The sequence below is a fragment of the Mesorhizobium sp. M0833 genome (assembly GCF_040319905.1).
Lineage (GTDB): Bacteria > Pseudomonadota > Alphaproteobacteria > Rhizobiales > Rhizobiaceae > Mesorhizobium.
In genome coordinates this window covers 1-55,669 of sequence record NZ_JAMYOQ010000031.1, presented here as the reverse complement: position 1 = coordinate 55,669, position 55,669 = coordinate 1, and the positions used below count along the sequence as shown (strand labels likewise).

The 55,669-nt window shown below is 62.8% G+C and carries 57 protein-coding genes, 2 tRNA genes and 1 pseudogene (1 of these 60 cut by a window edge); 26 read left to right on the top strand and 34 right to left on the bottom strand.

The features are described 5' to 3' along the window. Nucleotides 1-80, bottom strand: partial view of a nuclear transport factor 2 family protein gene (locus NKH98_RS26620; RefSeq protein WP_352903033.1) — the 5' end (the start) only. The gene continues 328 nt to the left of window position 1, outside the view; the window shows 80 of its 408 coding nt (coding positions 1-80); its start codon is at nt 78-80; its stop codon lies beyond the left edge, outside the window. A 169-nt stretch (nt 81-249) separates the two neighbouring features. On the opposite strand from NKH98_RS26620, the gene NKH98_RS26615 reads away from it, so the two are divergent. Then, a complete protein-coding gene (locus NKH98_RS26615; protein WP_352903031.1) occupies nt 250-1,170 on the top strand; it encodes an AraC family transcriptional regulator in 921 nt (306 codons plus the stop codon). 38 nt (nt 1,171-1,208) lie between these two features. Here the strand turns inward: NKH98_RS26615 and NKH98_RS26610 are convergent, their stop codons facing one another. The 7 genes from NKH98_RS26610 to NKH98_RS26580 all read right to left on the bottom strand — a co-directional run bounded on the left by NKH98_RS26610 (nt 1,209) and on the right by NKH98_RS26580 (nt 4,886). Then, nucleotides 1,209-1,547 carry a YkgJ family cysteine cluster protein gene (locus NKH98_RS26610; RefSeq protein WP_352508882.1) on the bottom strand — a complete coding sequence of 113 codons (339 nt, stop codon included), beginning with the start codon at nt 1,545-1,547 and terminating at the stop codon, nt 1,209-1,211. A gap of 50 nt (nt 1,548-1,597) precedes the next feature. Beyond that, nucleotides 1,598-1,762: a hypothetical protein gene (locus NKH98_RS26605; RefSeq protein WP_352508854.1), complete on the bottom strand. Its 165-nt coding sequence runs from the start codon at nt 1,760-1,762 to the stop codon at nt 1,598-1,600. 1 nt (nt 1,763) lies between these two features. Continuing rightward, nucleotides 1,764-2,171: a hypothetical protein gene (locus NKH98_RS26600; protein ID WP_254820653.1), complete on the bottom strand. Its 408-nt coding sequence runs from the start codon at nt 2,169-2,171 to the stop codon at nt 1,764-1,766. Continuing rightward, nucleotides 2,171-2,398, bottom strand: coding sequence for a hypothetical protein (locus tag NKH98_RS26595; protein ID WP_352508855.1), 228 nt, complete (start codon nt 2,396-2,398; stop codon nt 2,171-2,173). Before NKH98_RS26595 ends, NKH98_RS26600 begins: the two co-directional genes overlap by 1 nt. Before the next feature lie 465 nt (nt 2,399-2,863). Continuing rightward, on the bottom strand, nt 2,864-3,073 hold the full coding sequence (locus tag NKH98_RS26590) for a cold-shock protein (RefSeq protein WP_010915421.1): 210 nt from the start codon (nt 3,071-3,073) through the stop codon (nt 2,864-2,866). A 492-nt stretch (nt 3,074-3,565) separates the two neighbouring features. Continuing rightward, nucleotides 3,566-4,357 carry an SDR family oxidoreductase gene (locus NKH98_RS26585; protein ID WP_352903029.1) on the bottom strand — a complete coding sequence of 264 codons (792 nt, stop codon included), beginning with the start codon at nt 4,355-4,357 and terminating at the stop codon, nt 3,566-3,568. A gap of 67 nt (nt 4,358-4,424) precedes the next feature. After that, entirely contained in the window at nt 4,425-4,886 is a 462-nt protein-coding gene (locus NKH98_RS26580; protein ID WP_352903028.1) for a RidA family protein, read from the bottom strand. A gap of 97 nt (nt 4,887-4,983) precedes the next feature. Between NKH98_RS26580 and NKH98_RS26575 the strand changes: the two genes are divergently transcribed. After that, the gene (locus tag NKH98_RS26575) at nt 4,984-5,835 is read left to right on the top strand and encodes a LysR family transcriptional regulator (protein ID WP_352903027.1); all 852 of its coding nucleotides are present in this window, start codon (nt 4,984-4,986) and stop codon (nt 5,833-5,835) included. Between the two features lie 19 nt (nt 5,836-5,854). On the opposite strand, the gene NKH98_RS26570 is transcribed toward NKH98_RS26575, so the two are convergent. Both NKH98_RS26570 and NKH98_RS26565 read right to left on the bottom strand, forming a co-directional pair. Next, complete coding sequence (locus NKH98_RS26570; RefSeq protein WP_352903025.1) at nt 5,855-6,610, bottom strand: SDR family NAD(P)-dependent oxidoreductase; 756 nt, start codon at nt 6,608-6,610, stop codon at nt 5,855-5,857. Nucleotides 6,611-6,693: 83 nt separating this feature from the next. Beyond that, entirely contained in the window at nt 6,694-7,362 is a 669-nt protein-coding gene (locus NKH98_RS26565; protein WP_352479308.1) for a glutathione S-transferase family protein, read from the bottom strand. A 146-nt stretch (nt 7,363-7,508) separates the two neighbouring features. Here NKH98_RS26565 and NKH98_RS26560 point away from each other — a divergent pair, with 146 nt between their 5' ends. Beyond that, on the top strand, nt 7,509-7,688 hold the full coding sequence (locus NKH98_RS26560; protein ID WP_352479307.1) for a CsbD family protein: 180 nt from the start codon (nt 7,509-7,511) through the stop codon (nt 7,686-7,688). Nucleotides 7,689-7,752: 64 nt separating this feature from the next. On the opposite strand, the gene NKH98_RS26555 is transcribed toward NKH98_RS26560, so the two are convergent. Further along, nucleotides 7,753-8,883, bottom strand: a complete 1,131-nt coding sequence (locus NKH98_RS26555; RefSeq protein ID WP_352903022.1) for a metallophosphoesterase — start codon at nt 8,881-8,883, stop codon at nt 7,753-7,755. A 119-nt stretch (nt 8,884-9,002) separates the two neighbouring features. Here NKH98_RS26555 and NKH98_RS26550 point away from each other — a divergent pair, with 119 nt between their 5' ends. Beyond that, on the top strand, nt 9,003-9,596 hold the full coding sequence (locus NKH98_RS26550) for a hypothetical protein (protein ID WP_352649715.1): 594 nt from the start codon (nt 9,003-9,005) through the stop codon (nt 9,594-9,596). 49 nt (nt 9,597-9,645) lie between these two features. On the opposite strand, the gene NKH98_RS26545 is transcribed toward NKH98_RS26550, so the two are convergent. Further along, nucleotides 9,646-10,257, bottom strand: a complete 612-nt coding sequence (locus NKH98_RS26545; protein ID WP_352903019.1) for a TetR/AcrR family transcriptional regulator — start codon at nt 10,255-10,257, stop codon at nt 9,646-9,648. Nucleotides 10,258-10,407: 150 nt separating this feature from the next. On the opposite strand from NKH98_RS26545, the gene NKH98_RS26540 reads away from it, so the two are divergent. Then, on the top strand, nt 10,408-11,205 hold the full coding sequence (locus tag NKH98_RS26540) for an NIPSNAP family protein (RefSeq protein ID WP_352903018.1): 798 nt from the start codon (nt 10,408-10,410) through the stop codon (nt 11,203-11,205). Nucleotides 11,206-11,248: 43 nt separating this feature from the next. Here the strand turns inward: NKH98_RS26540 and NKH98_RS26535 are convergent, their stop codons facing one another. From NKH98_RS26535 to choX, 3 genes are read right to left on the bottom strand one after another with little or no spacing between them, the layout of a single operon-like run. Further along, complete coding sequence (locus NKH98_RS26535) at nt 11,249-12,697, bottom strand: amidase (RefSeq protein ID WP_352903015.1); 1,449 nt, start codon at nt 12,695-12,697, stop codon at nt 11,249-11,251. Nucleotides 12,698-12,705: 8 nt separating this feature from the next. Then, the gene (locus NKH98_RS26530; RefSeq protein ID WP_352903012.1) at nt 12,706-13,545 is read right to left on the bottom strand and encodes an alpha/beta fold hydrolase; all 840 of its coding nucleotides are present in this window, start codon (nt 13,543-13,545) and stop codon (nt 12,706-12,708) included. Beyond that, nucleotides 13,542-14,477: a choline ABC transporter substrate-binding protein gene (gene choX / locus NKH98_RS26525; protein WP_352903010.1), complete on the bottom strand. Its 936-nt coding sequence runs from the start codon at nt 14,475-14,477 to the stop codon at nt 13,542-13,544. Before choX ends, NKH98_RS26530 begins: the two co-directional genes overlap by 4 nt. A 123-nt stretch (nt 14,478-14,600) precedes the next feature. Here choX and betI point away from each other — a divergent pair, with 123 nt between their 5' ends. The 5 genes from betI to NKH98_RS26500 all read left to right on the top strand — a co-directional run bounded on the left by betI (nt 14,601) and on the right by NKH98_RS26500 (nt 18,741). After that, nucleotides 14,601-15,203, top strand: a complete 603-nt coding sequence (gene betI, locus NKH98_RS26520) for a choline-binding transcriptional repressor BetI (RefSeq protein WP_352479299.1) — start codon at nt 14,601-14,603, stop codon at nt 15,201-15,203. 111 nt (nt 15,204-15,314) lie between these two features. Then, on the top strand, nt 15,315-16,073 hold the full coding sequence (locus NKH98_RS26515; protein ID WP_352903008.1) for an SDR family NAD(P)-dependent oxidoreductase: 759 nt from the start codon (nt 15,315-15,317) through the stop codon (nt 16,071-16,073). A 143-nt stretch (nt 16,074-16,216) separates the two neighbouring features. Next, nucleotides 16,217-17,614: a class II fumarate hydratase gene (gene fumC / locus NKH98_RS26510; protein ID WP_352903005.1), complete on the top strand. Its 1,398-nt coding sequence runs from the start codon at nt 16,217-16,219 to the stop codon at nt 17,612-17,614. Nucleotides 17,615-17,773: 159 nt separating this feature from the next. After that, nucleotides 17,774-18,208 carry a DoxX family protein gene (locus tag NKH98_RS26505; RefSeq protein ID WP_352903002.1) on the top strand — a complete coding sequence of 145 codons (435 nt, stop codon included), beginning with the start codon at nt 17,774-17,776 and terminating at the stop codon, nt 18,206-18,208. A gap of 119 nt (nt 18,209-18,327) precedes the next feature. Beyond that, nucleotides 18,328-18,741: a DoxX family protein gene (locus tag NKH98_RS26500; protein WP_352508872.1), complete on the top strand. Its 414-nt coding sequence runs from the start codon at nt 18,328-18,330 to the stop codon at nt 18,739-18,741. Nucleotides 18,742-18,908: 167 nt separating this feature from the next. Here the strand turns inward: NKH98_RS26500 and ppx are convergent, their stop codons facing one another. Next, entirely contained in the window at nt 18,909-20,441 is a 1,533-nt protein-coding gene (ppx, locus tag NKH98_RS26495) for an exopolyphosphatase (RefSeq protein WP_352903000.1), read from the bottom strand. Further along, nucleotides 20,441-22,642: an RNA degradosome polyphosphate kinase gene (locus tag NKH98_RS26490; protein ID WP_352896800.1), complete on the bottom strand. Its 2,202-nt coding sequence runs from the start codon at nt 22,640-22,642 to the stop codon at nt 20,441-20,443. The genes ppx and NKH98_RS26490 overlap by 1 nt, the downstream gene beginning before the upstream one ends. 149 nt (nt 22,643-22,791) lie before the next feature. On the opposite strand from NKH98_RS26490, the gene NKH98_RS26485 reads away from it, so the two are divergent. Beyond that, nucleotides 22,792-23,037 (top strand): zinc-finger domain-containing protein, encoded by a 246-nt coding sequence (locus tag NKH98_RS26485; RefSeq protein ID WP_254820632.1) that lies wholly within the window; start codon nt 22,792-22,794, stop codon nt 23,035-23,037. Between the two features lie 19 nt (nt 23,038-23,056). Then, a complete protein-coding gene (locus NKH98_RS26480; protein WP_352902997.1) occupies nt 23,057-24,286 on the top strand; it encodes an FAD-dependent monooxygenase in 1,230 nt (409 codons plus the stop codon). Nucleotides 24,287-24,301: 15 nt separating this feature from the next. On the opposite strand, the gene NKH98_RS26475 is transcribed toward NKH98_RS26480, so the two are convergent. Continuing rightward, nucleotides 24,302-24,973, bottom strand: coding sequence for a TIGR02117 family protein (locus NKH98_RS26475; RefSeq protein WP_352902994.1), 672 nt, complete (start codon nt 24,971-24,973; stop codon nt 24,302-24,304). Nucleotides 24,974-25,077: 104 nt separating this feature from the next. Here NKH98_RS26475 and NKH98_RS26470 point away from each other — a divergent pair, with 104 nt between their 5' ends. Next, on the top strand, nt 25,078-25,341 hold the full coding sequence (locus NKH98_RS26470; RefSeq protein WP_023719742.1) for a metal-sensing transcriptional repressor: 264 nt from the start codon (nt 25,078-25,080) through the stop codon (nt 25,339-25,341). Between the two features lie 5 nt (nt 25,342-25,346). Next, nucleotides 25,347-26,300, top strand: a pseudogene (locus NKH98_RS26465) (cation diffusion facilitator family transporter); the annotation flags it as partial. Nucleotides 26,301-26,394: 94 nt separating this feature from the next. On the opposite strand, the gene NKH98_RS26460 reads toward NKH98_RS26465, so the two are convergent. The 5 genes from NKH98_RS26460 to NKH98_RS26440 form a co-directional block, all read right to left on the bottom strand. Continuing rightward, a complete protein-coding gene (locus NKH98_RS26460; RefSeq protein WP_352902993.1) occupies nt 26,395-28,311 on the bottom strand; it encodes a multicopper oxidase domain-containing protein in 1,917 nt (638 codons plus the stop codon). A 257-nt stretch (nt 28,312-28,568) separates the two neighbouring features. Then, nucleotides 28,569-29,318, bottom strand: coding sequence for an amino acid ABC transporter ATP-binding protein (locus NKH98_RS26455; RefSeq protein WP_031212005.1), 750 nt, complete (start codon nt 29,316-29,318; stop codon nt 28,569-28,571). Nucleotides 29,319-29,387: 69 nt separating this feature from the next. Then, a complete protein-coding gene (locus NKH98_RS26450) occupies nt 29,388-30,545 on the bottom strand; it encodes an amino acid ABC transporter permease (protein WP_352902990.1) in 1,158 nt (385 codons plus the stop codon). A gap of 4 nt (nt 30,546-30,549) precedes the next feature. Continuing rightward, the gene (locus tag NKH98_RS26445) at nt 30,550-31,737 is read right to left on the bottom strand and encodes an amino acid ABC transporter permease (protein ID WP_254820739.1); all 1,188 of its coding nucleotides are present in this window, start codon (nt 31,735-31,737) and stop codon (nt 30,550-30,552) included. 63 nt (nt 31,738-31,800) lie between these two features. After that, complete coding sequence (locus NKH98_RS26440; RefSeq protein ID WP_352902987.1) at nt 31,801-32,829, bottom strand: amino acid ABC transporter substrate-binding protein; 1,029 nt, start codon at nt 32,827-32,829, stop codon at nt 31,801-31,803. Between the two features lie 427 nt (nt 32,830-33,256). On the opposite strand from NKH98_RS26440, the gene NKH98_RS26435 reads away from it, so the two are divergent. The 4 genes from NKH98_RS26435 to NKH98_RS26420 all read left to right on the top strand — a co-directional run bounded on the left by NKH98_RS26435 (nt 33,257) and on the right by NKH98_RS26420 (nt 36,282). Beyond that, entirely contained in the window at nt 33,257-34,426 is a 1,170-nt protein-coding gene (locus NKH98_RS26435) for a cystathionine beta-lyase (RefSeq protein WP_352902984.1), read from the top strand. A gap of 229 nt (nt 34,427-34,655) precedes the next feature. Then, entirely contained in the window at nt 34,656-35,327 is a 672-nt protein-coding gene (locus NKH98_RS26430; protein WP_352508880.1) for an RNA polymerase sigma factor, read from the top strand. A gap of 104 nt (nt 35,328-35,431) precedes the next feature. After that, complete coding sequence (locus NKH98_RS26425) at nt 35,432-35,956, top strand: DUF4142 domain-containing protein (protein WP_254820743.1); 525 nt, start codon at nt 35,432-35,434, stop codon at nt 35,954-35,956. A gap of 14 nt (nt 35,957-35,970) precedes the next feature. Next, on the top strand, nt 35,971-36,282 hold the full coding sequence (locus NKH98_RS26420; RefSeq protein ID WP_352903051.1) for a cupredoxin domain-containing protein: 312 nt from the start codon (nt 35,971-35,973) through the stop codon (nt 36,280-36,282). Between the two features lie 105 nt (nt 36,283-36,387). Here the strand turns inward: NKH98_RS26420 and NKH98_RS26415 are convergent, their stop codons facing one another. The 3 genes from NKH98_RS26415 to NKH98_RS26405 form a co-directional block, all read right to left on the bottom strand. Then, nucleotides 36,388-37,608, bottom strand: a complete 1,221-nt coding sequence (locus NKH98_RS26415) for an anion transporter (protein ID WP_352902980.1) — start codon at nt 37,606-37,608, stop codon at nt 36,388-36,390. 61 nt (nt 37,609-37,669) lie between these two features. Next, nucleotides 37,670-37,746, bottom strand: a tRNA-Arg gene (locus NKH98_RS26410). Between the two features lie 50 nt (nt 37,747-37,796). Next, a complete protein-coding gene (locus tag NKH98_RS26405) occupies nt 37,797-38,102 on the bottom strand; it encodes an ETC complex I subunit (RefSeq protein WP_352479279.1) in 306 nt (101 codons plus the stop codon). A 199-nt stretch (nt 38,103-38,301) separates the two neighbouring features. Here NKH98_RS26405 and NKH98_RS26400 point away from each other — a divergent pair, with 199 nt between their 5' ends. From NKH98_RS26400 to NKH98_RS26390, 3 genes are all read left to right on the top strand, one after another. Further along, nucleotides 38,302-39,423: a multicopper oxidase domain-containing protein gene (locus NKH98_RS26400; protein WP_502894329.1), complete on the top strand. Its 1,122-nt coding sequence runs from the start codon at nt 38,302-38,304 to the stop codon at nt 39,421-39,423. Continuing rightward, nucleotides 39,420-40,607: a ZIP family metal transporter gene (locus NKH98_RS26395; RefSeq protein ID WP_352902977.1), complete on the top strand. Its 1,188-nt coding sequence runs from the start codon at nt 39,420-39,422 to the stop codon at nt 40,605-40,607. Before NKH98_RS26400 ends, NKH98_RS26395 begins: the two co-directional genes overlap by 4 nt. Nucleotides 40,608-40,796: 189 nt before the next feature. Then, nucleotides 40,797-40,873 (top strand) — tRNA-Pro (locus tag NKH98_RS26390). Nucleotides 40,874-40,995: 122 nt separating this feature from the next. Here NKH98_RS26390 and NKH98_RS26385 read toward each other — a convergent pair. Further along, on the bottom strand, nt 40,996-41,823 hold the full coding sequence (locus NKH98_RS26385; protein ID WP_352902975.1) for an alpha/beta fold hydrolase: 828 nt from the start codon (nt 41,821-41,823) through the stop codon (nt 40,996-40,998). Between the two features lie 129 nt (nt 41,824-41,952). Here NKH98_RS26385 and NKH98_RS26380 point away from each other — a divergent pair, with 129 nt between their 5' ends. Continuing rightward, a complete protein-coding gene (locus tag NKH98_RS26380; protein WP_352902972.1) occupies nt 41,953-42,954 on the top strand; it encodes a GlxA family transcriptional regulator in 1,002 nt (333 codons plus the stop codon). Between the two features lie 198 nt (nt 42,955-43,152). Here the strand turns inward: NKH98_RS26380 and hdaA are convergent, their stop codons facing one another. From hdaA to NKH98_RS26365, 3 genes are read right to left on the bottom strand one after another with little or no spacing between them, the layout of a single operon-like run. Beyond that, on the bottom strand, nt 43,153-43,854 hold the full coding sequence (hdaA, locus tag NKH98_RS26375) for a DnaA regulatory inactivator HdaA (RefSeq protein ID WP_352902969.1): 702 nt from the start codon (nt 43,852-43,854) through the stop codon (nt 43,153-43,155). A 5-nt stretch (nt 43,855-43,859) separates the two neighbouring features. Further along, nucleotides 43,860-45,086 (bottom strand): AI-2E family transporter, encoded by a 1,227-nt coding sequence (locus NKH98_RS26370; RefSeq protein WP_352902966.1) that lies wholly within the window; start codon nt 45,084-45,086, stop codon nt 43,860-43,862. Then, nucleotides 45,058-45,615, bottom strand: a complete 558-nt coding sequence (locus tag NKH98_RS26365; protein ID WP_023677645.1) for a CDP-alcohol phosphatidyltransferase family protein — start codon at nt 45,613-45,615, stop codon at nt 45,058-45,060. The genes NKH98_RS26370 and NKH98_RS26365 overlap by 29 nt, the downstream gene beginning before the upstream one ends. A 237-nt stretch (nt 45,616-45,852) precedes the next feature. On the opposite strand from NKH98_RS26365, the gene NKH98_RS26360 reads away from it, so the two are divergent. From NKH98_RS26360 to NKH98_RS26345, 4 genes are all read left to right on the top strand, one after another. Further along, entirely contained in the window at nt 45,853-46,509 is a 657-nt protein-coding gene (locus NKH98_RS26360) for a glutathione S-transferase family protein (protein WP_254820264.1), read from the top strand. Nucleotides 46,510-46,730: 221 nt separating this feature from the next. After that, the gene (gene purM / locus NKH98_RS26355) at nt 46,731-47,795 is read left to right on the top strand and encodes a phosphoribosylformylglycinamidine cyclo-ligase (protein ID WP_352902963.1); all 1,065 of its coding nucleotides are present in this window, start codon (nt 46,731-46,733) and stop codon (nt 47,793-47,795) included. After that, a complete protein-coding gene (gene purN / locus NKH98_RS26350; RefSeq protein WP_352902959.1) occupies nt 47,792-48,499 on the top strand; it encodes a phosphoribosylglycinamide formyltransferase in 708 nt (235 codons plus the stop codon). Before purM ends, purN begins: the two co-directional genes overlap by 4 nt. A gap of 388 nt (nt 48,500-48,887) precedes the next feature. Then, the gene (locus NKH98_RS26345; protein WP_352649743.1) at nt 48,888-49,403 is read left to right on the top strand and encodes a SixA phosphatase family protein; all 516 of its coding nucleotides are present in this window, start codon (nt 48,888-48,890) and stop codon (nt 49,401-49,403) included. Nucleotides 49,404-49,512: 109 nt separating this feature from the next. Here NKH98_RS26345 and NKH98_RS26340 read toward each other — a convergent pair whose 3' ends face one another. The 4 genes from NKH98_RS26340 to NKH98_RS26325 all read right to left on the bottom strand — a co-directional run bounded on the left by NKH98_RS26340 (nt 49,513) and on the right by NKH98_RS26325 (nt 55,382). Then, on the bottom strand, nt 49,513-49,746 hold the full coding sequence (locus NKH98_RS26340) for a DUF680 domain-containing protein (RefSeq protein WP_352902957.1): 234 nt from the start codon (nt 49,744-49,746) through the stop codon (nt 49,513-49,515). Between the two features lie 378 nt (nt 49,747-50,124). Beyond that, entirely contained in the window at nt 50,125-52,347 is a 2,223-nt protein-coding gene (locus tag NKH98_RS26335; RefSeq protein WP_502894331.1) for a cation:proton antiporter domain-containing protein, read from the bottom strand. Nucleotides 52,348-52,518: 171 nt separating this feature from the next. Beyond that, the gene (locus tag NKH98_RS26330) at nt 52,519-53,217 is read right to left on the bottom strand and encodes a DUF2270 domain-containing protein (RefSeq protein WP_352902951.1); all 699 of its coding nucleotides are present in this window, start codon (nt 53,215-53,217) and stop codon (nt 52,519-52,521) included. A gap of 56 nt (nt 53,218-53,273) precedes the next feature. After that, on the bottom strand, nt 53,274-55,382 hold the full coding sequence (locus NKH98_RS26325) for a molybdopterin-containing oxidoreductase family protein (RefSeq protein ID WP_352902949.1): 2,109 nt from the start codon (nt 55,380-55,382) through the stop codon (nt 53,274-53,276). Nucleotides 55,383-55,669: the final 287 nt, after the last annotated feature.

Below are 55,669 nucleotides of genomic sequence, written 5' to 3'. Positions count from 1 at the left end.
AAGTCCAGGACGATCGTCTTGTTGGTCTCGAGCGAATTAAAGCTCTTGGCTGGAACTGGATTTGATGGTTCGTCACGCATGTTTTTGCTCCGTGGGGCGCCTGCTTTTGCCTGGCATGGACAGGAGTCCGCAGGCCGATATTGCCAACATGATCAGCCACGCTTGTGAGATGGTCGATACGCTATTCGCCTGGATTCTTATCCAATCGTCTAATATCGTCATCTGGTTCATCGTCGGAGGATGGTTCTCATGGACGCCTTGTCCGAAGTTCTTGCTTCGCTGCGATTTGGCAGCGCCATGATCGGCAGCGCGACCCTGCATCGGCCATGGGGTATTTCAGTCGATCCGACAAGCAATGCCGCCATCCACGTCATACAGAACGGCGAATGCTGGTTGCGGCTAGCCGGTGAAAAAGAGCCGATCCGCTTAGGCGAGGGAGACGTCATCCTTGTCGCGAGCGGTATCGGGCATGCCCTTTGCAATCCGGCGGGTGCACCGACGGCATCGATATCCGCCGTCCTTTCCGCGAATCGGAGCGGACTGGAACCGAAAAGCGAAAGCGGCGCGACAACTCTTCTTTGTGCGAGATATTCACTCGACGGCGTCGGGCCATATCCGATGGTTTCGCTGTTTCCTCCGCTGATTCATTTGACCCGGAATCAGATCCACACCAGCGAGCCGCTGCGGCTTGCCCTGGAACTTCTACAGGTCGAAGCGAAAGGCAATCTCGGCGGCCACGACATTGTCGCCCCACGCCTTCTCGACAGCACATTGATCTTCTTGTTGCGTGCCTGGATCGAACATCAGCCACTCGGAACAGGGGGATGGTTTGGCGCCTTGCGCGACAAAGGCATTGCGCAGGCCTTGCGCCTGATCCACGAGCGGCCGGGCAATCCCTGGACCATCGCTTCCCTTGCAAGCGGCGCGGCACAGTCCCGAGCCACCTTCGCGCGTCGCTTCGCTCAACTGGTGGGACAGCCGCCGCTGTCCTATGTGACTCGATGGCGGATGAATCTTGCCGCCAAGGCTCTGCGGGAAACGAACCAGAATATTGGCGAGATCGGGCGCGCCGTCGGATATGAATCGGTGCCGTCGTTCTCGCAGGCATTCAAACGGTTGACCGGACGATCGCCCGGCCTCTACCGCAGCGACTTTCGATCATCCGACTGAGGAAATTTAAACTGGGGACGCCAGCGCGTGTGCTGTCATTACAGCGTCGGCAGTCCGTGAGCCCGGCGCGCCATCAGGCAGTCGTCATCGCCCGGCATGCACGCGCGGCAGACGTCGGGACGGATCTCATAGATTCCGCAGGCGGTCGACTTGCCGACCTCGCCGCGCAGTGCCGAACAGCGCGCGCCGTCGCAGCGCATGCCGGCTTCGTCGGCAGCCACGTATTTTTGCGGGATAAGGTCGAGCTGAGCGTCATCCTCGGTTGAAAAGCGCGGCCATCTTGACGAGTAGGCGCAGCAGGCGCCACAGGTCTGGCAATCGAAGGCAACCGGGTCGGCGCCCTCTTGTGGCGACGAAAAATCCTCTGCGACCGCCAAGGCAAGCAGCCTTGGCGCCGATTTCCGGCCGGCATCCTGCTGCAAGGGCGCTATTTCTTCTTCGGCTTGCGCGGCGGCGCTTCGGCCGGCGACCTGAACAGATCGGTGCCCGCTTGGGCGGCTTCGCCGGTTTTTGGCGCGGCGGCCGGCTTGGCCGGCTTCACGGCGGCAGCAGGTGCTGCCGGTTGCCCCTTGGCGGAAAACTTGATTGCCATATCAATCCTCATCAGAGAAACGCGATGATGGCGCGTTCGGATTGCGAAGGCGGCCGATGAGCGCCGAAACGGCCGTGATGTTCATTTCTTCGGGCGACCAGTTCCTGGCCTCCTCGATGTGCCGGGGGGCCAGTTCGCGATGCGTGCTGCCGCTGTAGGCGGCGTCCTGAAAGGTCACGCGCTCGTGCGTCTTGGCGTTTTCCCGGACGTATTCGATCAGATAATTGGGGCATTCGGCGCGGCCGCGCACGCCGAGCCGCACCTGGGCATCGCCGTGGACACGCCGGCAGCGCTCGAGCTTTTCGAGCACGCGCCGGACATATTCGACCGGCTTGTCGAGTTCGCCCACGACATCGGCGATGGTCGAATCGGCGGCGATCGCCTTTTGAGGCACACGTTTGGTGGCCATCAGCGTTTGCCCGCGCGTTTCGGCGAGGCCGCGAGCGCAACCGCCGCCGCCATGTCGTCGGCTTCCTTTTCCAGGCGCAGTTCGCGCAGCCGTGCGGTCTTGGCTTCGCGGGCCTGGCTGACGGCATCCCGTTCGGAATTGATGCGGTCGAGCGACATCGACTGGGTCCGCGTCTTGCTGAAGATGGATTCGGCCTGGTCGCGAGGTTTTTTTGAAGGTTCGGTCAAGGTCTTTCTCCCGGTTCGGAGCGCGCCGCCCAAACGGTGACGAGACTGGTCTTCGGCCAGGATCCCGCACAAAGCAATACGGCAGCCGGTTTCAAATTGCTGGGAAATTCTACTCTGACGGCCATCTGATGGCGTTTTCCGCGCTTCCGGTGCTCACGGGCCAAATGTCCGCTGCCCTCCGGTTCTCGAACCCACCATATGACTCGCCAGAGCGAATTTCGAAACAGCCTCTTAGCACGTCCGGGCCGTCGAGCAGCGCTCTTTCGGCGGTCGAAGCGCAAAAATGAAAAAGGCCAGGCACCGCCTGACCTTCCATGAGAGCGCCTGCGCATCCCGAGAGACGCGCAAAGAGACGCTCTTCTCATGCGCATGAACTGGGACTTAGCCTCCCCGCGATCATGCGCTGGAATTAGCCATTCACCGGTGCCAGTACATCCGTGGTCACCGGTGAGGCTGAATTCCGTTTTAGGCCGCCTTCAACTGGTCGGCGGACATCTTGCCCGACTTGTTGTCGCGGACCATCTCGTAGCCAAGCTTCTGGCCCTCGACGATGTCGCGCATTCCGGCGCGCTCGACGGCTGAGATGTGGACAAAAACGTCGGCAGAACCGTCGTCAGGCTGAATAAAACCAAAACCCTTGGTGGCGTTGAACCATTTAACTGTGCCTGTGCTCATAACGAACCCTTTCCATGGCAAATATTCGTTCGTCGTCATGCGGATGCACAACAACGTTTGTCTCGATTTTGATGGGGAAGTTCGTCAAAGGCGCGCCTTGGCACGCGGATAACAAAAGTCGGTCAAACAAACATCGACAAAGTTCTTATAGACTTCTTTCCGCGCCGTGTCAAATTTTTTGATTTGCGACACTCGTGGAGACGCGCGGCGGCGACCCTCGCGCCGGCGAATCCGACAGCAAAGGCCGGACTATTGCCTGCCAAAAAACCACTTGGAGCTCTTTGTTTTTGCGCAATTCCGGACGGAAAATCGTTCACACTTGTCCTGGAATTGCTCCAGCCGGGAACCATTTTGGCGCCGGGGCATTTTTTCGGTGTCGAAAAGCCTTTCTCGAAAGAGCGATCTTGAGAAAGGCGGACGACAAACAGGACGCCCCCCGCGCAGATAAAAGGCACGAAGGTGATGCGACCATCCCGCCGCTGCTCGTGCTCCTCACAGCATGCCGCGGCTGAGGCCGCCATCCACCGGCAACGCCACGCCGGTAATATAGGCGGCGTCGTCGCTGGCCAGGAATGCGGCAACCGCGCCGAACTCGGCGGGGGTGCCATAACGCTTTGCCGGGATTTCGGCCTGACTCTCGGCGGCGATCACGGCGGCGTCGACACCCCTGTCGGCTGCGTCCATGGCGTCGAACTCTTTCGTCCGATCCGTCGCAAAACGGCCCGGCAGCAACAGGTTGACGGTGACGCCGTCCGCCGCCACTTCGCCGGCCAGCGTCTTGGCCCAGCCGGCGAGCGACGCACGCAGCGCATTCGAAGCGGTGAGGCCGCGGATCGGCTCGCGGACGGAAGTCGAAGAAACGGCGATGATGCGCCCCCAGCGCTGCGCCCGCATGCCTGGCAGGAAAGAAATGGCGATGCGCATCTGGCTCAGCACCATGCTGGTGAACTGCTTCTCCCAGACGCTCGCATCGAAGACGCTGGCCGCGAAGGGCGGCGGGCCGCCGCCATTGAGCAGGACGATGTCGATCCGCTGATGCTCGTCCTCGACGGCACGGATCAGTCGGGAGACGCTGTCGTTGTCCGAGAGGTCGGCGCTGAAGGTCGAGCAGATGTGGCCGGCGGCCTCGATCGCGCGCCGTGCCGCATCCAGGGTCGCCTCCCCTCGTCCGACCAGAATGATCTCGGCACCTTTCGTCGCGAGCGCTTCGGCAACGCCGAAACCGAGGCCCTTGCCTCCGCCAAGAACAAGCGCCTTCCGTCCCTCAAGATTTGCACTTATCAAGCCAAGCCTCCTCCTGGTTCGACTGCGTAGCCTCGGGTCAGGCCCGAGGGCATGCTTTGGGGGTGCATCAGCGGACATGCACGATAGCGTCGGCTTCGACCGGAACATTGGCCGGCAAGCCGGCCATGCCGAGCGAGCAGCGGGCGTGCTCGCCACGCCCGCCGAAAACATGGAGCAGAAATTCGGATGCTCCGTTGCCGACCTCCGAATAGGCCGAAAAGCCGGCCGCCGCATTCACATAGACGGTCAGCTTGGCGAATTTCACGACGCGGTCGAGATTGCCGTCCAGTTCCTTGTCCAGCCAATAGACGATGTTGGCCGCGCAAAGCCGGGCGGCGTTGCGCGCAGCAGCCAGATCGATCTCTGCGCCAACCCGGCCGATTGCGGCGATATCCGACCCGATCTCGGGTATCTGGCCGGAGACATAGACGATGTCAGCGACGCGAACCGTCGGCGAGAACGGCAAAGCGGACCGCTCGAGCGACGGCCAGGCGACACCGAGCTCTTCAAATCTTCTTCTGTAGGACAAGGTGGCTGCTCCTGTTTTCATTCGTGCGAGCAGACCTTGAATTCAGATCGGGCTTTCGGATAGCCTGATAGTGCTGACACAGCTATCAGGAATTCTTATGACCGGAGATATCGACGTCAGACTGCTGCGCGCCTTCGTCACCGTGGCCGATACCGGGACGGTGAGCCGGGCGGCCGATCGGCTTGCCCGCACCCAGGCGGCGGTGAGCATGCAGCTTCAGCGCCTCGAGGGCGAAGTGGGTGCCGAGCTGCTGCACCGCTCGCCGCGCGGCGTGACGCTGACCGAGGCCGGCGAGATCCTGCTCGCCTTCGCCCGCAAGGCCATCGCGATCGGCGACGATGCCAGGCGCGAGATTGAAGGCCGCAGGCTGGTCGGCCGTGTCCGGCTGGGCATCGTCGAGGATTTGGCGGTAACGCGGCTGCCGTTGATCATCGCCGACTTCCGGCGCCGGCATCCTTCCGTGGAGATCGAACTGACATCGGCCAGCAGCAGCGATCTCAGCAAGTCGCTGGGCGAAGGAAGATGCGACATCGTCATGGCCGATCCGGCGCGCTTCACAATGGCGCCGCGAGGCCATCTGTCGCGACAGCTGGTCTGGGCGGCAAGCCGCATGATCGAGATCGACGACGAGGTCGAGCTGCCGCTGATCATCTTCGAAGGCGCCTGCTCCTGGCAGGACAGGATGCTGGCTTCGCTCGCCGAGGCCGGGATCGGCTGGAAGATCGGCTGCCGCGTGTCGACCTTCGCTACACTAATCTCGGCGCTGAGGGCCGGGCTTGGCATCGGGCTTCTGCTGCAGGAGGGGCTGCCGCCCGACTGCCAAAGCCTCAACGGACGCTTCAACCTGCCGCCGGCGCCGACGGCGGATTTCGGCGTCTACCTCGCGAGGGACCCGTCGCGGCTGGTCGAGGAATGTGGCGATTTCCTGCGGGCGGGATTTGAGGCGTAGTGAAAAGATCCGACGCCGTTCATCGTTCCTGGTCGGTCGGGCGGATGACGATCTCGTTGACGTTCACGTGTGGCGGCTGGCTCACGGCGTAGAGAATGGCCGCGGCGATGTCCTCGGCGGTCAGCGCCTCCATTGCGGCAAGCCGCTTGTCGAGATCAGCCTTGAACGCCGGATTGGTGATGTGGTCGCCGAGCTCGGTGCGCACCAGGCCGGGCTCGATGACGGTGACGCGAACCTTGTCGGCGTAGACTTCGCGGCGCAGCGATTCGGAAAAGCCGACGACACCGAACTTGGTTGCTGCATAGCCGCTGGCCCCCGGATTGGCGACACGGCCCGCGACCGACGAGACGTTGACGATGTGACCCTTGGCGGCCCTGAGATGCGGCAGCGCCGCCTTGGTGACCCCCATCAGCGCCAGCAGGTTGAGCTCGACCATGCGGCGCCAGTCGTCGAGCACCGCTTCGGCGGCGGGCGACAGAAGCATCACCCCGGCATTGTTGACGAGGATGTCGAGGCGGCCCCATTCGGCGACAACCTTGTCGACCATGTCGGTGACATCATCGTTGCTGGTGACGTCGGCCTCGATGCGGAGCGCCGCGCCGCCGGCCTTTTCGATACGCGCGGCCAGCGCTTCGAGGCGATCGGCGCGGCGTGCGGCAATCGCCACCTTGGCCCCGGCGGCGGCCAAAGCCGCAGCCGTCGCCTCGCCAATGCCCGACGATGCGCCGGTAACGAGCGCGACCTTGCCGGCCAATGCGGAAGGAACAGATATCATTGTGAAGTCTCCGAGGCCCCAGCCCGATCTTCAGATAGGCCGCGGGCGGCGAAGTGGAAGACCAGCTTGCGGGTTGCTCGGCTCTATTCGTCTGGGCCGGGCTCCGGCCAAGGCTCTTTCGCCGCCTCGGCATACCACTGGCGCATCGCCGGCATCGAAAGCACGGCGTCGACATAGGCGCGGGTATCGGTTGCCAGCGTGCCGCCATAGGTGTCGAAGCGGGTGACGACCGGCGCGTACATGGCGTCGGCCGCGGTGAAATGGCCAAACAGGAACGGGCCGCCTTTGCCGTATTTTTCGCGGCATTCGCGCCATAGCTCCTCGATGCGCGCCCCTTGTGCCTCACCTTCGGCGTCGAGCGGCTTGTGGCCTTTTGGCCGGCGCAAATTCATCGGCCAGCCATAGCGGACCTCGCGAAAGCCGGAATGCATCTCTGTCGCCGCCGAGCGGGCCAGCGCGCGGGCGCCGATGTCGGCCGGCCAGAGCTTTTTCCCGGGAAACAACTCGGCGAGATATTCAAGGATGGCAAGGGTTTCCCAGACGATCCGGACCTCGCCATTCGGCAGCCGATGGTTCAGCACCGGCACCTGGCCGGTCGGCGATATCCTGGCCAGATTGGCCGCGGTCTCGGGCGTGCGCAGGCGCACAAGACCTTCCTCGAACGGGATCTCCAGATGCTTCATCGCCAGCCATGGCCTCAGCGACCAGGACGAGAAGCATTTGTTGCCGATGAAGAGCGTGAATTCAGCCATTGTCCCTCCGGCCCTGTCTGTTCGGGCTTCTCGCGCACCCTATCCTGTCGGCTTCGCGGCCGGAAGCTATCCCAATCGACGGGCAGAACCCGGAACCTAAGCGATCCGCGACCGTTTCTCCAGGCGAACGGATCAGGAGATGCGAGATGGTGAACAAGGATCAGGTTGCCGGCGTTGCCAAGCAAGCCAAGGGCTCGGTCAAGCAGACCGCCGGCAAGGCCACCGGCAACAGGCGCACCGAGGCCGAAGGCGACGTCGACAAGGCGACCGGCAAGATGCAGAAGGCTTACGGCGACGTGAAGCACAAGGTGAAGAAGGCGCTTTGACGCCGACGCTTCGCAAACCAGAAAAAGGCGGCTCGGCCGCCTTTTTTGCGCCCTCTCCTGCCCGTCAGAAAGTCAGGCTTTTGCTGTATGCATTGGTGAAGGTGACCTCGCCATGATCTCCTGCGGCTTCGCCCAGCACCACATCCATGCTGTTTCCGGTCACCCGCGCCAAGGCAAAGCCGCCCATGAAGGCGGCCTTCGGCTTGAACAAATCGAGCCCGTCACGATGGTAGATCATCGGCGTCGCGTGCTGGTGACCATGGAAGATGCCGACGACGTTGTAACCCTTTAGCACAGCCAGCAGCGCCTGCCTGTCAGCTTCGCTCCACCAGTGCGGCGGACCCTTGCCGCCTTCGTCGAAGGTCTTCTCGGCTGCGTCCCATCTTTCGATCGAAAAAGTATCCCAGCCATAATGCTGGAACAGGATGACCGGGCGGCCGTCGCCGGCATAGGTCGCCAGGTCCTGCTTCAGCCATGGCAGGCTGCTGACTGCGCCATGGCCGGTATCGCCGGCAAAACGGTGCGTCTGGACAAGATGCAGACCGCCCCAATCCCATGAATAGCAATCGGTCTCGAGATCGTAGTTGGTCGCCGGCGCGGGCGGCTTGAAGAAAACGCCGGGGCGGTGATTGACCTCGACGTAGTCGCGCATTTCGCGGCGGTACCAGTCGACATGCGAGCGCGGGCCGTTCTGGTCGAGGTCGTGATTGCCGAGGCCGACATAGACCGGCATGTGCACGCGGTCGGGGCCAACGCCCTGCTGGTAGCGCTGGCTGAACTGGAGCAGCTGCGTGCCTTCGCTGGGCTGGGTGATCTGGCCGCCACCATCATCGGTGATGTCGCCGCCAACGACGAGGCCGAGCGGCGTGCCGATATTGCCCGTCGAATGCAGACCGGTGGCGACGCCGTTGATTTCAGCTGGCCATTGTCTGTCGGCGACGCCGTTGAGTGCGGCGACATTGCGCAGCAGGGCGGCGTCGGTCTTGCCTTCCTGCTCGCAGTGCGGGCTCAATCCGTTCGCCATGCGACAGGCATGGACATCAGCGATAAACAGGAAGGTGGCGTCGATCGGCGGAATGCGCTGCCCGGTCTGGCCGAAGGCCGGGCGCGAAACGGCGCCGGCCGCGGCAACGGCCGCTGCCTTCATCAGGAAACTGCGCCGGGAGACCGGTCGGGCGGAAATGCGATGCATCATGCGCTAAAATTCAGCACGACGCGAACCGGCAGTCCAGTTGCTCGCAAAGTGTGTCGACACGTTCTCCCAGGTCTGGCATTGCTTTCGGCATTCAACTTGCACGGGCAGAGGAGGACGCCATGAAAACTGCATCCATCGGCATGACAATGGCGATCCTGGCGATGACGAGCGCAGCGCACGCCTCCGCGTGCATCGACGCCAAATCGGCCAAGGCCGGCTTCGTTCTCGAAAGGCCTGGCATCCACAGCGAATTTCGTCCGGCGGCGGGCGGAATGGTGGCGGTTGCCAACAAATACCAGTCGCAATCGCCGCAGTCGCAGTACCTGTTCGGCGGTCTGATCGAAGTGTTTCGCGACAGCAGCACAGGGCAGATGGCGATGATCCCGTTCTCCGATCTCAGGAAGGTGTTCCCACTGAAGGCGGGGGCCAAGAGCAAGATCGTGTTTGCCCGTCTTGCACCGAACAAGCCGCCGAAGGCCACCGAGACGCTGGAGATCAACGTCAAGGGCAAGGAGACGTTCAGCCTGGGTGATTGCAAATACGCCGTGCTCGCGGTCAAGCAGACGATCAGGAGCGAGGCCGGCGAGACGCGGGACGAGTTCACCGCGCTTTACGCACCCGATCTGCAGGCAGTTGTGGCCAGGCGCTATGACGAGGGCACCAGCGCCGAAAGCGTGGTCGGCTACGAGCTGATCAAGCCGCTGCCGAATTAAGAGCTCGGCCTCCCCGCCTCGGTCATAGTGAGCGACTGTCCTGCCGGCGTCAAAGGGCTCTGTGCAGTATCCTGCTACGTCGCCTCGTTCCCGTTTTGGACGACATAACTCCCTGCTCCAACGCCATCAGGCAGTCGCGCAGCACGCTTGCGTCCTGTGCGGTCTTGGCCATCGACATGGCGCCCGAATAGCTGGCGACGGCGAGCGCTGCGAAGCGCTGCGGATCGGTGCCCAGCTCCCGTCCCGCCTGCTGATCGGCGCTGATCTTGTCGGCGATCCCCTGGCGCCAGGCCGAAAAAATGCCGGCAAGGGCAATGCGGAAATCCGGATCGGCAACCGATAGCTCATGCGCCAGGTTGTTGAGCGGGCAACCGCGCACGAAACCTTGCCGCTCCAGCTCCGCCGCGACGGCCGCGAACACGGAGCGCACGCCCTCGCGCGCTGAGGGAGCCATCCGCACCGGTGCGATCCATGTCTCTTCGACCGCGGCGGCGACCCGCTCCTCGATCACTGCAAGCGCCAGCGCCTTCTTGGTCGCGAAATGGTGGTGCAGCGCGCCGCCGGTGACGCCCGCCGTCGCCATCAGGTCGCCCATGCTGGACGCATGATAACCGCGTGCCTGAAACGCCTCCTCGGCGACGTCGAGCACTTTCTTGCGCATGCCTTCGGGGTCGTTGGTGCGTTTTTGAGCCCGCGACCTTGGGCGAGCGGATATCTCTGCTGACATCTTCACACGATAGCAGATTGACAAAACAGGACAACCGGTCTGTTTTGCAAAACAGGATGACTGTCCTGTTTTGGAGCTCGCGCGATGAACCTGCCTTTGAACGCCATACCTAATCCCGATCTGCTCGCCTCGCCGCTCGTCGAACTCAGGCAATACACGCTGAAACCCGGCCGGCGCGAGACGCTGATCGGCATCTTCGACAATCACTTGGTCGAGGGGCAGGAAACCGCGGGAATGACCATCATCGGCCAGTTCCGCGATCTCGACCGGCCGGACACGTTCGTCTGGCTGCGCGGCTTCGACGGCATGGAAGCGCGGAAAAACGCTCTGACCGCCTTCTATGACGGGCCGGTCTGGGCTGCCTGGCGCGACGCCGCCAACGCCACGATGATCGATTCCGACGACGTGTTGCTGCTGAGGCCGGCCTGGCCGGGCGCCGGCTTCGATCCCTCGGGATCGCAACGAGCAATCCAGACGGATCTCGAAGAACCAAGCGCAAGCAGTGCTTTGCAGACAATTGTTGTCATCAAGATTCATCATTTGCGACCGGGCCTGGAAGCCGGCTTCGCCAGGGACTTCCAGACGGCGGCTCTTCCGGTACTTGCCGCATTTGGCGCACAGCCGCTGGCCGCCTTCGTCACCGAACATGCCGAAAACAGCTTTCCGCGGCTGCCGGTGCGGGCCAGCGAAAACGTCTTCATCAGCATCACGGGTTTCGCAAGCGCCGAAGCGTATGCCCGGCATGAAGCGGCCTTGGCCGCCTCCCCGGACTGGCAGGCGCTTCAGCAGACCGTACAAGGGGAATTCGCCAGGCCCGCGGAGGTTTTGCGTCTGTTACCGACGGCGCGATCGCTGCTCGGGCAGCACCTAATTTCGGTATGAACCAACATCGTCGACGCCCCCTACGTCGCCGGAGCCTCCTGGTTCATGCCTGAAAGTGTCTGGCACGGATCGCCTGGTAGCGCGCCGTCCATGCGGTTGCCTGCTCCAGGTCAAGGGAAACGCGAAGCAGCCGGTGGTCCTCGTTCTTGCGGCCAATAAGCTGGATGCCAATCGGCAGGCCGCCCTTCGACTGAAAAAGCGGCAGGCTGGCGGCCGGTTGCCCGGTGACATTGAAGATTTCGGTGAAGGGCGCAAAGCCGTAGGCCCGGCTCGCCCAAGCCTCGTAATCGAAGAGAGCACCATCGCCATGGATGGCGCCAAGCCGGGGCGTAAGCTCGGCCGTCGTCGGCGTCATGATCAGGTCGAACCCATCGAACGCCATCGCCATCGCCAGCGAAGCGCTGTGCACATGGTCCTGCGCCCTGAGATAATCGGCGGCCGAGGATCGCCGAAAACTGTCGAGAGCGTGACGAGTCAGGCTTTCGATTTCGCCGGCACCCGGCATCCGCCCGATCTCATCGGCGCGCTCGTCAACCAGCCGCGCGACCTCCGACATCCAGAAGATGCTCCAGTCCGCTTCGGCACTGGCTTCCCGCGGGAAACGCGCCTCTGTGACCTCGTGCCCCATGTCCTCGAGGAGGCTCATGGCTTCCTGGAATTTTTCCCCGATCTCGGACGCGACCGGCGTGCCATCCGGCCGGTGCGCCAGGCACGCGACGCGCAGACGCTCGCCGGGGGAAGACAGCCAGTCCAGGTAGGACGGCACCGATTTCGGCACGGAGTAAGGCGCTCCTTGCTCTGGACCGGCAGTCATGTCCAGCATGGCGGCGCTGTCCCGAACGGTGCGGGATAGGACACTGTCGGCGTAGAGGCCGGCGCCGACCTGACCTCGATAGGGGCCGACAGGCGTGAGCCCGCGCGACGGCTTCATGCCGAACACGCCGCAACAGGCAGCCGGCACCCGGATCGAGCCGCCGATGTCGGAACCGTGGGCGACCGGCACCATGCCGCTTGCCACCGCGGCGGCAGCTCCGCCGCTTGAGCCGCCCGCCGTCAGCGAAGGATCCCAGGGATTCAAGGTGGGGCCGCGAAAGCTGGGTTCGGTGACGAAGTCGTTGGCAAATTCAGGCGTGTTTGTCTTTCCCAGCAAGATCAGACCGGCGGCCCGCCAGCGCCGGACGATCTCGCTGTCGGGCTTCGGCGCGGCATCCTTGAAGTAGAGCGACGAGTGCGTCGTCGGCCACTCCCGTACATTGACGCCGGTGTCCTTGACCAAGAAGGGAATGCCGGCGAGTGCGGCCTGCCGGTTGCAGCTTGCCGCCGCGGAAAGCGCCCGGTCCGCATCGATCAGTGTCACGGCATTGATGGCGGGATTGATGCTTTCGATCGCTTCGATAGCCGCCTCAACGACCTCGACAGCCGACAGTTCACCCGAGCGAACATGCCCGGCCAGGGCGACGGCATCCAACGCCACGTATTCGGAAAGGTTCATGACTGCTCTCAGCCCAGATTGCCGGTCGCTTCGAGGTCGGCTTCATTCCAGACGTTGAAATACCGGGCGATGGCTGCCGCAACCAATGCCGGATCCTCCCAGTGCGGGTTGTGTCCGCACCGCACCGCGCTTACAAACGCGGCGGCGGGGATTTCTTCGAGGAGCCGCCGTTGGTGCGTTTCGTCGAAGAGCAGGTCGCGCCCGCCCGCAATGACAAGCGCCGGCAGGTGCAGCGTGCGCGCCTTGTCGGTCAGATCGACGCGCCGAACCTGCTCCAGGATTGCGCACCAAAGTGCCGCCGGCATGGCTGACGCTTCCTTTGCAGCCATGGTCAGGAAGTCCGCTGGAACCTCGGCCTCGCAGGCATGCCAATATTCATAGAACGGATCGGCCGGCGATATCGGGTCTCGAAGTGCCCGCACACCAATGGTCATCGGGTGATCCTCACCGATCTGCGGCCGCAGCGTTCCGGCCATCAGCACCAGGCCACCGATCATCTCGGGGTAGCGCGCGGCTGCCTCGATCGCCACCATGCTGCCCAGGGAATGCCCGACCAGAACCGGCCGCTCGAGCCGCAATCGCTCGATCAAACTCGCCACATCTTCCGCGAAATCCGCCGGGGCGAAGCCGCGTGTCCCGGCCGGCGAGGCGCCATGCCCGCGCAGGTCTGGAATGACACGCCGGCGCCCGGCGAGATGCGGCGCCAGCAAGGAGAAGCTGCGGCTCGTGTCGGAAAAGCCGTGCACCAGCACCAGCGCGGGCTCCTGCCCGGCGATTTCGACGCAGGCCGTTTCAGCACCGACCTTGCGCTTGCGGCCGTTCCAGCCCGCCTGATCGGCCGATATCACAGGCCGAGCTGCTGCTTGACTGCGTCGAGCGCGGGCTTGCCATCGAATGTGGTGACACCGGCAAGCCAGGCGCCGAGCCTATCCGGATTCTCCTTGACCGCCTTCAGGCCGGCTTCCTCCGACTTCATGCCGTCATTGATGAGATAGCCCATGCCGAGATTTTCGAAATCGATGTCGAAGGCGAGATTCTTCAGCAACTGCCCGACATTCGGGCATTGCTGCAGATAGCCCTTGCGCACCTGCGTCGTCACCGTCGCGGCGCCGAAGTTCGGTCCGTAGAACTTGTCGCCGCCGCTCAGATATTTGAAATCGTACATCGTGTTCATTGGATGCGGCGCCCAGCCCTGGAAGACGATGAAGCGCTTTTCCTTGATCTCGTAGCCGACCTCGGAAAGCATGCCGGCTTCACTCGATTCGACGACCTGCCAGCCATCGAGGCCGAGCGACTTATCAGCGATGGCGTCCATCATCAGCTGGTTCGAGCCCGGCTCGATGCCGTACATCTTCCTGCCGAACTTGTCGGCGAACTTTTGCAGGTCGGCAAAATCCTTGACGCCGGCCTCCCAGACGTAAGTCGGCACGGCAAAGGTGTATTTGGCGCCGACGAGATTGACGCGCACATCGTCCACCGAGCCGTCCTTCTTATAGGGCTCGTAGTAGGTGATCATCGCCGGATCCCAATAGCCAAGGAACACGTCTAAATCATTGTTCTTCAAGGATTCATAGATGACGTTGATGCCCAGAAGCGAACTTGCCGGCTTGTAGCCGAGCGCATCGAGCAAGACGCTGGTGACGCCGGTGGTGAAGGCAAGATCGTTCCATCCAGGCTCGGCCATGCGCACGACCTTGCATTGCTCGGGTTCAGCCGCAAAGGCCGGCTGGATCGCCAGCAGGACGCAGAGCGAGGCTCCTATTCCAAGGCAACGAAGCATTTCGGTTCTCCTCATTTCACCAACGACGTTGACCACTCGGTTTTTAAATTGTCCCAACGGTCAATGATTGATCTCAGCGGACAAAAATGTCAACGTCGGTTTTCGATGCATGGATCCCGGCCGGTGAAACTCAAGCGTCTCAGCGACATACGCCGCAAGGAGCTGCGGCAAGCCGCGTTTGCCGTGCTTCAGCGCGAAGGCATAGCTGGCGCCACCATAGAGAAAGTGGCGGCACAGGCCGGCGCGTCGAAGGGCATCGTGCTGCACTATTTCAACAGCAAGCGGGAGCTTTTCGAGCATGCCATGCGCGAATCGAACCTGGTGCTGCGTCATGCGGTGGTGGAGCGGTTGAGGCAGGCGCGTACGCCAATGCAACGGATAGATGCCATCATCGAAGGCAATTTCGAGCCGCATCTCTTCCAGCCGTCCCTCTGCCACGCTTGGCTTTCGCTTTGCGCGGAGGTGCCGCGCGACGAAAAGCTTGCCCGCATCCAGAAGGTGATCCATGCGCGCATGCGCTCCAACCTGCTGTCCGGCCTGCGCGGTCTGGCGCCGGCGCGCGATGCTGACGAGATCGCTTTCGGCGTCACCGCCCTGATCGACGGGCTGTGGTTGAGGCTTGGCCTGCAGCCAGGCAGCGTTACGCGTGAACAGGCCATTCATCAGGTCAAGGATTTTGTCGCTACCCGGCTGGCTGTTCGGCGCGGTGCAGCCGCTGCCGAATAGCCAGGCGCATCAGCCGAAAGTTCATATTGTAGGATAAGCCGGAGGCTTGACCACAATCGGCAACGGCGCTGCTCTCCTTACCAGACAAGACGGCAAAGCGCGGAGTGTTGGATGAGACTAGGCGGCAAACGGGCACTGGTCACCGGCGGTTCGGAGGGGATCGGGCTGGCAATCGCCGAGACTTTCTCGCGCGAAGGCGCGGACGTGCTGATCGTCGGCCGCGACGGCAAAAAACTCGACGTCGCCCGCGAGCAGCTCGGGAATAATGTCGAAACGCTGTCGGCCGACCTGTCGGCCAGCGCCGGCATCGACGCCGTGGTCGAGCATGCCAGGCGCGGCCCACCTCTCGATATCCTCGTCAACAACGCCGGCGTGGCATTCCTGGTGCCGTTCGAGACCGTCAGCGAGGACCAGTTCCAGCAATCGTTCGCGCTCAACGTCACGGCCGTATTCTTCCTCACCCAACGGCTGTTGCCGCATCTCGCGCCGGGCGCGGCTTCGGTGATCAACATCTCGTCCTATTTTGCGCACAAGATGATCCCGAAGCGGTCGTCCAGCCTCTATTCGCTGTCGAAGGGCGCGCTCAATTCGCTGACCAAATCGCTCGCCTTCGAGCTCGGGCCGCGCGGCATAAGGGTCAACGCCATCGCGCCCGGCACGGTCGACACAGCGATGCGGCGCAGGTCGATCGAAAACCTGCCGGAAGCCGCGCAAGCCGAGCTCAAGGCCTATGTCGAGCGCAGCTATCCGCTCGGCCGCATCGGCCGGACCAGCGACCTTGCCGGCATCGCGGTCTATCTCGCCAGCGACGAGGCGGCGTGGACCAGCGGCGGTATCTTTGCCATCGACGGCGGGTATACGGCGGGGTGAGGAGCGCGCCCTTCCTCCTCCCTTGTGGGAGAAGGAAAAGGCGCGGCTTCAACCGATTTGCATCTCCATCGCCCGCAATCTTCGCTTGAAGGCGTTTGTGCAACGCGATACGCCGTTTGCAAATTGCAAACCGGAGAGACTTCGTGAGCGCGCCAGAGACCAGAACCGAAACCGACACGTTCGGTCCCATCGAGGTCGCCGCCGACCGCTATTGGGGTGCGCAGGCGCAGCGTTCGCTGGCCAATTTCAAGATCGGCTGGGAGAAACAGCCGGCCTCGATCGTGCGGGCGCTGGGCATCGTCAAGCGGGCGGCCGCCGAAGCCAATATGGAGCTGAAGCGGCTCGATCCGGCGATCGGCAAGGCCATCATCGAGGCCTCCCAGGAGGTCATCGACGGCAAGCTGAACGACCATTTCCCGCTGGTCGTCTGGCAAACCGGCTCAGGCACGCAGTCCAACATGAACGCCAATGAGGTGATTTCCAACCGCGCGATCGAGCTTTTGGGCGGCGTCATGGGGTCGAAGAAGCCGGTGCATCCCAATGACCACGTCAACATGAGCCAGTCGTCGAACGACACCTATCCGACGGCCATGCACATCGCCTGCGCCGAGCGCATCATTCACGACCTGCTGCCGGCGCTGAGGCATTTGCATGCGGCACTCGACGCCAAGACCAGGGCTTTCGCCCACATCGTCAAGATCGGCCGCACCCACACGCAGGACGCGACGCCGCTGACGCTCGGCCAGGAGTTCTCCGGCTATGCGGCGCAGGTCGCCTCGTCGATCAAGCGCATCGAAATGACCCTGCCCGGCCTGCAGGAATTGGCGCAAGGCGGCACCGCGGTCGGGACCGGTCTCAACGCTCCGGTCGGTTTTGCCGAAAAGGTGGCGGCGCGCATCGCCGCGATCACCGGCATCGATTTCGTCACTGCGCCGAACAAGTTCGAGGCGCTGGCCGCCCATGATTCCATGGTGTTCTCGCACGGCGCCATCAATGCCTGCGCGGCGGCGCTGTTCAAGATCGCCAACGATATCCGCCTGCTCGGCTCCGGCCCGCGTTCGGGCCTCGGCGAATTGTCGTTGCCGGAAAACGAACCGGGCTCGTCGATCATGCCTGGCAAGGTCAATCCGACCCAATGCGAGGCGATGACACAGGTTTGCGTGCAGGTGTTCGGCAACAATGCGGCGATCAGCTTCGCCGGAAGTCAGGGTCATTTCGAGCTCAACGTCTACAATCCGCTGATGGCTTATTGTTTCCTGCAATCGGTACAGCTGCTGGCCGACGCTTCCGTGTCGTTCACCGACAATTGCGTCGTCGGCATCGAGGCCCGCGAAGACAACATCAAGGCGGCGCTCGACCGTTCGCTGATGCTGGTGACGGCGCTTGCGCCGACGATCGGCTACGACAACGCCGCCAAGATCGCCAAAGCGGCGCACAAGAACGGCACCACGCTGCGCCAGGAAGCGCTGGCCACCGGGCTGGTCAGCGAAGCCGACTATGAGCGGCTGGTGCGGCCGGAGGACATGACGCATCCGGGCTAGGGTGTTGATATGCCTGGATCACAACACCCATGTTCATCGCGAAAACGTTACCGAGGTGAACAATCCGTAACCAATCTGACGTCTTTGGTGAACAGTCGACCTGCGCTAACTAGGCGGGTATCCCAAGCCGTTTGGCCAAACCCTTCTGGAGAGTTACGCATGTCCACCAATACGTCCACCAACAATTCGTTTGCCGGTTCCGGCACCGCCGCCGGCGCCTCGGGCACGATCCTGCTCGGCCGCATCCTGCTTTCTGTCATCTTCCTGCTTTCCGGTTTCGGCAAGCTGACGGCGATTGCCGGCACCGCCGGCTATTTCGGCAGCCTTGGCCTGCCGCTGCCGATGGTGACCGCCATTGTCGTCGGCCTTATCGAACTGCTTGGCGGCCTGGCCATCCTCGTCGGCTTCCAGACCAGGATCGTCGGCTGGGTAATGGCGATCTTCACCGTCGCCACCGCGCTGGTCGCCCACACCGGCTGGGCCGATCAGATGCAGATGATCAATTTCATGAAGAACCTCGGCATTGCCGGCGGCTTCCTCGTGCTCGCGTCCTCGGGCCCAGGCGCGTATTCGATCGACGCCAAGCGCGGCTGAAGCAGTCCAGCATTTCCTGAACAAAGGGGCGCGGAATTTTCCGCGCCCCTTTTTCGTTGTCGGTTTATATCCGCTGGCTGGAACTCTGCTAGGATCGGTCGCCGATATCGGAGGAGACCATGCCTCGCAATGCGCTGCTCTTGCTTTCCCGGCTGCTGCTCGCCGCGCTGTTCGTGCCGTCCGGCTTCCATGCGCTTGCCGACATCGCCGGCACATCAGGCTATTTCGCCGGCCTCGGCCTGCCGCTGCCGACGCTGGTGGCTTGGGCGACAGGCCTGTTCGAGCTGATCGCCGGGCTGCTCATCCTCGTCGGCTTCAAGACGCCGGTCGTGGCGCTGCTGCTCGCTGCCTTCTGCATCGCGGCGGGCTTCCTCGGTCATTATGGCCAGGGCGGCGACGATCCGACGCTGACCTTCATGCATTCACAGATGCTGATGAAGGACATCGCCATAGCAGGCGGTTTCCTGGCGCTGGCAATGGCTGGTGCGGGCGCCTGGTCGGCCGACGGGCGGCTGGTTGCAGCGAGCGCCTAAGCTGCCGCCCGGTTTATTCGGTGTCCAGAAAAACGAACGTTGCGAGACGGCTCACATTGACGGGCCCGCGAAGAGGACGAAGATCCCGGTAACCAACAGCTGAAGAACCTGCCTGGATTTCACGGCGTTTCCCTTCCTCAACGGTCGCGACGCGACAGCGCGGGCGTCTATTTGACAGTCATGCTAGGCCCGCCCTCGACCGCCAGCACCAGCCGGCGGTTGGTGACCCTTGCCAGCTGTGCCAACCGGCCGGCCGGCCGCTCGCCGTAAAGATCGGCCAGCGCTGCCGGCAGCACCAGCGCCAGCACGCCATTGCCGCGGTTTTCCCATTTCAGTCGCGGCATGACGCCGGGCATTGCCGCGCTCAGCAAATAGACGACGCGCAGCAGCGCGGCCAGCACGCGGGCGCGCTCGAGATAGCGCGGTGTCGCCAGCCCGCGGATTTCCGGAGCGGCTTCATTGAACACGCCCTCGTGGCGAAACAGGCTGACAAGCGCCAGGAAGGCGCGGCCGGGATGGTCGACGCCAATAAACGAGGCGTGAGCGATGATGTTGAGCGATTGCTTGCCGCGATATTCGGGATGGGCACGCCAGCCGATATCGGCGAGCAGGCAGGCGGCGTGGCGGTAGCGCGCCTCATCCCTGGTCTCGTCGATGCCGAAGGCGGCGAATGCCTTGCCGGTCCATTCGACAAGCTCATGCGCGTGGTCGACCGAGCGTGAGCGGAGGCGGGCAAGCTCTTCCGCAGCCGAGATCAGCGGATCGGCCTTCTGCTCGGCCTTGTCGAGCAGCGAATAGAGAAAGCCCTCGCGCACGCCCAGCGCCGACACGATGATCTTCGACGGCTGCATCGCCGCCATGATCTCCTGCAGCACGATGGCGCCATAGGGCAGCAGCGAGCGGCGGTTCTTGGAGATGCCCTCGATGCCTTTGATCTTGTCGATCTCGGCTTTGGCGACCTGCCGGAGGAAGTTCGCGGCGCTTTCGATGCCGATCTCGTAGTGGTGCATGACGCCGAGCGGGTAGTTGGTCATTTCCATGTGCAGCCGGGCGAGGTTTCGCCAGGTGCCGCCGACCGTGTAGAAGGCCCTGCCCTGCCCGCCCTTCAGCAATTTCGCCCGCGCCAGTTGCTCGCGCGTGATCCTTGCCGCCTGGGCCAGCGAGTTCTTCGCCATGTCCTGCAGGCGCAAGCCGCCCAACGGCAGCGTGATGCCGTCACCGATCGTCTCACCGTCGATATCGATCAGTTCGAGGCTGCCGCCGCCAAGGTCGCCGGCGATGCCGTTGGCCGGGTGGAAACCGGAGATCACGCCGAGTGCCGAATAATGAGCTTCCTCGCGGCCGCTCAGCACCTGGATCTCGGTCTTGAGCACATCCTCGGCGCGGTGGATGAAGTCGGGGCCGTTGACCGCCTCACGAGCGGCGGCGGTCGCCAGCACATACATGCGCTCGGCGCCGGCCTGGTCGGAGAGCGCGCGGAAGCGGCGGAACTCTTCCATCGAACGCGTCACCGCCTCGGGATCGAGCTTTCCGGTCGAAACGATGCCGCGGCCGAGGCCGGCCAGCATCTTTTCGTTGAACAGCAAGGTCGGCGAGCGCGCCAGCCCCTCATAGATCACAAGACGGATCGAGTTCGACCCGATATCGATGATGGACAGCGGTCGGCGGTCCTGGAGCCGGCCCTGGGACGCTGAAATCATCAGCCCGTCGCTGCGTTCTGTTTCTTGCGGCGTTTGAACTGCGCGATGCGCTTGGGCGCATGCGACTTCAACGCATCGCCCCGTCCGGACAGGCTCGGATTGGTCATGAAATATTCCTGCGCGTTGAACGGTTCCTCGCCCTCCTCCAGCACGACGCGCCGGGAGGTTCCATCAGCCAATACGTCGAAACTTTGCTGGTTGTCCATGATGTTGCCGAGCATGATCTGGCCGAGCACCTGCTCATGCACAGTTGGATTGGTGATCGGCACCATGGTCTCGACGCGGCGGTCGAGATTGCGCGGCATCAAATCGGCCGAGGAGATGTAGACGATCGCCCCGTCCGAGGGCAGGCCGTGGCCGTTGCCGAAGCAGTAGATGCGGCTGTGCTCGAGGAAGCGGCCGACGATCGACTTCACCCTGATGTTCTCCGACAGGCCGGGCACCTGCGGTCTCAGGCAGCAGATGCCGCGCACGACGAGATCGATCTCGACGCCGGCGCGGCTGGCATCGTAGAGCGCATCGATGACGATCGGGTCGACCAAGGCATTCATCTTCATCCAGATGCGGGCCGGTCTGCCCTCCAGCGCGTGGCTGATCTCGTCCGAAATGTGCTGGAGGATGCGGTCGCGCAGCGTGAACGGCGAGATGGCCAGCCGCATCTGCTCGGCCGGCTCGGCATAGCCGGTGATGAAGTTGAACAACTGGGCGACATCGCGCGCGATTGTCGGGTCGGTGGTGAAGAAGGACAGGTCGGTGTAGATGCGTGCCGTGACCGGGTGGTAGTTGCCGGTGCCGAGATGCACATAATTGCGCAGCCTGCCATCCTCGCGCCGCACGACCAGCGACATCTTTGCGTGGGTCTTCAGTTCGAGAAAGCCGAAAACGACCTGGACGCCGGCGCGCTCGAGGTCGCGGGCCCAACGGATGTTGGCCTCCTCGTCGAAACGCGCCTTGAGCTCGACCAGCGCCGTCACCGACTTGCCGGCCTCGGCGGCGTCGACCAACGCGCGTACGATCGGGCTGTCGTTGGAGGTGCGGTAGAGCGTCTGCTTGATCGCCACCACTTCCGGGTCGGCCATTGCCTGGCGCAGAAACTGCACCACCACGTCGAAGGATTCGTAAGGGTGGTGGACGATGATGTCCTTCTCGCGGATCGCGGCAAAACAGTCGCCGCCATGCTCGCGGATGCGCTCGGGAAAGCGCGGATTGTAAGGCGTGAACTTCAGATCGTCGCGGGCGACGGCGACGATCTCCGAAATCTGGCTGAGCGCCAGCGGACCGGTGAGCACGCTGATGCGGCTTGCCGAGACGCCAAGCTCGCCGGCGACGAAATCGCGCAATTCGGCCGGCATCGACCTGTCGAACTCGATGCGGATGACCGAGCCGCGGCGCCGCCGCTTCAGCGCCGTCTCGAACAGCCGCACCAGATCCTCTGATTCTTCCTCGACCTCGATATCGCTGTCGCGGATGATGCGGAACGTGCCGGAGCCCTTGACCTCATAGCCGGGGAACAGCTTGCCGATATAGAGACTGACCGCCTCTTCGAGTGGAATGAAGCGGACATGATGCTTGCGATCCGGCAAACGGATGAAGCGCCTCAGCGCCACCGGCAGGCGCAGAAGCGCGCTCATTTCCTCGCCGTTCTTGCGATGGCGCAATTGCAGCGCCATCGAGAAACCGAGATTGGGAATGAACGGAAACGGATGCGCCGGGTCGATCGACAGCGGGGTCAGGACCGGAAATACCTGCTCCTGGAAATGGTCCTCGAGCCAGGTCTTCTCGTCCTTGGTCAGCGCATCGCGGGTGATGCTTTCGATGCCTTGTTTGTCGAGCAGCAGCATCAGCGCCGAAAGGCTGTTCTGCTGGTCCTCCTGCAGGCGCTCGACCTCGCGCAGCAATTGTTCGAGCTGCTGCTCGGGAGTACGCCCATCCGGGCTCTTCAGCACGATGCCCTCGCGCACCTGGCCGGCAAGACCGGCGACGCGGACCATGAAGAACTCGTCGAGATTGGCTGCCGATATCGACAGGAAGCGAACGCGCTCGAGCAGCGGATGATTGGCGTTCAGCGATTCTTCGAGCACGCGCCGGTTGAATTGCAGCCAGGAAAACTCGCGGTTGACGAAGCGGTCGGGATTGCCGCCTTCGCGGCTCGCGGCCTCGACACTGATGAATTCGTTCTGGACCGGCTTCAGTTCGTTCATGGTTTCCGCTCTTCCCACACCGTTTGACGACCACAGCCTTAACCGGCTCAACTTATCCTCTGACAGGCTTTTGCGACAGTTTCATTTCATCGATCTTGCAAAGAGATGGGTTATGATCCAGATGCAATCGACAAGATCAGGAGACGACGATGGCAGGCGGTTCCATTCCCCATTTCCAGAACGATGCGGGCTATCCGGCAATCGACATCGGCGTCAAGGAATTCATGTGCACCGGCGCCAATCCGCCTTTCGACCACCCGCATGTATTTCTCGATATGGGCGACGACAATGAAAAAGTCTGCCCCTATTGCTCGACGCTCTATCGCTATTCGCCCAAGCTGAAGGCATTGGAAACGCAGCCGCCGGGCTGCCTCTATATCGACCAGGCCGCCTGATTCTTCCGCGACAAGCCTGATGCGAGAAACGCAGTGCCGGCTGGTGGTCATCGCCGGGGCGGGCGTCGCCGGGCTGACGACGGCACTGGCCTTTGCCGAGCGCGGCTATCGGATAAAACTGTTCGAACAGGCGCAGCACCTCGAGGCTGCCGGCGCCGGCATCCAGCTTTCACCCAACGCGACACGCATCCTTCGACAATTCGGCGTACTCGATCGGCTGCTGCCGACGGCGGTGCGGCCGGAGGCGGTCGTGCTGAAGGATGCCGTCACGCTGCGCGAGCTGGCGCGCGTACCGCTTGGCCATGTGGCTGAAACGCGCTGGGGAGCACCCTATCTCGTCGCCCACCGCGCGGACCTGCAGTCAGCGCTGATGGAGCGGATAGCCGAGCGGTCCAAGGTCGAGCTTGTCACCGGTGCCCGCGTCGGCGGCGTCGCAACCGGACCGAATGGCATCACCGCAACAGTCGTTGCCGGCACGACCATCGAAGCCGAAGCATCGTTGCTGGTCGGAGCCGATGGCGTCTGGTCGTCGGTGCGAGAAACGCTCGCCCGCGAGGGGGCCGATTTCCGGAGAATCCGCTTCTCGGGCGAGCTGGCCTGGCGCGCAACGGTGGCCGCGGACAGCCTCGCCGGACAAGCCTTCAGGGTGATCGGTGCGCCGGATTGCGTTACCACATTCCTCTATCCAGGCTTCCATATGGTCGCCTATCCGGTCAGCCGTGGCGCGGTCTTCAACCTCGCGGCCTTCACCAAGGGCGAGCGCATCGCCGAGAGCTGGTCGGGGCATGCCGACCCCGCCATCCTCGCCAGCGCCATGCGCGGTACCGCGCCGGCGCTGGTCCGTCTGGCGAGCGAGGCCGCGCCATGGACGGCATGGCCGATCCATACCGTCGAGCAGCGGCGGTGGACGACGCCGCAGGGCATCGCGCTGATCGGCGATGCGGCGCATGCGATGACGCCGTTTGCCGCACAGGGCGCGGCGATGGCGATCGAAGACGCGGTAACCCTTGCCGGTTTCGTTGCCAGCTCGCCTGCCGACCTCAGCAGCGCGCTTGTCGCCTGGGAACAGGCGCGGCGGCCGCGCGTATCCCAGGTCGCCCGCCGCGGCGCCCTCAACCGCCTCGCCTGGCATGCGGCCGGGCCGGTGGCGATGGCCCGCAACCTGTTCCTGGCGATGCGCTCACCCGAAAAACTCGCCGCTGATCTGGACTGGCTCTATGGCTGGCGGGCGGACGCTCGGCGGTCCTAAGTCATCGGAGCCTTGTCAATTGTAAAGCCGCATCGACAGGCTAAGCGAGGCCGGCAGCGGGTTCCACCAGCCGGTGCGCAGGCCGGCGGTGCGCAGTGCCGCCGCCGCCCAGGTGTTGCAGCCGACCAGCGCGTTGAAATGGCCATTGGCTTCGAAGAAACGATCGAAACGGGAATAGGCCGCATTCTCGATCGGCATGGCCCCGTTCGGTCCCTGCTGAAAGCTCGCTGCAATGAAATCGAGCAGCGCCGCAAAGCGTTCCTCACTTACGTCGAAGCCGGCGACGTCGGGATGCGGCTCGGCGATCTCGCCTGAAACGTCGACATGCATCACCGAGGCATCGACGGTCAGCGCCTTCATCACCGACACTGCCTTCAGTTCCGACCAGGTCGGCGTCTCGAGATAGAAGGCGCGGCCGCCCCAGCCGAAGACGATGTAGCGGACCTCCGCCATGTCGGCCGGAATGCCGGCATCGACCAGGAAGTGGAAGCGCCGGCGCACATCGTCGTCGACCGGGATGGCGATGTCGGTGTGGATCGGATTTTTCAGCACCACGATGCGGTGGCTTGCGCCGATCGGATCGGCAGCGGCCGCCGGCCAGAGCGGGCGCGGCAGCAGCGTGCCCAGCGCCACCGCAAGGACTGCTGCAACGACCAGCAGGCCGAGAAAACGAGCAAGCTTCTTCATGGGGAAGGCATAGGCCAAGCAATGTTCAAGGTGAAGCCTCTCCGGAAATTGCACAACTGACTTAGAGCTTGACGCGTATCCTCCCGGGAAGGATATGCTGAGGCATGTCAGATCACCTCCACGCTTCGCATCCTTCCATCATAAAGCGCCTGAAGCGCGCGCAAGGCCACCTTGCGGCGGTGCTGGCGATGATCGAGGCGCATCGCCCTTGCGTTGATCTGGCGCAGCAGCTTCATGCCGTCGAACGGGCCATCAGCAGCGCCAAGCGCGAGCTGATCAACGATCACATCGAGCATTGCCTGACCGACAGCGTGGAAACCGGCGGCAACTCACTGGCGGAGCTCAAGCAGCTGGCGAAATATCTATGAATCCCATGTTAGCCCGCATTCTGGACTGGCTGGGGTTCGGCTCGCACGCCGCACATCATCACGGCGGTCACGGTCCGCACGGCCACAGCCATGGCGTCATCGATGCGACAATTGCCACCACCGATCGGGGCATCTGGGCAATCAAATGGTCGTTCGTGATCCTGGCGATCACCGCAGCATTGCAGATGGTCGTGGTTGTGCTGTCGGGGAGCGTGGCATTGCTGGCCGATACGATCCATAACATCGGCGATGCGACCACGGCGATCCCGCTATGGATTGCGTTCGTGCTGGCGCGGCGCAAGCCGTCGCGGACCTTCACCTATGGCTTGGGCCGGGTCGAGGATCTGGCCGGCATCATCATCGTGCTCATCATCCTGTTCAGCGCTGTAGTCGCCGCCTACCAAGCCATCGACAGGCTGATCAATCCACACATTGTGACCCATCTCGGCTGGCTGACTGCGGCGGGCATTGTCGGCTTCCTCGGCAACGAGGCGGTTGCCGTGTTCCGTATCCGCGTCGGCCGCGAAATCAACAGCGCGGCACTGATTGCCGACGGCTATCACGCCCGCACCGACGGACTTACCAGCCTTGCCGTGGTCATCGGAGCCATCGGCGTCTGGCTCGGCTTTTCCTTGGCCGACCCGATTGTCGGCCTGCTGATCACGATTGCGATCTTCGGTATCGTCTGGCAATCGGCCCGCTCGGTGCTGACCCGCATGCTGGATGGAATCGAACCCGGTGTGATGGATGAAATCCGACATGCCGCCGAGCACGTTCCGGGCGCACGCATTGTCGATGCCAAGGCGCGCTGGATCGGTCATAGATTGCACGCCGACATCGCAATTGCCGCAGACGAAACCCTGCCGCTCTCGGAAGCGAACAACATCGCGACAGCGCTGAAGGACGAACTGTCCCAGCATATCCCGGCCTTGGCTACGGCGAATGTGAGGTTTTCAACCGAACGTGGAGAGAACGACCATCCGCACCCTCACGAGACGTGCATGACGAAAACCACGGCCACGAGCACTGACGCTCCTTTTTAGACGGCTACGGTCAGGTGACATCGATGACGACCATCAGCCCGCCTCCGCCCTTCTCCTCGACATTGTTGTTCGTGGTGTGATGCGGGATGTGGCAATGGATCAGCCATTTGCCCGGACGCTGCGCCTTCCAGATCACGTCGTAGCGCTGACCCGGCCCGACATTGACCGTATCGGCAAGGAAACGACCCGAGGCAGCGATCGTTTCGCCGTCGCGGGCAACGACCTCGAACGGTCCGCCATGGATATGCATCGGATGGATGAAGCCGTTGTTGGTGCCGATGAACCGCACCTTGAGCGTCTCGCCAACCTTCATCGGGATCGTCTCGGTCGAGGGATAGGCCTTGCCGTTAATGGTGAAGAAATTCGGCATGCCGCCGTCCATCGGCATCGACGGGTAGGTCAGCCCTTCCCGCACCAGCCATTCCTGAAGCTCGATGACGTAATCATGGTCGGCCGCGACCTCGTCGGCGGGATTGGCGGGATCGATGATCAGCGCACCGTAGAGGCCGAGCGCCTGGGTCCGGTCCGGCTTGGCATGGGGGTGATAGAAATAGGTTCCGTGCTGGGTTGCGGTGAATTCGTATGAATAGAATTGCCCGGGCTCGATCGGCGCCTGCGTGATCTCGGCCGGCCCATCCATCTGGTTCGGCAAGATCAAGCCATGCCAGTGCACCGTCGTTTCCTCAGGCAGGCCGTTGGTGACGTTGATCCTGACCCGATCGCCCTGGCGAATGTGAATTCGCGGACCGGGAATCTGGCCATTATAGGCATAGGCGTCGACTGCAACATCCGGCAGGATCTGCCAGCGGACCACTGAAGGCCTGAGCTCGAACACCTTGATGCCGTTCTCCATCCGAAACGGCAGGTCCTGGTCGCCCTTTGCCGTAAGGCCATAAGAGGCGGCCACGAGGCGTGGATCGGTAGCGGCCATGTCGCGCATCGCATCAGCCGGCGTATCGCGATCCATGATCATTCCTTGCGGCATGATCACCCCGCCGACGTCGCGCGCCGACAGCGTCAGGTTCAGCCAGTTCGCCGGCGCGATCATGCCGATGGCGAGCGCCAGCAGGGAGACGGCACCCAGGGCAGCGACCTGCGGCGTCGTGGCATCTGTCTCCATGTGATGGCCGCCGCCTTTGCCTTTGTGGGAAGCCATATCGTGGCGCTGCCCGCGATGGCCGCTGGCGTCGGCCTGCTGCATTTGCATCTGCGCATGTTGCCTCGTGGCAGGCTGCTCCCGACCATCGATGCCGGCTGCCTGCGCGCGCTGCGTCATCAGCCCATGCTTCAGCCCCCGCGCGACCAGCCAGACATTGGCCGGGTAGGCAAGCGCAAAGCCGGCGATGACGCCGATCGACATCACGCCCCAGAACAACAGCTCCGTCGGTTCCATCGCACGCATGTCGCGGCCCATCATCAGGAAGCTCATGACCGGTGCCATGCCGGCCATCATGAAGTTCATGGAGATGAACTCGGGCAGGAAGCTCTTGCGCACGTTCTCCCAATAGGTGCCGCCCATCATCGATTTCATGAACAGCGATTGGAAGATGAACAGGCCGAAGGCAAAGCCGGCCAGATATTCGACGATCAGGTCGATCCACATCGGCAGGCCGAGCGCCGCCGTGACGGCGGCGGCAAGAATGATGCCGGTGGCATCGCCGGCGACACAGTGGATAGTGGAGCCGACGCCCTGCTTCCAGAGCGGCCGGGTGAAGAGTTCATGCTCGCCCGGCCGAGGCTCCTTGTCGGCGAGCACGTAGAGCAGCAAGCCGAGCGGACCCATATAGAGGGTGACCAGAATGAAGCCCCATTTCATCACCACCGGCTCGGGGTTGTTGCGATATTGGTCGAAGCCGACATAAAGCGTCGAAGCCAGCGCCAGCGCGAACCAGACGACGAGGAAATAATCGATCGGTTGGATGAGCATCAGGATGAACCCGTGACCTGCCGCCGCACGCGCCCACGCGGCTCGCTATACAACTCCCAATGGCAATGAACGCAGCCGGCGCGCTTATGATCCGCGCCGGCCTTAGTTACCAGGTTGCAACGTGACCACTCGAACGACCTGAAGCGCGCTTGCTATCTTCTCGCGCAGCGCACGGTCAGCGCTCGTCGAATACGCGCGAAGCCAGCAAGACAGAGAGGCTTGATCCGCCGCTCTTGTCCCGAACCCGGGGTACAGGATCAGTGCAGGATCTGCGACAGGAACAGCTTCGTGCGCTCATGGCGCGGGTGGTCGAAGAACTCGGCCGGCGTGTTCTGCTCGACGATCTGGCCTTGGTCCATGAAGATCACCCGGTTGGCGACTTTGCGCGCAAAGCCCATCTCGTGGGTGACGCAGAGCATGGTCATGCCTTCCTCCGCCAGCCCGACCATCGTCTCCAGCACTTCCTTGATCATTTCCGGATCGAGAGCCGAGGTCGGCTCATCGAACAGCATGATGCGCGGGTTCATGCACAGCGAGCGGGCGATCGCCACGCGCTGTTGCTGGCCGCCGGAAAGCTGGCCGGGATATTTGTTGGCCTGTTCCGGGATCTTGACGCGCTTGAGGAAATGCATGGCGATTTCCTCGGCCTGCTTGCGCGGCATCTTGCGCACCCAGATCGGCGCCAGCGTGCAATTCTCCAGAATGGTCAGATGCGGGAACAGGTTGAAGTGCTGGAACACCATGCCGACCTCGCGGCGCACCTCGTCGATCTTCTTCAGATCGTTGGTCAGTTCCTTGCCGTCGACGATGATCTTGCCCTTCTGATGTTCCTCCAGCCGGTTGATGCAGCGGATCATCGTCGATTTGCCGGAGCCCGACGGGCCGCAGATGACGATCCGCTCGCCGCGCATCACCTTTAGATTGATGTCCTTCAGCACATGGAATTCGCCGTACCATTTGTGCATGGCGATGATGTCGATGGCGACATCGGTGGTGGAAATGTGCATCTTGGCGGCATTGACCTTGATCTCTTCCGCGCTGACGGCGTTTTCTATGGCCATGACAAGGTCCCCTTTTTAGCGTTTGTGGCCGGTGTCGAGACGGCGTTCCGTGTACATTGAATAGCGCGACATGCCGAAGCAGAACAGCCAGAAGATGAAGGCCGCGAACACCAGGCCGGATCTGGCCGTCTGCGGCGTCGCCCAATTGGCGTCGGAGAAGTTCTGCTTGACGATGCCGAGGAGGTCGAACATCGAGATGACGATGACCAGGCTGGTGTCCTTGAACATGCCGATGAAGGTGTTGACGATGCCGGGAATGACCAGCTTCAGCGCCTGCGGCATGACGACCAGGCCCATCTTCTGCCAGTAGCTGAGGCCGAGCGAATCGGCGCCCTCATACTGGCCTTTGGGGATCGCCTGCAGGCCGCCACGCACCACTTCGGCCATGTAGGCGGCGGCAAACAGCGACACGCCGATCAGCGCGCGCAGGAACTTGTCGAAGCTGACGCCGGCCGGCAGGAACAGCGGCAGCATCACGCTGGCAAAGAACAGCACCGTAATCAGCGGGATGCCGCGTACCGTCTCGATGAAGATCACGCACAGCAGCTTGACGATCGGCATGTTCGAGCGCCGGCCGAGCGCCAGCACGATGCCGATCGGCAGCGACACGGCAATACCGACGAAGGACAGGCTGAGCGTCACCAGCAGTCCACCCCAACGCGACGTCTCGACATGCGGCAGGCCGAATAGGCCGCCGACCAACAGAACGAAGGCGACGACCGGCAGTACAAGAAAGAGAAGAATGGCATTCAGCCCCTTGCGTGGTACGCGCGGAACGAGCAGCGGCACCAACAGTGCCACGAACAGGATGGCCACCACGATCGGCCGCCAACGCTCCTCGATAGGATAGGTGCCGAACATGAACTGGCCGAACTTGGCGTTGACGAATGCCCAGCAAGCACCGGTCCAGCCATCCGGCTGGATGCCGCCTTGCGCCACGGTGGCACAGACCGAACGGTCCGGTCCGGTCCACTGGGCGTTGATGAAGGCCCAATTGATGATTTGGGGCAGGATCATAGCGACCAGCGCTATGCCGACGATGGTGAGAATGGTGTCGCCCGTGGTGGCAATCAGGTTCTTGCGGATCCAGGCGGTGAGGCCACGCTCGCTCGACGGCGCCGGTTGGGCCAGCGCCATTTCCGTCCGCACCCAAGACATGTCGTGTTCCTGCATGGCCCTACCTCTCCACCAGCGCCATCCTGGCATTGACGACGTTCATGATCGCCGACGTGATCAGGCTTAGCGCGAGATAGACAGCCATCATGATCACCACGCCTTCAACCGCCTGCCCGGTCTGGTTCAAGACAGTGCCGGCAGTCGCCGTCAGGTCCGGATAGCCGATGGCGATGGCGAGTGAAGAGTTCTTGGTCAAGTTCAGATACTGGCTGGTCAGCGGCGGAATAACGATACGCATCGCCTGCGGCACGACGACAAGCCTGAGGATCGATCCCGAGCGCAGCCCAAGTGCCGCGGCCGCCTCGGTCTGGCCCGTGCTGACGCCCCTGATGCCGGCGCGCACGATCTCGGCGATGAAGGCGGCCGTATAGCAGGACAACGCCAGATAGAGTGACAGGAACTCCGGTCTGACCTGAAAGCCACCGACCAGGTTGAAAGTCGATTGCTTCGGGAATTCGAAGCTCAGAGGAAAGCCGCTCAGCGCGTAGGCCAGCAGCGGCAGGCCGACAATCAACGCTATCGATGTCCAGAGCACCGGGAATGGCTGACCCGTCGCCATCTGCCGCTGCCGCGCCTTGCGGGCGACGAACCAGGCCATGGCAATGCCGAGGAGCAGGGCGACCAGGATCAGCCAGGAGCCCTCGCCCCAGACAGCGCGCGGAAAATAGAAGCCGCGCTGGTTGAGAAAGGAGCCGAACGGCAAATTAATGCTCTCGCGCGGCGGCGGCAGCACGGCGAGCACGCCGGAATACCAGAAGAAGATGACCAGCAGCGGCGGGATGTTGCGGAAGACCTCGACATAGACCGTGCAGATCTTTCTGATCAGCCAGTTGCGCGACAGTCGGCCGATGCCGACGATGAAACCGATGATGCTGGCGGTAATAATGCCGACGACGGCCACGATCACGGTGTTGATGAAGCCGACCAGGATGGCCCGGAAATAAGTCGAATCCGACGAATAAGCGATGGCGCTTTCGCTGATGTCGAAGCCGGCGCGGCCCTTGAGAAAGCCGAAACCGGAAGCGATGTGCAGGCGCGTCAGATTGACGATGACATTGTGGGTAACCCACCAGACCCCCGCTACCAGCAGAACGAGGACCAGCGCTTGAAAGAATATACCGCGGACACGAGGATCATTAATGAGGGAACCGCGGCTTGGCCCCTCGCGAAGAACTTCCTGCGATGCCATTCGACAGTCCCCTGGAAAGAGAGACCGGAAGGCAGACGATCTGCCTTCCGAATCCATTTTCGATCAGCGGATCGGCGGAGCGTATTGCAGACCACCCTTGGTCCACAGCGCGTTGATGCCACGCGCGATCTTCAGCGGGCTGCCCGAGCCGACATTGCGCTCGAACATCTCGCCGTAATTGCCGACGGCCTTGACGATGTTGACGACCCACTCGTTAGAGACGCCGAGATCGGTGCCGATCTTGGTGTCGGCTTCCTGGCCGAGCACGCGCTTGATCTCGGGACTGTCCGAGTTCTTCATCTCGTCGACATTGGCCTTGGTGATGCCGAGTTCCTCGGCGTCGAGCAACGCGAAATAGGTCCACTTGACGATGTGGTACCATTGGTCGTCGCCCTGGCGTACGGCCGGCCCAAGCGGTTCCTTGGAGATGATCTCGGGCAACACGACGTGGTCGGCCGGCGCACCGAGTGTCAGGCGGATGCCATAGAGGCCCGACTGGTCGGTGGTGTATACGTCGCAGCGGCCGGCGTCATAGGCGGCGTTAACCTCTTCCAGCTTTTCGAAGACGACAGGATTGTACTCCATCTTGTTCGACTTGAAATAGTCGGCAAGGTTGAGCTCGGTCGTGGTACCGCTCTGCACGCAGACCGCCGCTCCCGAAAGCTGCAGCGCCGAGTTCACGCCCGGAAGCTTCTTGGCGTTGATCATGAAGCCCTGGCCGTCATAATAAGTCGTGCCGATGAAGTTCAGGCCGAGTGCGGTGTCGCGATTGATGGTCCAGGTGGTATTGCGCGACAGGATGTCGATCTCGCCCGACTGCAGAGCGGTAAACCGCTCCTTGGCACTGAGCGGTGTAAACTTCACCTTGGTGCCATCGCCGAACACGGCAGCCGCCACAGCGCGACAGAAGTCCGCGTCGATGCCTTGCCACTCACCCTTGTCGTCCGGCGCCGAGAAGCCGGCCAGACCGGTCGAGACGCCGCATTGGATGAAGCCCTTCGCTTTGACATCGTCGAGCGTGGCCGCCGAAGCCGCCGAAGCCGCGAATCCAAACGCGGCGGCGCCCAAAACGCCGATTGCAATGTGTTTCATGACCCACAGACCCTTTTCTGTTTTTTCCAGGCGAACCTGACTTTTTCCCGTGTGAACGCAGCTATGTATCCCGGCCCATCACCGGAATCGCGCATCGTAACCGACGCGCTGCCTCCCATTCACGAACAACATCGAAGGCGATTATTCCTGTGAGGTCAAGGGAAATGACCAAATCCGAAAGACTTTGAAAACCAACCGCCTGAAATGCCTGAAATTGCAGACAAACGCGCTCGCAAATTGGTCAGCGCGCCAATTAAGCCGGCAAAGTCCGACCGTGACTTGCCAAGCGCACATGGCAGCCGTTCAGAGGATCTACGGCGCATTGCTGAATTGGCATATTCAAGACCTTGGCCTGGCGAGTTCGGTGCGGTTGCGCGGCCAATGCCGCCGCACTATGGCTAACGACCAACCCATGGGACGAAAAGCAATGGCAAAAGACGGCAGCGAGATGGGCGTCAACACGCGGCTCGCCCATTCCGGCAACAACCCGCATGACTATTTCGGCTTCGTCAATCCGCCGGTGGTGCATGCCTCGACCGTGCTCTATCCCAATGCGGCGGCGATGGCTTCACGCAGCCAGAGATACACCTACGGCACGCGCGGCACGCCGACCACCGATGCGCTGAACAGCGCGATCGATGCGCTGGAAGGTTCGGCAGGCACGGTCGCGGTACCGTCCGGCCTGGCGGCGGTGACGCTGCCGCTGCTCGCCTTCCTGTCGGCCGGCGATCATCTGCTGATCGTCGATTCCGTTTATCATCCGACCCGCAACTTCGCCGACACGATGCTGAAGCGGCTGGGCATCGAGGTCGAGTATTACGAACCGCGCATCGGCGCCGGCATCGCGGCGCTGATCAAGCCCAACACCAAGGTGGTGTTCACCGAATCGCCGGCCTCCAACACTTTCGAGGTGCAGGACATACCGGCCATCGCCAAGGCAGCACATGCCGCCGGCGCCATCGTCATGATGGACAACACCTGGGCGACGCCGCTCTACTTCCGCCCGCTCGACCACGGCGTCGACATCTCCATCCACGCGGCGACGAAATACCCGGCCGGCCATTCCGACGTGCTGCTCGGCACGGTGTCGGCCAATGCAGCTTGCTGGAATCAGCTTTGCGAGACGTTCAACACGATGGGCTGCTGCGCCGGACCGGACGACGTCTACCAGGTGCTGCGCGGCCTGCGCACGATGGGCGTGCGGCTGGAGCATCATCAAAAGAGCGCGCTTTCCCTCGCCGGCTGGCTGGAGGGTCAGCCCGGCGTAGCGCAGGTGCTGCATCCGGCGCTGCCCAGTCATCCCGACCACGCTATGTGGAAGCGCGATTTTTGCGGATCGAGCGGCATCTTCTCGATCGTTCTCGCGGGAGGCGGACAGAAGCAGCAGCACGCCTTCCTCAACGCGTTGAAGTTTTTCGGCCTCGGCTATTCCTGGGGCGGCTATGAGAGCCTTGCCGTGCCGGTATTCCTTGGCGACCGCACAATCGCCAAGGGCCCGTATGACGGGCCGCTGGTGCGCCTGCAGATCGGGCTCGAGGATGTCGAGGATTTGAAGGCCGACCTGGCGCGCGGGCTGGCGGCGGCCGCTGAGGCCTGAGCCAGCACCATTCCAGACTGAGTCAGAAAATCGGCGTAACAGCCTGGAAAAATTGCGATCCTGCGACCGATCGGCCGGCTCTACAAAACAGGGGCGGCGGCGTGGTGAAGGCGCTAGAATAGCCTCTGCCGGCGCTTGAAACGGATAGGCTGGCCGGCGAAATCGGTCGGGAACCTTTTGTCGGCCGATGCATCCAATGTCCGATGAGAAGCCTATCAGGAGATCGGACATGCCTGCTGCGTTGACGGCAACGCCCGCCGCTTCCGGCGATATGCAGCTTGTCGGCCGCGCGCTGGCACGTGATGGCGATGCATTCCGCACCATTATCAAGACGCACAACCAAAGGCTCTACCGCATCGCCCGCGGCGTTGTGCGGAACGACAGCGAGGCCGAGGACATCGTCCAGGAGGCCTATGTCAGCGCCTTTGCCCATCTCGAGTCCTTTCGCGGCGATGCCTCGCTCGCCACATGGCTGTCGCGTATCGTCATCAACGAAGCCCTCGGCCGCTTGCGCAAAAGGCGGCGAATGGTAGCGATGCCTGAAAACCCGCAAGCCGAAATCATCCGGTTTCCCCTCAACCCGAGCGACGATCCGGAGCGGACGATGGCGCAACGGCAGATCCTTGAGCTTGTCGAACGGGCAACCGACAGTCTGCCCGATGTCTACCGGATCGTGTTCGTGGCGCGCGTCATCGAGGGATTGAGCATCGAGGAAACCGCCGAACTGCTTGGCGTGCGACCAGAAACCATCAAGACCCGGCTGCACCGCGCCCGCGCGCTGGTGCGCAAGGCGCTGGACGACCAGATCGGCCCGGTGCTGCTCGACGCCTTTCCGTTCGCGGGCCGGCGCTGCGAACGGCTGACCAATGCCGTGATGCAGCGGCTTGGTCTTTCCGGATAGGCCGCGGCGATTTTCGCGGGAACGTTTTCCCGTGACCTGCATCCAATGAGCATCACTGAAAACGAAGCCCGATGCAGTTCCGCGTCGGGGCGAAGGAGAGCATCATGTTTATTCGATCGACCACGGCACTGGCCGCAATTTTCCTGCTTGGCGCGGCGCCCTCGTCGCAAGCTGCCGACAAACCGACCGACCCGCAGATCGCACATATCGCCTACACAGCGGGCGTGCTTGACGTCGAGGCGGCCAAGCAGGCGCTGAAGAAATCGAAAAACAAGGAGGTCGTGGATTTCGCCAAGGACATGGTGCGAGATCACGAGGCGGTCAACAAACAGGCTCTCGACCTGGTCAAGAAGCTCAAGGTCACGCCTGAGGATAATCCGACCAGCAAAGCGCTGACCAAGGCGGCGGCCGAGGAACGTGCCAAGCTTGCCAAGCTCAAGGGCGCTGCGTTCGACAAGGCCTATGTCGCCAGCGAGGTGGCCTACCACAAGCAGGTCAATGGCGCGCTCGAAACACTGCTGATTCCGTCGGCCAGCAATGCCGAGCTGAAAAGCCTGCTGGAAACCGGCCTGAAAATATTCCAGGGCCACGAACAGCACGCCGAACACGTCGCCGGCATGCTGAAGTGAGGATCGAGCCAATGATGTCGCGGCGGCATCTGTGGGTTGCTCTGGCATTGGCCATGGGTGCCGCGCCGGCCAAGGCCGAAACCATCGAGGTGACGATCGAGAAGCTTGTGTTTTCGCCGGCAATGATCGAGGCGAAGGTCGGCGACACGATCAGGTGGATAAACAAGGACGTGTTCGCCCACACGGCAACCGTCAACGGCGCCTGGGAAGTGATGATCCCGCCGAAGAAGGCGGCGAGCCTGACGGTGAAGAAGGCGGAATCGGTCGATTATTTCTGCCGCTTCCATCCCAACATGAAAGGCCATCTGACGGTGACATCGCCCTGACCGGCTGATGCATGCCGCGCAAAAGTGTGCAGCGGTTTGCGATAACGACATGATGAAAAAGAGCCTAATGCGCGCCGCATGAGGTCGGTCGAATGCGACGCGCTTCTAGGCCGCCAGCCATGCCGTCCCGGCAAGAAGGGTGACCAGCGTCAACGGCAGGCCGACCTTGAAGAAGGCGATGAAGCCCAGCGGTTTGCCGGAGACCCGCGCGTGCTCGGCAACGATCAGATTGGCGACCGAGCCGAGCAACGTGAAATTGCCGGCCAGCGTCGAGCTCATGGCGACGACCAGCCAGGCCCGCTCGGGGTTTTCCAGTCCGGGCACGAACGGCTTCAGCGCCAGCACGGCCGGGACATTGCTCATGATGTTGGACAGCACCGCGGTGAAGCCGGACAGCCGCCACACATCATTCAGCCCAAGGTCTTTTGCCGAAGCGACGATGTCGGGCGTAAGCAGCGTCTTCTCGGCTCCGGCGACGACGATGAACAGCCCGGCGAACATGAACAGCAGCGGCCCATCGATCTCGCGATAGATGCGCTCAGGTTTGATGGCGCGGGTCAGCAACAGAATCGCGCCGCCGATCAGCGCCGCCTTGGCAACCGGAACGCCGGCAAAGAAGGCGATGGCCAAACCGATACAGACGACCACCGCCTTCAGCACCTGTCCCGGCAGCATGCGGCCTCGGTAGACTTCGGGGCTGAGCTCGGCCTTGCGCGAAAATTCGGCATGGTAGACGATGCGAATGATGACGATGACGGCGACGAGGCCGAACAGGGCCACCGGCGCAAGCGCCGCCGAGAAGGCCGGATAGGAAATCCCCGACAGGGCGCCGATGACCATGTTCTGCGGATTGCCGGTGATGGTCGCGACACTGCCGCAATTGGATGCGGTCGCCGTGGCGATCAGATAGGGAACCGGGTTGCGGTTGATGACGCGGGTGACATGGACGACGATCGGCGCCATGACCAGGCAGATGGCGTCGTTGACGAGGAATGCCGACAGGACGCCGGTCAACAGCGTCACCATCACCAGCAGCATGAATGGCGCATGCGCATGCTCGATGGCGAACCCGCCGAGCGCGCGGAAGGCGCCGGACACTTTCAGATGCGCCACGACGATCATCATGCCGAGCAGAAGCGTGATGGTGTCGAAGCTGATGGCGCGGTAGGCGTCTTCCATGTCGAGCGCGCCGATGGCGATCATCGCCGCACCGCCGAGCAGCGCGATACCTGCCCGGTCGAGGCGCAGCCCGGGTACCCTGCCGACGGCAACGCCGGCATAGGTCAGGACAAGGATCAGCAGCGCCGCCGCGCCCATCGCTGTCATGTGTTGGAAATCCTATGCGACTGGCGAGTGAACCTGTCCCGAATGGACCTGTGTGAGCAGTTGGCGATCCCGACAGGATTCGAACCTGTGACCATCGGCTTAGAAGGCCGGTGCTCTATCCAGCTGAGCTACGGGACCGCTGGCCGGCCGCATGACCGGCGGATTGTGCCGGCAGAGCCGGTATGGGATCAATGCGTCCAGGGCGTCCTGCGGTCATAGCGGAAATTCTCCGCATAGGAAATCTGGCGGCGCTTGATTTCCTTCGGCTCCTCGACGCGGAAAGCCAGGCCTTCCTTCTCGGCATAGGCGACCGCCTCTTCTCTTGTGTCGAAGGTCAGCCTGATCTGGCTTCGCATGTCGCCGGACGTGGTGTAGCCCATCAGCGGATCGATCTTCTTGCGCTGCTCCGGATCGAATTCCAGCACCCAATGGCCGGTCTTGGCCTTGCCGGACTGCATCGCGGTTTTGGCTGGGCTGAAAATGCGGGCTGACATGACCACCTCATTGCTGGTTGCAAGCACACGACCGCCTTTTTGGATCATGCGCTCGCCCGTCATTACTGCGCAATGCCGCCCGCGGCAAGACCGATGCCGCCCCGGGGCACGGCGGGCCAACGCCAGAAACTAAGCCATTGCTATATTTAACAGCTAACGCTATTCTTCAGTGAACGAGTGCCATCGCGGGACGATTTGGATGATCGGTATGTGGTTGCGCGATCGGATAAGCAGGCGTTCCGTCCTTACCGGAAGTCTCGTCGCCGTGAGCGGCACGGCGATTGCTGCCCGTAGCGCGCTCGGTCAGTCGCATGCCGACCATGACGCGGTGGCGGCCGCCGCCAGCGATGCTGCGCCTCACCACATGAATGCTCATGGCGTGATGGTCACCGTCGGCGAAGTGAACAATGCCGCCAATGGTTTCGATCCGGTCCTGATGCTGACCGACTGGGAGCGAGGAACGGTCTCGGTTCTACCCGATGGGCGCACGCTCAGGACGTTCGAGATAACGGCCGTGGACAAGACGATCGAGATCGCGCCGGGCGTGTTCTTTCCGGCGTGGACGTATAACGGCCGCGTGCCGGGTCCGGCGCTGCGCGCCAAGGAGGGCGAGCGCATTCGCATCGTCTTCAGGAACAACGGCTCGCATCCGCACTCGATGCATTTCCACGGCATACATGCCGCCGGCATGGATGGAATTCCCGGCGCCGGGCTGGTCGATCCCGGTGGCGAGTTCGTCTATGAGTTCGAGGCCAAGCCGTTTGGCTGCCATCTCTATCACTGCCACGCTTTGCCGCTGAAGAGGCACATCCACAAGGGCATGTATGGCGCCTTTGTCATCGATCCGGATCCGGATCGCCATGCTGAGCACGCGGAGATCGCCCGGTCACGGCTTCTCGACACGCCCGAGAACGCCGGATGGCAGGAATTGGTGATGGTCATGAACGGGTTCGACACCAATTTCGACGAGGAGAACGAATTCTACGCCGCCAACACCATCGCCCACGCTTATGCCAAGACGCCGATCCGCATCGTGCGCGGCAAGCCGGTGCGCATCTATCTGGTCAATGTGCTGGAATTCGATCTCATCAACTCGTTTCATCTGCACGGAAATTTCTTCAACTATTTCGATCAGGGCACGACTTTGACGCCGACCCTAAAAACGGTCGACCTCATCATCCAGTGTCAGGCCCAGCGAGGCATCCTGGAATTCACCTTCGCCGAGCACGAACCCGGCCTCTATATGTTCCACGCGCATCAAAGCGAATTCACCGAGCTCGGCTGGATGGGGATGTTCGACGTCGTCGAGGCGCTGGCATGAATAAGGCCGTCACCATCGATTCACTGGCAAGGTCGCGCAGCCACTGGCTGTGGATCGCACTGCCTCTCGCAGCGCTCGCCATTGCCGTGGCGTGGATCATTACCGTCAATCCGCTGCAGGGATTTTCGAATGGCGCGCCCCCCGTCGAGAAACTGACTTTCGAGCGTATCGTGATCGATACGTCCGGTTTTCATTTGCTTGTGAGGGCCGGCGGCTCCGAGCCGATGACCATCGCCCAGGTCCAGGTCGACGGCGCCTATTGGCAATTCACCCAGGATCCACCAGGCAGCATCGCCCGCGCTTCCACGGCGTGGATCAATCTGCCTTTCCCGTGGGTTCTCGGCGAAACGCATACGATCAACCTTGTAACCAACTCGGGCGTCACCTTCGAACACCTAATCGAGGTTGCCGTGCCGACACCGGCCGCTACCGCCGGACAGCTCAAGCTCCAGGGGCTGGTCGGCATCGTCGTCGGCGTACTGCCTGTCGCCATTGGCCTGCTGTTCTACCCGGCACTGCGCGGTGTCGGGCAGAGCGGCATGAACCTCCTGCTGGCGCTGACCATCGGACTGCTGGCCTTTCTGCTGGTCGACACGATCGAAGAATCCTTCGAGCTTGCCGGAACCGCAGCCGCTGTATTCCAGGGGCCGGTCATGGTGGTCCTGGCGGGCCTGGCCAGTTTTCTCGTCTTGATGGCGATCGGGCGGCGGCGCGGCACGCCGACAGGACTGGCGTTGGCCACCTATATCGCGCTCGGCATCGGCCTTCACAATCTCGGCGAGGGCCTTGCCATCGGCGCCGCCTTCGTCGCCGGCTCGGCGAGCCTCGGAACTTTCCTGGTGCTCGGTTTCGCCCTGCACAATATTACCGAAGGCATCGGCATTGCCGCCCCGATCCTGAAGGAGCGGCCACCGCTGTGGACGTTCGCCGGGCTGACCTTGCTCGCCGGCGGGCCTGCGGTTCTCGGCATGTGGCTCGGCAGCCTGGCGTATGCACCGCAATGGTCGGCGCTCGCGCTTGCCATCGGCGCCGGGGCGATCCTGCAGGTCATCGTCGAAGTCGGCGCCTATCTGATGCGCCGCAACCAGAAGGGCATCGACGCCTTCTTCATGCCGCCGGTCATGGGTGGGCTCGCGGTCGGCGTCGCCTTCATGTATGCGACGGCCGCCTTGGTGAAGGTCTGACCGGACAGGAGCGTGCGACCGATTGGCAACATCGGGCGGCGTGGCGAAGTTGATCCTGAGACGACGCTGCCCGGGACCTGGCCGATTGCATTTTCCGATCTGTTCTCGCCCGAGGCAGCCGTTTATGCTGGTTTCATCGTTTAAGGGGTTGCGCGGCAAGGCCCGGAACCCTATACGCCGCCAAGGACTCGGAGTGTAGCGCAGCCTGGTAGCGCATCTGGTTTGGGACCAGAGGGTCGGGAGTTCGAATCTCTCCACTCCGACCATCCTTTCATCTGAAATCATTGGCCGTGTTGCCGGCGCACCTGCGCCGGACAGCATCTGCGACACGCAAGCGACCGACGGGCAGCCCGGGTTTCCGAGCGTGCCCGCCTGAAGCTCCGAAGCGTCAGCCCTGGATGAAGGCCAGCAGATCCGGATTGATGATCTCCGGATGGGTGGTGCACATGCCGTGCGGCAGGCCCTTGTAGACCTTGAGCGTGCCATGCTTCACCAGCTTGATCGCAAGCAACGCGGAATCGGCGATCGGCACGATCTGGTCGTCGTCGCCGTGCATAATCAGGACGGGCACGTCGAGCTTCCTTAGATCGTCGGTGAAGTCGGTCTCGGAAAAGGCCTTGATGCAGTCGTAATGGGCCTTGGCTCCGCCCATCATGCCTTGGCGCCACCAATTGTCGACGGCGCCTTGCGAGACCTTGGCGCCCTCGCGGTTGAAGCCATAAAACGGGCCGGCCGGCACATCCCTGTAGAACTGGGCGCGGTTAGCGGCCAGGGCGGCGCGAAAGCCGTCGAAGACTTCGATCGGCAGGCCGCCGGGGTTGCTGTCGGTCTTGACCATAATCGGCGGCACGGCGCCGATCAGCACCGCCTTGGCGACACGGCCGCCGCCGCCATAAAGCGCGACGTAACGCGCCACCTCGCCGCCACCGGTCGAGTGGCCGATGTGGATCGCATCCCTGAGATCGAGATGCGCCGCCAGCGCCGCAACATCGGCGGCGTAGGTGTCCATCTCGTTGCCGGTCGCGGTCTGCGACGAGCGGCCGTGGCCGCGGCGGTCATGTGCGATGACGCGGTAGCCCTTTTCGAGGAAGAACAGCATCTGGCTGTCCCAGTCGTCTGAGCTCAGCGGCCAGCCGTGATGGAACACGATCGGCTGGCCCTTGCCCCAATCCTTGTAGAAAATCTCGGTGCCGTCGTGGGTGGTGAATGTGCTCATCGTCCTACTCCTTGATGGAAAGGTTGGGGGTAACAGGGAAGCTTTTAGCCCCCTCAGCTGGAAAAATTATAACAGTGCGGTCAGGGTGAGCATTGGCAAAACGGACATTCAACATGGCAAAACTGACAAATGACGGCTGCGCGTGATCTGATCGAAATCGCCCTCGTGTTGTATCCCGGCGTGCAGGAAGCAGCCGTGCTCGGCCTGACCGATCTTTTCATGCTGGCAAACCGGCTGGCTGTCGAGCGGTCGCCGGACGCGTTGAGGCTTCGCGTCAGTCATTGGCAATTGGAGGACGCGGGCCACACCGTAGTCCGCAGCATCGACAGCGACCCCGGCGCCGACAATGAACCAGTCATGGTTATCCTCCCGCCGACGTTGGGGGATCCGATCGCTCGGGAAGCAGCCGCGCCCTATGCCGGCTGGCTCAGGGATCGCCACACAGCAGGCGCGACGCTCGGTTCGGTCTGCGCCGGCGCCTTCGTGCTTGCCGAGACCGGCCTGTTGTCCGGTCGCGCCGCGACGACGCACTGGGCTTATCGCGACGCGCTGGCGCTACGCTTTCCCGATATCCTGCTCGACGCCGACAGGCTGGTCATCGACGATGGTGATATCATCACCGCCGGCGGCTACATGGCCTGGACCGATCTCGGCCTGAAGCTGGTGGACAGGGTGCTCGGGTCAGCCGTCATGATGGACACGGCGCGTTTCATGCTTGTCGATCCACCGGGCCGCGAGCAACGTTTTTACAGCCCGTTTGCGCCGCGATTGACCCATGACGACGAAGCGATCCTCAAGGTGCAGCATTGGCTGCAGGCGAACGGCGCGCGCGACGTGACGCTCAGCGTCATGGCCGAGCATGCGGGGCTGGAGGAGCGGACCTTTCTGCGACGCTTCCGCAACGCCACTGGCCTCAGGCCGACCGAATATTGTCAGCACCTGCGGGTCGGCAAGGCGCGCGAGATGCTGGAAACCACGATGCGATCGATCGACCAGATCGCCTGGGAGGTCGGCTATGACGATCCCGGCTCCTTCCGCAAGGTATTCGCCAAGATAACCGGCCTGGTGCCCGGCGATTATCGCCGCCGCTTTGGCGTGGAACGAGCCGCGATTGCAGGAGGTGAAAGTTGAGACCTGGCCGCCGCAATGGCGCTACCAGATGCATCTGACGGCAAGCTCGCCGGGCGAGAACCCCAACCACTCCATCCCGGCGAGCCTACTACCTGATTTGATACGCAATCAGGACCGGGATTAGCCGGCAAGCTCTTTGTTGCAAGACAGATGCCAGCCTTTTTTCCCAAAATGGGACGGCGGCTGAACTGGAATCCTCTAAATCTCGAACTCGCCCTGCCCTTCGTCCATGGCGCTGACGGTCTCGGCGGCGAGCGCTCGCGTGATCGGCGTCTTGCGCTCCAGTGCCGTGCGGTCGAGCCGTTCGACCACCCGCATTGCGGTAGCCAGCGAGCGTTCGATGCGGCGCACCAGATATTGCACGACGTGCGGCTCGACCTCGACCTGGCGATCGGCGAACAGCTTTGTGATGACGCCGGCCAGCAAGAGGTCGTCGGGCTCGTGGATCTCGACGGTAGCCGCCGCCTTCAGCCGCGACGCCAGGTCGGGCAGCCCGACGCCCCAGGCGGAGGGAAAGCGGCGCGCCGTCAACAGTAAGGTCGAGCCGGCGCCGCGCACCGCATTGATCAGGTGGAACAGACCGTGCTCGTCGACCGGGCCGGCATCGACATCGTCGATCAGGGCCGGATGCGCGCCGAGATTTTCGATGCAGTCGCCGATGCGGCCGGCCTCCACTTTCACCGCGTCGGCGCGGGTCCGCCAGATCGAGGCCAGATGGGTTTTTCCGGAGCCGGCCGGCCCGGCCAACACGACAACCGGCGACGGCCAGTCCGGCCAGCGGTCGACAAGCGCCGCCGCCTGGCTGTTGGTGCTGGAAACGACAAGCTCGTCGCGCGAATAGCCGGTGCCGTGGCCTAGATCGAGCGGCAATTGGCGCGGCGGGCCGATCTTGTCCGGCATCCGGCTCAACCGCGCGCGCCCCTGCGGCGCCGCACCTGCAGCGGCGGCACCGGCTCGTCGGCATGGCCCTTGTAGAGCGGCGATTCGAGATAGCGCGCGATGGCGAAGCGCACCAGAACGGCAACGGCGGCGGAAGCCGGAACGGCGATCAGCAGGCCGACGAAGCCGAACAGCGCGCCGAAGGCAAACAGTGCGAACATCAGCCACACCGGATGCAGACCGACGCTTTTGCCGACCAGCCGCGGCTGCAGGATATTGCCCTCGATGAACTGGCCGACGAAGAACACGCCGGCGACCGCCGCGATCATGGTCCAGTCCGGCCAGAACTGGACGAAGGCGACGCCGACGGCCAGCACTAGGCCGGTCAGCGAGCCGACATAGGGGATGAACGAGATCAGCCCGGCAAACAGGCCGATGAGGATGCCGAAATTCAGGCCCGTCAACGTCAGGCCGGTGGCATACATGGCGCCCAGCACCAGGCACAGTGTGCCCTGTCCGCGCACGAATCCGGCGGTTGCCGTGTTGATATCCCTGGCGATCGCCCTGACGGTCTTGACATAGTCGCGTGGCACCCAGCTGTCGACGATTGCCACCATGCGGTCCCAGTCGAGCAGCATGTAGAAGGCGACGACCGGCGTCACCACGAACAGGCTGACCACCGAGACCAGCGCCACGCCGGAGCTCCAGATCGAGGTGAAGACGGTGGTCAGGAGGCCAAAGCCGGAGGTCAGCAGCGAGTTCAAGCCTTCACGCAGGCCATCGGCGTCGACGCCGAATTTCTCTTCCAGCCATTTCGGGTCGAAGCTGGTGATCAGGCTCTGCAGCCGGGTCAGATAGTCCGGCAGCTTGCTGGCGAAATCAGCCATCTGCGAGGCGAGCACCGGAACCAGGATGACGACGGCCAGCACCAGGACGACGATAAAAGCGACGAGGATGACCACCGTCGCCATCAGCCTGGACAGGCCGAGACGCTCCAGCCGGTCGGCGACAGGGTCGAGGAAATAGGCGAGCACCATGCCGGCAACGAAGGGCAGAAGGATGCCGCTGAAGACGTAAAGGAAGACGGCGAGGATGATGGCGCTGACCAGCCAGAAGCGGATCTGCCGGCGAAACGACGCCGATGCCGCAGCCTCCGCTGCCGCGGCTTCGGCCTCGGCGTCGATGGACCGTTCGTCAGGTGCCCGATGTTCAGGTGCCCCGCGTTCAGGTGCCGGGTGTGGAGCCTTCGCCATAGCCGCTCATATGCCTCAGCCAAGCCACGAGATAGGCCGCGGCCGAAGCCACGGTCAAGACCCCGGACAGCAATATGAGGGCCGGCCTCAGCGGATCGAGACGGATGTCGAAGGCCAGTTCACCCAGCACCACTGCCGCCAGTACGATCTGAATCGCGGTGTTGGCCTTCGACACCAGGAGCGGCTTCATCTCAACCGGATGCGCCATGACGGTGGATAAAAGCACGGCGCAGACGATCAGTGCGTCGCGCGATACCATGGTAACGACCAGCCACAGCGGCAGTTCGCCGCTGAAGCCCAGGACCACGAAAACCGAGACCAGCAGCAGCTTGTCGGCCATCGGATCGAGATAGGCGCCGAGCCTGGAAAACTGATTGAAATGGCGGGCAATGAAGCCGTCGACGCCGTCGGAAATGCCGGCAATGAGGAAGCCGGCAAACGCCCAGTCCCAGCGTTCCTGCAGCATGGCCAGCACCACTGCTGGCACCAGCACGAAGCGCATGATCGTGATCATGTTGGGGATGGTCAAACGCATATCCCGTCGCTCTTGTTTGTCGATACATGATGGAGAAGGAGGGTTACGGCAAGTGAGAAGCGACACAGAAGCTGCCAATCACCCCTCGAGGGCGCCAGCAATGAAATAGGTCAAGACAAATGAAATAGGTCAAGACAGATGTCGATTTCGGGGAGGCTCATTCGTCTCACGATGGGAAGCCGAAGAATTCGCCCAGACCTTCCTGGACCGCGAGCAAGGAAAACGGACGCGATGACAATCACTATCACAGCTTTTGAACGATCGCCCGATGGCGGCAAGGGGCTGGCGCGCGATACGCGCGTTCGCTGGGCGCTCGAAGAAGTGGGGCAGCCGTATGAGGTTCGTCTTGTTTCCTTTGCAGAAATGAAGGCGCCTGGCCATCTGGCCATCCATCCCTTCGGCCAGATCCCCACCTATGAGGAAGGTTCTCTCTCGCTGTTCGAAACCGGCTCGATCGTCTTTCATCTTGCTGAGCAGCATACGGGATTGCTGCCGAAGGATCGCAATGCCCGCGCGCGTGCGATCACGTGGATGTTTGCCGCACTTAACACCGTCGAGCCGCCGATCCTCGAATTAACGACGGCAAGAATATTCGAACGTGACAAGCCTTGGAGCGAGGAGCGCTTGCCGTTGGTAAAGGACCGTGTTCGGGCTCGGCTGGACAAACTCTCGGCCCACTTAGGCGTCGCCGACTGGCTCGATGATACGTTCAGCGCGGGCGATTTATTAATGGTGTCAGTGCTGCTGCGACTAAGAATGTCCGGCATTTTGGACGAATATCAAAACTTGGCTGCCTATGTAGCGCGCGGGGAAGCACGGCCGGCTTATATCCGGGCTTTCACCGCGCAATTTGCGATCAACGCCCCATCAACCAGCATTACCTCATAAAGCTGAGCCGACAGCAGGGCTTTCTCAAGCTCATTGATCTGGAACCCGGCTGGGGTTTGACCTGGATGCGCAATGGTGCCGATCGGCAGGTCGGCGGGACAGCGCCCCCTCTGGCCTGCCGGCCATCTCCCCCTCAAGTGGGGAGATCGGCAGTTTCAGCGCCGTTATCCTTGCGGACCGAAACCGTTCATGCGAAGAGCCCGAGAAAGCAGGGAAAGAGTATGAGCAAGCGCAAGAACGGGCTCACCTATGCCGAAGCGGGCGTCGACATCGACGCCGGCAATCTCATGGTCGAGAAGATCAAGCCGCTGGTGCGCGCCACCCGCCGGCCGGGCGCCGATGGCGAGATCGGCGGCTTCGGCGGCCTGTTCGATCTCAAGGCAGCCGGCTTTGCCGATCCGGTGCTGGTCGCCGCCAATGACGGCGTCGGCACCAAGCTGAAGATTGCCATCGATGCCGGCAAGCATGACACGATCGGTATCGACCTCGTCGCCATGTGCGTCAACGACATCGTCGTGCAGGGCGCCGAACCGCTGTTCTTCCTCGACTATCTTGCCACCGGCAAGCTCGATCCCGACCAGGGCGCTTCGATCGTCGGCGGCATTGCCGCCGGCTGCCGGCAGGCCGGCTGCGCGCTGATTGGCGGCGAGACGGCGGAAATGCCCGGCATGTATCACGACAAGGATTACGACCTCGCCGGCTTTGCAGTCGGTGCCGCCGAACGCGGCCAGCTGCTGCCGACCGACGACATCGTCGAGGGCGACGTGCTGCTCGGCCTTGCCTCGTCGGGCCTGCATTCGAACGGCTTTTCGCTGGTCCGCCGTATCGTCGCGGTAAGCGGCCTTGGCTGGGGCGATCCGGCGCCGTTCAATGACGAGGCGACGCTGGCCGAGGCGCTGCTCGAGCCGACGCGCATCTACGTCAAGTCGATCCTCAAGGCGATCCGCAACACGCATGGCATCAAGGCGCTGGCCCATATCACCGGCGGCGGCTTTCCCGAAAACATCCCGCGCGTTCTGCCCAAGGATTTTTCGGCCGAGCTCGATCTCGGCGCCATCGAGGTGCCGCCGGTGTTTTCGTGGCTGGCCAAGACTGGTGGCGTCGCGCCGGAAGAGATGATGCGCACCTTCAATTGCGGCATCGGCATGATCCTGGTCGTCGCCTCCGGCCAGGCGGCGCAGGTCGCCGCCGTTCTGCAGGAGGCTGGCGAGACGGTGACGCCGATCGGCCAGATCGTGCCGCGCCGCGATGCCGGCGTCATCTATCGGGGCTCGATCGGCCTATGACCAGAAAACGGACGGTTGTACTGATCTCTGGGCGCGGCTCCAACATGACGGCGCTGATCGCGGCGGCGAGCAACCTGGCCTATCCGGCAGAGATCGTCGGCGTCATCTCCGATCGCGCCAATGCCGCCGGCCTCGGCATCGCCGCGGCGCGCGGCATCGCCACCAAGGTGATTTCGCGCTCGGACCATGCCAGCAAGGAAGCGCATGACGGGGCGATCGACGCAGCCCTTGTCTCTTTTGGCGCCGAGATCGTCGCGCTGGCCGGCTATATGCGCATTCTCGGCGCGCGTTTCGTCGAGAAGTGGCAGGGCCGCATGGTCAACATCCACCCTGCCCTGCTGCCTGCCTTCAAGGGGCTGGATACGCATGCGCGGGCGCTCCGCGCAGGCATGCGCATCCATGGCTGCACAGTGCATTTCGTCACGCTCGACATGGATGATGGGCCGATCATCGCCCAGGCCGCGGTGCCGGTGATGGTCGGCGACAATGAGGATACGCTGGCCGCGCGCGTGCTCAAGGCCGAGCACCAACTCTATCCGCTGGCGCTGGGGCTGGTCGCCGAAGGCAAGGCGCGGATGGAAGGCGGCCGCACGGTGTTTTCGCGCTTCGCCGACGATGCCGACAACGCCGCGTCGGTGGTGATCGCGCCCGACCCGCTGCGCGAAGAGACCGATCTCGAGCACCTGGCGCGGATCACCCCGTAGGGGTCCGTAGAAAAAGCCAATAAATCGTCGGGTCGGCAGAAATAGACCAATGGACGTCGACAGCGCGATCCGGACAAAGCGTGATCTGGCCGGCGTCTTCGAGTACGACGAGGCGGACCATTCGAAAAGTGCCACGGCGTATTTTTATCTCTGTCGGATCTAGGACGGGCGAGTAGGTCCTGTCGTCGGTGCAATTCACGTTCGATCGGGCGATTGGGCCATTACTGAAGCAGACATTTCGGTCAGATGGGATAAAGATGAACGGTGCGTAGGCCTGTTTATCTTTGGTGCGCTTTGGGCGAGTTTTGATACCGTCACGGGTGCAAGACATGGCGGCGGATATGCGAAAAACTTTCAGCCGGACATCCCTTGGACTTGAATTGAATCCATGAAGCAACTGCTGCTGCTGCGTCACGCCAAGTCGAGTTGGGACGATCCCGACCTCATCGACTTCGACCGGCCGCTGTCCGCGCGCGGGCTGAAGGCAGCGCCGCTGGTCGGACGCGAACTGGCCCGGCGCGGCTGGTTGCCGGAGCTGGCGCTGGTATCGCCGGCGCTGCGCACCCGCGACACGTGGCGGTTGCTCTCGGCGGAATTGCCGGCGAAGGTGCAGGCCAAATTTGCCCAGGCGCTCTACGAGGCAGCAGCGGCGGACATCCTCGCCAAGGTGCGACAGGTAAAGGCGGGAACCGGAACGCTGCTGGTGCTTGGCCACAATCCCGGGTTGGAGGAGTTCGCGCGCGGTCTTGCCGGGGCTGGATCGGATGAAGCGGCGCTGAAAAAACTGGCGGATAAATTCCCGACCGCGGCCCTGGCCCGGTTTGACGTCGATGGCGATTGGGCCGGTCTCACCTTCGGCGGCGCCCGGCTGACGCACTGCATCTGGCCGAAGGATCTTCGCTAGGGATTGCCTGGCAGGCCGGGGGATCGCCGACCTTCGGCCAAACCCGCTTCGCACCAAACAAGAGCGGCGGGCCAGGCCCGCCGCTCTTTGTGCTCCGGGGCCGTGATAATCAGCGGCCCCAGATGCCTTGGCGGGATTCAGGCGCCACCGACTCGGAAGTCGTCTTGGCACCAGCATGCTCGGAAGTAACCGGCTTGCGGATCGAGCCGGTAAACGTGTTGTCGACGTTGGCAGCAGGAGCGGCCGGCTGGTTGACGTTGTCCGAGCCATAGTGGTCGCTGCCGGCAAAAGCAGTGCCGGTGGCAACAAGGATGGCGGCGGCGGTAAGAGCGATCTTGGTCATTTCGGGTACTCCGGTAGTCTTTGTTCTGTCCGTCAAGTGGCGTGCCTTGGGAGGAATTCGCGTCGCTCGGACCACCCCGAGATGGGTCGGCAAGCCTGTCGTTTCCAATCACGAAAATTTTGTTCGGGTGCGCTAAATTGGCCGCTTGAAATTCGACATGCGGCTCCTTTCCCCACACTGTTCTTCGTTATTGTCAATTGGTTACGCGGTCGTTGGTGATTTTCTGGGCGAACATTCTGGGAGCCGGCGTTCACCCTTTCCTGTACGCTCCGTCAACAGAACCGAACCGTTCGGTTCGAGTTCTTTTACGTTTGACTGATCAGCGCTTCAGAGCCTCAATCGACATGTCTGCCGACGGGTCAGTGCGCGCCATGAAAATCACGCCGCCAGCTCAGCGCCAGCGGCGTCATGCTTGGGCCGCGCGCTGGCCAGAAGCACGACGGGGCAATTGCAGGCGGCCAAAACAGCGCCGGCGGTTTCGCCGAAGAACAGGTCCCCACCCGGACGTTGGGTGACGCCCATCACGACGATCGCCGCGCCGTTGGCCGCCTCCCGGGTGATGGCCTTGTCGGGTGTGACGCGGGTATGGAACGCTGTGTCGATATGCAGGCCGTAGCGGCCCGCCAAATCGGCGATGTCTTTCAGCACGGCCTCTTCGCGGCTATGCGACACCGATGTCGACCTGCGGCCCTTGGCTGCCTTTTGCGAAACGTAGAGAACCTTGATCCGTGCCCGGTTTGGACGGGCCAGCGCCAGCGCCAAGTCGGCGGCGCGACGCGCCACCTGGGTACCGTTGACGGGGACGAGAATGCTGGTTCCGGCCTTCAGCGTCGGCATCTTTTCGCCAGCATTGCCGCCGTTCAGGACCAGGCAAAGCGGGCCGTCAAATCCTGCGGCAATGTCGTTGAGGGCCGGCGCGAAGGCGCCATCGGCGGTCAGCACATTGTCAAGGCCGACCAGCAACAGGCCGTATCCCTTGCGGGCCTCTTCGGCGATCGTCTCACCCGTGGCCTCCAATTCGGTGCGGGCCGTCAGGTGGACTTTGTCGACAAGCGTATCTTCGATCCGTTTCACCGCCTGAGCGCTTTTTTTTGCGCCCTTCTTGATTTCCTGCAGGGCGCGCTCCTGTCCCTTGCTGTCGGTCGGCCTGTCAACTCGGCCGTCTTTCGGCTGAAGCAAGGTGGTGGGCAGGCGAAGCAAGGTGGTGGGCATGCCGCTGCCTCCACCGACCAGTCCGGCGAGATAGGCAGTGAACTTGCCGATCCTGCTGTCGTCGACCAACACCAGCAGCCGCTCCAACCTGGAAATGAAGCCGTATTCGTCCAACGCCTCGCGCTCGACACGCTGCTGCTCGTCATGCCCAACCGGCAGCCGGCCGAGCGCCCAGCGCAGCATCGGCGGCATGGCCAAGGTGGTGATCACGGCCATGGTGACGATCATGGTGAAGAGATTGTGCGACAGGATGTTCATCGACAGGCCGATGCTGGCGACGATCACCTCGGTCGAGCCGCGCGCGTTCATTGCACTGCCGACGGCGATTGCTTCCTTGAACGACATGGCGGCGAGCTTGGCGCCGATGAATGCGCCGCCAAACTTGCCGATGCTGGCGATGACCACAAGTGCGCCCGTCAGCATGGCAAGCGTCGGATCAGCGAGCACTGTGAGATCGGCGGAAAGCCCCGCCATGCCGAAGAAGATCGGCATGAACAGCGCGGTGATGACGCCGCGCAGCTGGCCTTCGATATGGCTGGAGAGGATAGGCGATTCCCCGACAAGGATGCCGGCGACGAACGCCCCCAGCACCGTATGGACGCCTATCATGTTGGTGATCAGCGCCATGACGCCCATGATGATAAGGATCATGGTGATCACCGCAAACTCACTGCGGAATTGATCGTTGGTCCAGCGGATCAAGGTGAAGACAAGACGGCGGCCAATGGTGAAGGAGAACACCATGAAAAGTGCCACGGCGGCGATGGTGGTCACCAGCGGTACGAGCTGCACCCTGCCATTGGTGGCGATGCCGAAGGTTACGGCGATGACCAGCCAGCCGATCGTGTCCTCGATGATCGCCGAGGAGATAATCACCTGTCCGAGATTGCGGCGCATGAAGTTCATCTCGCGCACCACCATGGCGACGATCTTGACTGACGAGATCGACAGCGCGGTGCCCAGGAACAGCCCGGCAACGGTGCGTTGCGTCGGGTTGGGCAGCAATGCGTCCGGCAGGAACTGCGCCAGCGCGAAACCGCAGATGAAGGGCACCACGACGCCGGTAGCCGAAATGGAAAAACAGGCCGCGCCAACCCGGCGTACCAGCCGCAGGTCCGTCTCCATGCCGGTCAGCAAAAGCAGCATCAGGATGCCGAGCTGCGAGACGGCGTCGATCATGCCCTTTTGCGCGGGATCGGTGGGAAAGATCAGGTGCTGGGCCGACGGCCATAGCCAGCCGAACAGCGAAGGACCGAGCAGGATGCCGCCGATCAGTTGGCCCATGATTGCCGGCTGGCCATAGCGCTGCAACACTTCGCCCAGGCCGCGCCCGACAAGCAGCAGAAGCACGATCTCGGCGACGAAAGCGCCTTCGCCCGAACCACCCATGCCGGAGGCCTTGGTCCCGGCAACAAGCGTCTCCGCTGCCCCGGCCGCGCCTGCGGGGACGAAAGCGCAAACCAGCAGAGCCAGGCTGGAACGTGTCGGAGCCTGCCAAGCCATGAAACCCCCATCGCCCAAATGCACGTGTCCAACAACGCGCGACAGGGCGTTGCGTTGCTAGACGTGAACGTCACCGAAGGAGAGTTCGCCGTCGTCGCTCTCTGTCAGAAAGGCTGTCACCAGCAGGCCCGCATAGAGGACGGCGACCAGCACGACGATGGCGCCACCAGGAACTGGACCCAGCGCAGCACTGGCGACGGCCTCACGCATCGACCCGACGAAGCCGATGCGGACGCCTTCGGTCAGAAGACTGGGGGTCGACAGTTTGAGGATCCAGGCCAGCAGCAGAATCAGCAGCATGTAGATGTAATTGCGACGCAGGCGGCGCGCCAAAGCTACGCGTTGCGAAATCAGGAATTTCGGCGCGCGCAGGCTCTCGCCGATGATCAACAGCCAATCGGACGCGAAGTCCGGCTGCGGCGAGAATATCTGCGCGAAATAGTGCCGTTCGAACTGGCGCACGCGAGCCCGGTAGAAGTCGAAAAAGCGATATCGGCGGGCCTCTATCCACAGCAGCAGCAGGACAAGCAGCATTGCAAACAGCAGCACGCCATGGTGAGCGCTGGCTGTCGAAAGCGAAACGGACAGCATCGCCGCGACAACGGTTATCGCCCAGTTGCTCGTCCGGTCCAGGCGGTCGCGCCACCCAGCCATGCGCGCAATCTCGGCGCGATGAAAGTGGGACATCGTGGTTACGAGTTCGCCGGACGACAATGTCCTTCCGATGGGATCCGGCGCCCGCAACACTTCTGCCATAACAATGCCTCCACCCGCCACGCGAAAACGGCCGGATGGAGATATCGTTCCGACGCTCAATCCGCCGGGCGCAGCCAGACCTTGTTGTCGTGGAAGGCGGCGCCGCCATAAGGCGCCGGCGCATCGGCGCCGGTCAGCACGTTGATGCCCTCGCCGCGCTCATGGGCGCTGTTCGGCCAGATGCCTTCGGCGACGACCACGCCACGCTTGATCCCGTCGAACAGTTTTGCGTGCAGCACCACTTCGCCACGCTGGTTGCCGACTTCGACACGTCCGCCGTCGGCGACGCCGAGTGCCGCCGCATCATCGGGATGCAGGAGCAGCTCCGGCCGGCGCTCTTTTGCCTGCGACACCGGCGTTTCGGCAAAGGTCGAATTGAGGAAATTGCGCGCCGGCGAGGTCGTTAGCCGGAACGGATGCGCCTCGTCGGCGACCTCGATCAGGTCGACATGATCGGGAAATTCCGGCAACTGCTCCACAGGCCCGAACAGGCCCATGCTTTTCGGCGGCCGGTTGGGCGCCGCCTGCCCCGTCCAGTCGGCGCGAAAATGGAATTTCTTGTCGGCATGGCCGAAGCCGTCCAGGAAATGCGCGGCCGCGAAATTCGGCTGCAAATCGACCCATTTCTGCTCTTTCAGGCTCGAAAAGCTGCCCAGCCCGCGCTTGCCCAGAATGATATCGATATGCTGCTGCTCGGTCATGCCGAAGCCCGGGCGATCGGCGACACCGAGCCTTTTGCCGAGCTCCTCGATGACGAAATGGTTGGTGCGCGGACCTTCCGGCGGGTCGATCAGCTTCGGCCCGAGCGTGATGTGCTGGTTGCCGCCACCCTTGTAGACGTCGTCATGCTCCAGAAACATCGTCGCCGGCAGCACGACATCGGCGAGCTTTGCCGTGTCGGTGATGAACTGCTCATGCACGCAGGAAAACAGATCGTCGCGCAAAAAACCCTGCTTCACCAGCCGCTGCTCGGGCGCGACATTCACCGGATTGGTGTTCTGGATCAGCAGCGCCGTCACCGGCGGACCGCCATAGAGCGCATCCCTGGCGCCGGTCAGCACCGGGCCGATGCGCGAATGGTCGAGATGGCGGATCGAGGGATCGCGCATCTTGGTGCCTTCCAGCAGCTCCTGGTTGAGCTTGAAGATACCGGAATTGGAATGGAAGGCGCCGCCGCCCTCATACTGCCAGCAGCCGGTGACCGCGGCGATCGAGGCCGCGGCATGCATGTTGACCGAACCGTTGCGCTGCCGCGAAAAACCGTAGCCGAGGCGGAAATAGGTCTTCTTCGTCGTGCCGACGAGACGGGCGAAGGCCTCGATCTCGTCGACGGAAAGCCCGGTGATGTCAGCGCCCCATTGCGGCGTCCTTGTCTGAAGATGCGCTTCCAGACCGTGCGGATCGTCGGTGTATTTCTCCAGATAGGCGCGGTCGGCCATGCCGTCACGGAACAGCACGTGCATCACCGCGCAGGCCAGCGCGCCGTCGGTGCCGGGCTTCAGCACCAGGCCGAGATCGGCCTGCTTCATCGTTGCATTTTCGTAGACGTCGATGACGACGATCTTGGCGCCGCGTTCCTTGCGCGCCTTGATGGCGTGGGTCATGACGTTGACCTGCGTGACCACGGCGTTGGTGCCCCAGATCACCACGCAGTCGGATTTGCCCATCTCGCGCGGGTCGGGACCGCGCAGCGCGCCGGCGCCCATCATCCAGCCGGTCCAGGCCAGATTGGTGCAGATCGAACCGAAGAAGCCGGAATATTTTTTCGCATGGCGCAGCCGTTCGATGCCGTCGCGCTGCACCAGCCCCATCGTGCCGGCATAGTAGTACGGCCAGACCGTCTCCGACCCATACTTCGCCTCGGCGGCAATGAACTTCTCGGCGACAAGGTCGAGCGCTGCCTCCCAGCTCGCGTCCTTCCAGGCGCCGTCGCCCTTGGCGCCGGCCCGCACCAGCGGCTTCAGTAGGCGGTCGGGATGATGGACGCGATCGGCGTAACGGGCGACCTTGGCGCAGATGACGCCGGCCGTATAGCTGTTGGCCTTGGCGCCATGGACGCGGCCGATGCGCCTGGCGTCGAGCAGCTCGACCTCGAGCGCGCAGGTCGACGGGCAATCATGCGGACAGGCCGAGTGGCCGATTTTGAGCTTGGCGTGCTGATTCATGGGCGCAAACTAGCTGCTTTGGGCTACTAGGTGTAGGGCCAGATGACGTCTTCCCTTCTCCCCTTCTTGTGGGAGAAGGTGGATCGGCGCGAAGCGCCGAGACGGTTGAGGGGTGTTGGACGGAATGCTGTCGGTGCCAAGCTGGAACACCCCTCATCCGACCGAGCTTCGCTCGGCCACCTTCTCCCACAAGGGGCCTGTTGCGCAGTAACCGGGGATGTTTGGATGGGGCGGGATCGCAGGGATTTCGCTCGTCTTTGTGAGCTCCGCCCCCTTGTTTGGGGTTT

Coding starts and splice junctions, on each gene's coding strand:
- NKH98_RS26440 (WP_352902987.1), bottom strand. CDS start 32,829: ATGAAACACATTGCAATCGGCGTTTTGGGCGCCGCCGCGTTTGGATTC.
- NKH98_RS26420 (WP_352903051.1), top strand. CDS start 35,971: ATGTCGCGGCGGCATCTGTGGGTTGCTCTGGCATTGGCCATGGGTGCC.
- NKH98_RS26555 (WP_352903022.1), bottom strand. CDS start 8,883: ATGATGCATCGCATTTCCGCCCGACCGGTCTCCCGGCGCAGTTTCCTG.
- NKH98_RS26405 (WP_352479279.1), bottom strand. CDS start 38,102: ATGTCAGCCCGCATTTTCAGCCCAGCCAAAACCGCGATGCAGTCCGGC.
- NKH98_RS26470 (WP_023719742.1), top strand. CDS start 25,078: ATGTCAGATCACCTCCACGCTTCGCATCCTTCCATCATAAAGCGCCTG.
- NKH98_RS26330 (WP_352902951.1), bottom strand. CDS start 53,217: ATGGCAGAAGTGTTGCGGGCGCCGGATCCCATCGGAAGGACATTGTCG.
- NKH98_RS26590 (WP_010915421.1), bottom strand. CDS start 3,073: ATGAGCACAGGCACAGTTAAATGGTTCAACGCCACCAAGGGTTTTGGT.
- NKH98_RS26395 (WP_352902977.1), top strand. CDS start 39,420: ATGAATAAGGCCGTCACCATCGATTCACTGGCAAGGTCGCGCAGCCAC.
- NKH98_RS26435 (WP_352902984.1), top strand. CDS start 33,257: ATGGCAAAAGACGGCAGCGAGATGGGCGTCAACACGCGGCTCGCCCAT.
- NKH98_RS26560 (WP_352479307.1), top strand. CDS start 7,509: ATGGTGAACAAGGATCAGGTTGCCGGCGTTGCCAAGCAAGCCAAGGGC.
- NKH98_RS26415 (WP_352902980.1), bottom strand. CDS start 37,608: ATGACAGCGATGGGCGCGGCGGCGCTGCTGATCCTTGTCCTGACCTAT.
- NKH98_RS26500 (WP_352508872.1), top strand. CDS start 18,328: ATGCCTCGCAATGCGCTGCTCTTGCTTTCCCGGCTGCTGCTCGCCGCG.
- NKH98_RS26535 (WP_352903015.1), bottom strand. CDS start 12,697: ATGAACCTTTCCGAATACGTGGCGTTGGATGCCGTCGCCCTGGCCGGG.
- NKH98_RS26400 (WP_502894329.1), top strand. CDS start 38,302: ATGATCGGTATGTGGTTGCGCGATCGGATAAGCAGGCGTTCCGTCCTT.
- NKH98_RS26450 (WP_352902990.1), bottom strand. CDS start 30,545: ATGCAGGAACACGACATGTCTTGGGTGCGGACGGAAATGGCGCTGGCC.
- purM (WP_352902963.1), top strand. CDS start 46,731: ATGAGCAAGCGCAAGAACGGGCTCACCTATGCCGAAGCGGGCGTCGAC.
- NKH98_RS26340 (WP_352902957.1), bottom strand. CDS start 49,746: ATGACCAAGATCGCTCTTACCGCCGCCGCCATCCTTGTTGCCACCGGC.
- NKH98_RS26600 (WP_254820653.1), bottom strand. CDS start 2,171: ATGGCCACCAAACGTGTGCCTCAAAAGGCGATCGCCGCCGATTCGACC.
- NKH98_RS26335 (WP_502894331.1), bottom strand. CDS start 52,347: ATGGGTGGTTCGGGCGAAGGCGCTTTCGTCGCCGAGATCGTGCTTCTG.
- NKH98_RS26570 (WP_352903025.1), bottom strand. CDS start 6,610: ATGATATCTGTTCCTTCCGCATTGGCCGGCAAGGTCGCGCTCGTTACC.
- choX (WP_352903010.1), bottom strand. CDS start 14,477: ATGCTTCGTTGCCTTGGAATAGGAGCCTCGCTCTGCGTCCTGCTGGCG.
- NKH98_RS26565 (WP_352479308.1), bottom strand. CDS start 7,362: ATGGCTGAATTCACGCTCTTCATCGGCAACAAATGCTTCTCGTCCTGG.
- NKH98_RS26430 (WP_352508880.1), top strand. CDS start 34,656: ATGCCTGCTGCGTTGACGGCAACGCCCGCCGCTTCCGGCGATATGCAG.
- NKH98_RS26480 (WP_352902997.1), top strand. CDS start 23,057: ATGCGAGAAACGCAGTGCCGGCTGGTGGTCATCGCCGGGGCGGGCGTC.
- NKH98_RS26475 (WP_352902994.1), bottom strand. CDS start 24,973: ATGAAGAAGCTTGCTCGTTTTCTCGGCCTGCTGGTCGTTGCAGCAGTC.
- NKH98_RS26545 (WP_352903019.1), bottom strand. CDS start 10,257: ATGCGCAAGAAAGTGCTCGACGTCGCCGAGGAGGCGTTTCAGGCACGC.
- NKH98_RS26425 (WP_254820743.1), top strand. CDS start 35,432: ATGTTTATTCGATCGACCACGGCACTGGCCGCAATTTTCCTGCTTGGC.
- NKH98_RS26605 (WP_352508854.1), bottom strand. CDS start 1,762: ATGGCAATCAAGTTTTCCGCCAAGGGGCAACCGGCAGCACCTGCTGCC.
- NKH98_RS26550 (WP_352649715.1), top strand. CDS start 9,003: ATGAAAACTGCATCCATCGGCATGACAATGGCGATCCTGGCGATGACG.
- NKH98_RS26540 (WP_352903018.1), top strand. CDS start 10,408: ATGAACCTGCCTTTGAACGCCATACCTAATCCCGATCTGCTCGCCTCG.
- NKH98_RS26360 (WP_254820264.1), top strand. CDS start 45,853: ATGACAATCACTATCACAGCTTTTGAACGATCGCCCGATGGCGGCAAG.
- hdaA (WP_352902969.1), bottom strand. CDS start 43,854: ATGCCGGACAAGATCGGCCCGCCGCGCCAATTGCCGCTCGATCTAGGC.
- NKH98_RS26485 (WP_254820632.1), top strand. CDS start 22,792: ATGGCAGGCGGTTCCATTCCCCATTTCCAGAACGATGCGGGCTATCCG.
- NKH98_RS26385 (WP_352902975.1), bottom strand. CDS start 41,823: ATGAGCACATTCACCACCCACGACGGCACCGAGATTTTCTACAAGGAT.
- NKH98_RS26455 (WP_031212005.1), bottom strand. CDS start 29,318: ATGCACATTTCCACCACCGATGTCGCCATCGACATCATCGCCATGCAC.
- ppx (WP_352903000.1), bottom strand. CDS start 20,441: ATGATTTCAGCGTCCCAGGGCCGGCTCCAGGACCGCCGACCGCTGTCC.
- NKH98_RS26515 (WP_352903008.1), top strand. CDS start 15,315: ATGAGACTAGGCGGCAAACGGGCACTGGTCACCGGCGGTTCGGAGGGG.
- NKH98_RS26380 (WP_352902972.1), top strand. CDS start 41,953: ATGACGGCTGCGCGTGATCTGATCGAAATCGCCCTCGTGTTGTATCCC.
- NKH98_RS26505 (WP_352903002.1), top strand. CDS start 17,774: ATGTCCACCAATACGTCCACCAACAATTCGTTTGCCGGTTCCGGCACC.
- NKH98_RS26345 (WP_352649743.1), top strand. CDS start 48,888: ATGAAGCAACTGCTGCTGCTGCGTCACGCCAAGTCGAGTTGGGACGAT.
- NKH98_RS26615 (WP_352903031.1), top strand. CDS start 250: ATGGACGCCTTGTCCGAAGTTCTTGCTTCGCTGCGATTTGGCAGCGCC.
- NKH98_RS26445 (WP_254820739.1), bottom strand. CDS start 31,737: ATGGCATCGCAGGAAGTTCTTCGCGAGGGGCCAAGCCGCGGTTCCCTC.
- NKH98_RS26460 (WP_352902993.1), bottom strand. CDS start 28,311: ATGCTCATCCAACCGATCGATTATTTCCTCGTCGTCTGGTTCGCGCTG.
- NKH98_RS26575 (WP_352903027.1), top strand. CDS start 4,984: ATGACCGGAGATATCGACGTCAGACTGCTGCGCGCCTTCGTCACCGTG.
- NKH98_RS26325 (WP_352902949.1), bottom strand. CDS start 55,382: ATGAATCAGCACGCCAAGCTCAAAATCGGCCACTCGGCCTGTCCGCAT.
- NKH98_RS26490 (WP_352896800.1), bottom strand. CDS start 22,642: ATGAACGAACTGAAGCCGGTCCAGAACGAATTCATCAGTGTCGAGGCC.
- NKH98_RS26370 (WP_352902966.1), bottom strand. CDS start 45,086: ATGGCGAAGGCTCCACACCCGGCACCTGAACGCGGGGCACCTGAACAT.
- purN (WP_352902959.1), top strand. CDS start 47,792: ATGACCAGAAAACGGACGGTTGTACTGATCTCTGGGCGCGGCTCCAAC.